56 protein-coding genes (2 of these 56 only partly in view) are annotated in these 55,572 nt (G+C 71.7%); 30 read left to right on the plus strand and 26 right to left on the minus strand.

Going from position 1 to position 55,572, the window contains the following annotated elements; genetic code table 11:
• Positions 1-435, plus strand: partial view of a cytochrome P450 gene (locus ACIHFD_RS23035; RefSeq protein ID WP_397368637.1) — the 3' end only. The gene continues 831 nt to the left of window position 1, outside the view; the window shows 435 of its 1,266 coding nt (coding positions 832-1,266); its start codon lies off the left edge, out of view; its stop codon occupies positions 433-435.
• Here ACIHFD_RS23035 and ACIHFD_RS23040 read toward each other — a convergent pair whose 3' ends face one another.
• Entirely contained in the window at positions 436-1,785 is a 1,350-nt protein-coding gene (locus ACIHFD_RS23040; RefSeq protein ID WP_397368638.1) for an MFS transporter, read from the minus strand. It lies immediately after the preceding gene.
• Between the two features lie 178 nt (positions 1,786-1,963).
• On the opposite strand from ACIHFD_RS23040, the gene ACIHFD_RS23045 reads away from it, so the two are divergent.
• The 5 genes from ACIHFD_RS23045 to ACIHFD_RS23065 all read left to right on the plus strand — a co-directional run bounded on the left by ACIHFD_RS23045 (position 1,964) and on the right by ACIHFD_RS23065 (position 7,455).
• Complete coding sequence (locus tag ACIHFD_RS23045; RefSeq protein WP_397368639.1) at positions 1,964-2,641, plus strand: GntR family transcriptional regulator; 678 nt, start codon at positions 1,964-1,966, stop codon at positions 2,639-2,641.
• A 128-nt stretch (positions 2,642-2,769) separates the two neighbouring features.
• Positions 2,770-3,654 carry a dihydrodipicolinate synthase family protein gene (locus ACIHFD_RS23050; RefSeq protein WP_397368640.1) on the plus strand — a complete coding sequence of 295 codons (885 nt, stop codon included), beginning with the start codon at positions 2,770-2,772 and terminating at the stop codon, positions 3,652-3,654.
• 19 nt (positions 3,655-3,673) lie between these two features.
• The gene (locus ACIHFD_RS23055) at positions 3,674-4,753 is read left to right on the plus strand and encodes an exo-alpha-sialidase (protein WP_397368641.1); all 1,080 of its coding nucleotides are present in this window, start codon (positions 3,674-3,676) and stop codon (positions 4,751-4,753) included.
• Positions 4,750-6,390, plus strand: a complete 1,641-nt coding sequence (locus tag ACIHFD_RS23060) for a hypothetical protein (protein WP_397368642.1) — start codon at positions 4,750-4,752, stop codon at positions 6,388-6,390. Before ACIHFD_RS23055 ends, ACIHFD_RS23060 begins: the two co-directional genes overlap by 4 nt.
• Positions 6,391-6,549: 159 nt before the next feature.
• Positions 6,550-7,455, plus strand: coding sequence for a helix-turn-helix domain-containing protein (locus ACIHFD_RS23065; protein ID WP_397368643.1), 906 nt, complete (start codon positions 6,550-6,552; stop codon positions 7,453-7,455).
• Between the two features lie 3 nt (positions 7,456-7,458).
• Here ACIHFD_RS23065 and ACIHFD_RS23070 read toward each other — a convergent pair whose 3' ends face one another.
• On the minus strand, positions 7,459-8,277 hold the full coding sequence (locus ACIHFD_RS23070) for an SAM-dependent methyltransferase (RefSeq protein ID WP_355193903.1): 819 nt from the start codon (positions 8,275-8,277) through the stop codon (positions 7,459-7,461).
• A 117-nt stretch (positions 8,278-8,394) separates the two neighbouring features.
• Here ACIHFD_RS23070 and ACIHFD_RS23075 point away from each other — a divergent pair, with 117 nt between their 5' ends.
• Positions 8,395-9,186 (plus strand): lytic polysaccharide monooxygenase, encoded by a 792-nt coding sequence (locus tag ACIHFD_RS23075; RefSeq protein WP_397368644.1) that lies wholly within the window; start codon positions 8,395-8,397, stop codon positions 9,184-9,186.
• Positions 9,187-9,193: 7 nt separating this feature from the next.
• Here ACIHFD_RS23075 and ACIHFD_RS23080 read toward each other — a convergent pair whose 3' ends face one another.
• From ACIHFD_RS23080 to ACIHFD_RS23110, 7 genes are all read right to left on the minus strand, one after another.
• Positions 9,194-9,883, minus strand: a complete 690-nt coding sequence (locus tag ACIHFD_RS23080; RefSeq protein ID WP_397368645.1) for a TetR/AcrR family transcriptional regulator — start codon at positions 9,881-9,883, stop codon at positions 9,194-9,196.
• A gap of 116 nt (positions 9,884-9,999) precedes the next feature.
• Positions 10,000-11,223: a cytochrome P450 gene (locus tag ACIHFD_RS23085; protein WP_397368646.1), complete on the minus strand. Its 1,224-nt coding sequence runs from the start codon at positions 11,221-11,223 to the stop codon at positions 10,000-10,002.
• An 83-nt stretch (positions 11,224-11,306) separates the two neighbouring features.
• Positions 11,307-12,380 (minus strand): peptidase, encoded by a 1,074-nt coding sequence (locus ACIHFD_RS23090; protein WP_350723397.1) that lies wholly within the window; start codon positions 12,378-12,380, stop codon positions 11,307-11,309.
• 347 nt (positions 12,381-12,727) lie between these two features.
• Positions 12,728-13,498: a hypothetical protein gene (locus ACIHFD_RS23095; RefSeq protein WP_397368647.1), complete on the minus strand. Its 771-nt coding sequence runs from the start codon at positions 13,496-13,498 to the stop codon at positions 12,728-12,730.
• A 94-nt stretch (positions 13,499-13,592) separates the two neighbouring features.
• Positions 13,593-14,726, minus strand: coding sequence for a hypothetical protein (locus tag ACIHFD_RS23100; RefSeq protein ID WP_355193912.1), 1,134 nt, complete (start codon positions 14,724-14,726; stop codon positions 13,593-13,595).
• Between the two features lie 210 nt (positions 14,727-14,936).
• Entirely contained in the window at positions 14,937-15,323 is a 387-nt protein-coding gene (locus ACIHFD_RS23105; protein ID WP_397368648.1) for a hypothetical protein, read from the minus strand.
• 21 nt (positions 15,324-15,344) lie between these two features.
• Entirely contained in the window at positions 15,345-15,734 is a 390-nt protein-coding gene (locus ACIHFD_RS23110; protein WP_350723390.1) for a hypothetical protein, read from the minus strand.
• A 556-nt stretch (positions 15,735-16,290) separates the two neighbouring features.
• On the opposite strand from ACIHFD_RS23110, the gene ACIHFD_RS23115 reads away from it, so the two are divergent.
• Positions 16,291-16,929, plus strand: a complete 639-nt coding sequence (locus ACIHFD_RS23115) for a sigma-70 family RNA polymerase sigma factor (RefSeq protein ID WP_350723388.1) — start codon at positions 16,291-16,293, stop codon at positions 16,927-16,929.
• A gap of 79 nt (positions 16,930-17,008) precedes the next feature.
• Positions 17,009-17,248, plus strand: coding sequence for an anti-sigma factor family protein (locus ACIHFD_RS23120; RefSeq protein ID WP_397368649.1), 240 nt, complete (start codon positions 17,009-17,011; stop codon positions 17,246-17,248).
• Here the strand turns inward: ACIHFD_RS23120 and ACIHFD_RS23125 are convergent.
• On the minus strand, positions 17,243-17,494 hold the full coding sequence (locus ACIHFD_RS23125; protein ID WP_355193915.1) for a zf-HC2 domain-containing protein: 252 nt from the start codon (positions 17,492-17,494) through the stop codon (positions 17,243-17,245). The genes ACIHFD_RS23120 and ACIHFD_RS23125 overlap by 6 nt on opposite strands.
• A gap of 105 nt (positions 17,495-17,599) precedes the next feature.
• Between ACIHFD_RS23125 and egtA the strand changes: the two genes are divergently transcribed.
• The 5 genes from egtA to egtE are packed head-to-tail and all read left to right on the plus strand — an operon-like array spanning position 17,600 to position 23,124.
• A complete protein-coding gene (egtA, locus tag ACIHFD_RS23130) occupies positions 17,600-18,862 on the plus strand; it encodes an ergothioneine biosynthesis glutamate--cysteine ligase EgtA (protein ID WP_397368650.1) in 1,263 nt (420 codons plus the stop codon).
• Positions 18,859-20,151: an ergothioneine biosynthesis protein EgtB gene (egtB, locus tag ACIHFD_RS23135; protein ID WP_397368651.1), complete on the plus strand. Its 1,293-nt coding sequence runs from the start codon at positions 18,859-18,861 to the stop codon at positions 20,149-20,151. Before egtA ends, egtB begins: the two co-directional genes overlap by 4 nt.
• Entirely contained in the window at positions 20,152-20,871 is a 720-nt protein-coding gene (gene egtC, locus ACIHFD_RS23140) for an ergothioneine biosynthesis protein EgtC (protein WP_397368652.1), read from the plus strand.
• A 19-nt stretch (positions 20,872-20,890) separates the two neighbouring features.
• Positions 20,891-21,871: an L-histidine N(alpha)-methyltransferase gene (gene egtD, locus ACIHFD_RS23145; protein ID WP_350723377.1), complete on the plus strand. Its 981-nt coding sequence runs from the start codon at positions 20,891-20,893 to the stop codon at positions 21,869-21,871.
• Positions 21,868-23,124, plus strand: coding sequence for an ergothioneine biosynthesis PLP-dependent enzyme EgtE (egtE, locus tag ACIHFD_RS23150; RefSeq protein WP_397368653.1), 1,257 nt, complete (start codon positions 21,868-21,870; stop codon positions 23,122-23,124). Before egtD ends, egtE begins: the two co-directional genes overlap by 4 nt.
• A 91-nt stretch (positions 23,125-23,215) precedes the next feature.
• Here egtE and ACIHFD_RS23155 read toward each other — a convergent pair whose 3' ends face one another.
• The 4 genes from ACIHFD_RS23155 to ACIHFD_RS23170 form a co-directional block, all read right to left on the minus strand.
• Positions 23,216-23,632, minus strand: a complete 417-nt coding sequence (locus ACIHFD_RS23155; protein ID WP_397368710.1) for an ATP-binding protein — start codon at positions 23,630-23,632, stop codon at positions 23,216-23,218.
• Positions 23,633-23,732: 100 nt separating this feature from the next.
• Positions 23,733-24,566 carry an SAM-dependent methyltransferase gene (locus ACIHFD_RS23160; protein ID WP_397368654.1) on the minus strand — a complete coding sequence of 278 codons (834 nt, stop codon included), beginning with the start codon at positions 24,564-24,566 and terminating at the stop codon, positions 23,733-23,735.
• Positions 24,567-24,752: 186 nt separating this feature from the next.
• Entirely contained in the window at positions 24,753-26,021 is a 1,269-nt protein-coding gene (locus ACIHFD_RS23165) for a cryptochrome/photolyase family protein (RefSeq protein ID WP_397368655.1), read from the minus strand.
• A gap of 139 nt (positions 26,022-26,160) precedes the next feature.
• A complete protein-coding gene (locus ACIHFD_RS23170) occupies positions 26,161-27,093 on the minus strand; it encodes a cupin domain-containing protein (protein ID WP_397368656.1) in 933 nt (310 codons plus the stop codon).
• A 221-nt stretch (positions 27,094-27,314) separates the two neighbouring features.
• Between ACIHFD_RS23170 and ACIHFD_RS23175 the strand changes: the two genes are divergently transcribed.
• The 4 genes from ACIHFD_RS23175 to ACIHFD_RS23190 all read left to right on the plus strand — a co-directional run bounded on the left by ACIHFD_RS23175 (position 27,315) and on the right by ACIHFD_RS23190 (position 29,978).
• Positions 27,315-28,454: an SGNH/GDSL hydrolase family protein gene (locus ACIHFD_RS23175; RefSeq protein ID WP_397368657.1), complete on the plus strand. Its 1,140-nt coding sequence runs from the start codon at positions 27,315-27,317 to the stop codon at positions 28,452-28,454.
• Between the two features lie 29 nt (positions 28,455-28,483).
• Positions 28,484-29,044, plus strand: a complete 561-nt coding sequence (locus ACIHFD_RS23180; RefSeq protein WP_397368658.1) for an NAD-dependent epimerase/dehydratase family protein — start codon at positions 28,484-28,486, stop codon at positions 29,042-29,044.
• Positions 29,041-29,280, plus strand: a complete 240-nt coding sequence (locus tag ACIHFD_RS23185) for a hypothetical protein (protein ID WP_397368659.1) — start codon at positions 29,041-29,043, stop codon at positions 29,278-29,280. Before ACIHFD_RS23180 ends, ACIHFD_RS23185 begins: the two co-directional genes overlap by 4 nt.
• Positions 29,281-29,351: 71 nt before the next feature.
• Complete coding sequence (locus ACIHFD_RS23190) at positions 29,352-29,978, plus strand: TetR/AcrR family transcriptional regulator (RefSeq protein ID WP_397368660.1); 627 nt, start codon at positions 29,352-29,354, stop codon at positions 29,976-29,978.
• Positions 29,979-30,016: 38 nt separating this feature from the next.
• Here ACIHFD_RS23190 and ACIHFD_RS23195 read toward each other — a convergent pair whose 3' ends face one another.
• Positions 30,017-30,721 (minus strand): BTAD domain-containing putative transcriptional regulator, encoded by a 705-nt coding sequence (locus tag ACIHFD_RS23195; protein WP_397368661.1) that lies wholly within the window; start codon positions 30,719-30,721, stop codon positions 30,017-30,019.
• Positions 30,722-30,914: 193 nt separating this feature from the next.
• Here ACIHFD_RS23195 and ACIHFD_RS23200 point away from each other — a divergent pair, with 193 nt between their 5' ends.
• The 7 genes from ACIHFD_RS23200 (at position 30,915) to ACIHFD_RS23230 (ending at position 39,116) form a co-directional block, all read left to right on the plus strand.
• A complete protein-coding gene (locus ACIHFD_RS23200; protein ID WP_397368662.1) occupies positions 30,915-33,026 on the plus strand; it encodes a PQQ-dependent sugar dehydrogenase in 2,112 nt (703 codons plus the stop codon).
• A gap of 11 nt (positions 33,027-33,037) precedes the next feature.
• A complete protein-coding gene (locus ACIHFD_RS23205) occupies positions 33,038-33,934 on the plus strand; it encodes a sugar phosphate isomerase/epimerase (protein ID WP_355193935.1) in 897 nt (298 codons plus the stop codon).
• Positions 33,935-34,016: 82 nt separating this feature from the next.
• Entirely contained in the window at positions 34,017-34,481 is a 465-nt protein-coding gene (locus ACIHFD_RS23210; protein ID WP_364244963.1) for a MarR family transcriptional regulator, read from the plus strand.
• Between the two features lie 76 nt (positions 34,482-34,557).
• On the plus strand, positions 34,558-35,496 hold the full coding sequence (locus tag ACIHFD_RS23215; protein WP_397368663.1) for a hypothetical protein: 939 nt from the start codon (positions 34,558-34,560) through the stop codon (positions 35,494-35,496).
• Between the two features lie 39 nt (positions 35,497-35,535).
• Positions 35,536-35,796: a GlsB/YeaQ/YmgE family stress response membrane protein gene (locus ACIHFD_RS23220; protein ID WP_350723358.1), complete on the plus strand. Its 261-nt coding sequence runs from the start codon at positions 35,536-35,538 to the stop codon at positions 35,794-35,796.
• Between the two features lie 138 nt (positions 35,797-35,934).
• Positions 35,935-37,155, plus strand: coding sequence for a glycosyltransferase (locus ACIHFD_RS23225; protein ID WP_397368664.1), 1,221 nt, complete (start codon positions 35,935-35,937; stop codon positions 37,153-37,155).
• A gap of 101 nt (positions 37,156-37,256) precedes the next feature.
• The gene (locus ACIHFD_RS23230; protein ID WP_397368665.1) at positions 37,257-39,116 is read left to right on the plus strand and encodes a BTAD domain-containing putative transcriptional regulator; all 1,860 of its coding nucleotides are present in this window, start codon (positions 37,257-37,259) and stop codon (positions 39,114-39,116) included.
• Between the two features lie 8 nt (positions 39,117-39,124).
• Here ACIHFD_RS23230 and ACIHFD_RS23235 read toward each other — a convergent pair whose 3' ends face one another.
• The 7 genes from ACIHFD_RS23235 to pqqA form a co-directional block, all read right to left on the minus strand.
• Positions 39,125-41,932, minus strand: coding sequence for an AfsR/SARP family transcriptional regulator (locus ACIHFD_RS23235; RefSeq protein ID WP_397368666.1), 2,808 nt, complete (start codon positions 41,930-41,932; stop codon positions 39,125-39,127).
• A 38-nt stretch (positions 41,933-41,970) separates the two neighbouring features.
• Positions 41,971-42,357, minus strand: coding sequence for a hypothetical protein (locus ACIHFD_RS23240; protein WP_363978293.1), 387 nt, complete (start codon positions 42,355-42,357; stop codon positions 41,971-41,973).
• A 95-nt stretch (positions 42,358-42,452) separates the two neighbouring features.
• Positions 42,453-43,502, minus strand: a complete 1,050-nt coding sequence (pqqE, locus tag ACIHFD_RS23245; RefSeq protein WP_397368667.1) for a pyrroloquinoline quinone biosynthesis protein PqqE — start codon at positions 43,500-43,502, stop codon at positions 42,453-42,455.
• Positions 43,499-43,738 (minus strand): pyrroloquinoline quinone biosynthesis peptide chaperone PqqD, encoded by a 240-nt coding sequence (gene pqqD / locus ACIHFD_RS23250; protein ID WP_397368668.1) that lies wholly within the window; start codon positions 43,736-43,738, stop codon positions 43,499-43,501. The genes pqqE and pqqD overlap by 4 nt, the downstream gene beginning before the upstream one ends.
• Positions 43,735-44,406, minus strand: coding sequence for a pyrroloquinoline-quinone synthase PqqC (gene pqqC, locus ACIHFD_RS23255; protein WP_397368669.1), 672 nt, complete (start codon positions 44,404-44,406; stop codon positions 43,735-43,737). The genes pqqD and pqqC overlap by 4 nt, the downstream gene beginning before the upstream one ends.
• Positions 44,403-45,212 (minus strand): pyrroloquinoline quinone biosynthesis protein PqqB, encoded by an 810-nt coding sequence (gene pqqB / locus ACIHFD_RS23260; protein WP_397368670.1) that lies wholly within the window; start codon positions 45,210-45,212, stop codon positions 44,403-44,405. The genes pqqC and pqqB overlap by 4 nt, the downstream gene beginning before the upstream one ends.
• A gap of 12 nt (positions 45,213-45,224) precedes the next feature.
• Entirely contained in the window at positions 45,225-45,380 is a 156-nt protein-coding gene (pqqA, locus tag ACIHFD_RS23265; RefSeq protein ID WP_225963807.1) for a pyrroloquinoline quinone precursor peptide PqqA, read from the minus strand.
• 305 nt (positions 45,381-45,685) lie between these two features.
• Here pqqA and ACIHFD_RS23270 point away from each other — a divergent pair, with 305 nt between their 5' ends.
• Complete coding sequence (locus ACIHFD_RS23270; RefSeq protein WP_397368671.1) at positions 45,686-46,759, plus strand: Glu/Leu/Phe/Val dehydrogenase dimerization domain-containing protein; 1,074 nt, start codon at positions 45,686-45,688, stop codon at positions 46,757-46,759.
• On the opposite strand, the gene ACIHFD_RS23275 is transcribed toward ACIHFD_RS23270, so the two are convergent.
• The 3 genes from ACIHFD_RS23275 to ACIHFD_RS23285 all read right to left on the minus strand — a co-directional run bounded on the left by ACIHFD_RS23275 (position 46,723) and on the right by ACIHFD_RS23285 (position 50,460).
• On the minus strand, positions 46,723-47,706 hold the full coding sequence (locus tag ACIHFD_RS23275; protein WP_397368672.1) for an aldo/keto reductase: 984 nt from the start codon (positions 47,704-47,706) through the stop codon (positions 46,723-46,725). The two genes, ACIHFD_RS23270 and ACIHFD_RS23275, sit on opposite strands and share 37 nt — an antisense overlap.
• A 61-nt stretch (positions 47,707-47,767) precedes the next feature.
• Positions 47,768-48,427, minus strand: coding sequence for a response regulator transcription factor (locus tag ACIHFD_RS23280; protein WP_350723338.1), 660 nt, complete (start codon positions 48,425-48,427; stop codon positions 47,768-47,770).
• Positions 48,424-50,460, minus strand: a complete 2,037-nt coding sequence (locus ACIHFD_RS23285) for a sensor histidine kinase (RefSeq protein WP_397368673.1) — start codon at positions 50,458-50,460, stop codon at positions 48,424-48,426. The genes ACIHFD_RS23280 and ACIHFD_RS23285 overlap by 4 nt, the downstream gene beginning before the upstream one ends.
• Before the next feature lie 168 nt (positions 50,461-50,628).
• Between ACIHFD_RS23285 and ACIHFD_RS23290 the strand changes: the two genes are divergently transcribed.
• The gene (locus ACIHFD_RS23290) at positions 50,629-51,015 is read left to right on the plus strand and encodes a hypothetical protein (RefSeq protein WP_397368674.1); all 387 of its coding nucleotides are present in this window, start codon (positions 50,629-50,631) and stop codon (positions 51,013-51,015) included.
• 66 nt (positions 51,016-51,081) lie between these two features.
• Here ACIHFD_RS23290 and ACIHFD_RS23295 read toward each other — a convergent pair whose 3' ends face one another.
• Positions 51,082-51,747, minus strand: coding sequence for a sensor domain-containing protein (locus ACIHFD_RS23295; protein ID WP_397368675.1), 666 nt, complete (start codon positions 51,745-51,747; stop codon positions 51,082-51,084).
• A 133-nt stretch (positions 51,748-51,880) separates the two neighbouring features.
• Here ACIHFD_RS23295 and ACIHFD_RS23300 point away from each other — a divergent pair, with 133 nt between their 5' ends.
• The 3 genes from ACIHFD_RS23300 to ACIHFD_RS23310 all read left to right on the plus strand — a co-directional run.
• Complete coding sequence (locus tag ACIHFD_RS23300) at positions 51,881-53,302, plus strand: hypothetical protein (RefSeq protein ID WP_355193963.1); 1,422 nt, start codon at positions 51,881-51,883, stop codon at positions 53,300-53,302.
• A gap of 101 nt (positions 53,303-53,403) precedes the next feature.
• Positions 53,404-55,242 (plus strand): ABC transporter ATP-binding protein, encoded by a 1,839-nt coding sequence (locus tag ACIHFD_RS23305; RefSeq protein WP_397368676.1) that lies wholly within the window; start codon positions 53,404-53,406, stop codon positions 55,240-55,242.
• Between the two features lie 71 nt (positions 55,243-55,313).
• Positions 55,314-55,572, plus strand: the beginning of a protein-coding gene (locus tag ACIHFD_RS23310) for a hypothetical protein (protein ID WP_397368677.1). 1,592 nt of this gene lie beyond the right edge of the window; only the first 259 of its 1,851 coding nucleotides appear in the window; it begins with the start codon at positions 55,314-55,316; the stop codon falls past the right edge of the window.

Genomic DNA, 55,572 nt, shown 5'->3' on the forward strand with positions numbered 1-55,572 from the left:
GAGGCGCTGATCAGGGTGCTGTGGATGGACCCGCCCGTGCAGAACATGCCCTCGCGCTTCGCCGTACGGGACTGCGACCTGGGCGGGAAGCGCGTGCGCAGGGGCGACCTGCTGCTGCTCGGGTTCGCGGCGGCCAACGCCGATCCGCAGGTGCGGCCGGCCGCGCACGCCCATTCGGGCGCCAACCGGGCGCACATGTCGTTCAGCCACGGCGAGTACGGCTGCCCGTTCCCCGCGCCGGAGCTCGGGGAGATCATCGTCAAGACGGCCATCGAGGTGCTGCTGGACCGGCTGCCCGACGTGCACCTCCTCGGGGAGCCGGAGGAGCTGCGCTGGCGGGCGTCGGTGTGGATGCGCGGCCTGGAGGCCCTGCCCGTCGGGTTCAGCCCGACCGGCCCCGTCGGTCAGGGGCCGGTCGAGGACTGGAGGATGTGATCAGCGGACGGTCTTGCCCGTGGCGCTGAGGTCGCGGCGGAAGGACTCCGGCGCCTTCCACACCGCGAACATGGTGATCAGGGCGCCGAGCATGACGTACCCGGCGACCAGCGGCCAGCGGGCGCCGTCCGCGCCGGCCAGGGCGGTGGCGACGAACGGGGTCAGGCCGCCCGCGAAGATGGAGGCGATCTCGCGGCCGGCCGCGGCGCCGGTGTAGCGGCGCTCGGCGGGGAACAGCTCGGCGAAGAACGCGGGCTGGATGGCGTTGATGGCGTTGTGCCCGAGGTTCAGCACCAGCACGTAACCGAGCACGATCAGCACCATCGACCCGCTGTGCAGCATCGCGAAGAACGGGAAGGCCATCACGAACACCACGACCGCGCCGAAGAAGTAGACCGGCCGCCGCCCGATCCTGTCGGAGATCGCGGAGAACACGCCGTGGCTGACGAAGGAGAGCACGGCGGCGATGAGGATCGCGTTGTTCAGCTGGCTCTTCTCCAGGCCGAGCGCGCTGCTGCCGTAGGACAGCGCGAACACCGTGAGCAGGAAGTACGGCAGCGCCTCAGCGAAGCGGAGGCCGATGATCAGCAGCAGGTTGCGCCAGTCGTCCACGAAGATCGTACGGATCGGGCCGTGCTTGGGACGCTCGGCCTCCACCGCGCCCGCCTCACCCTCCTTGTCACCGGCCACGGCCTCGGTGAAGACGGGGGTCTCGTGCAGGCTGCGCCGCATCCAGAACGTCACGATGAGGACGACGGCCGACAGCAGGAACGGGATCCGCCATCCCCAGCTCAGCAACTGGTCGTTGGGGAGCGTGTAGATGTAGGCGAAGACCCCGGTGATGAGGATCTGCGCGGAGAAGCCGCCGGTGTTGGGCCAGGCGCTGAAGAAGCCGCGGCGGTTCGGCGGCGCTGACTCCAATACGATGATCATGGAGCCGCCCCACTCACCGCCGACCGCGAACCCCTGCATCAGCCGCAGCACCACCAGCAGGATCGGGGCCCACATTCCGATCGTCCCGTAGCTCGGCAGCAGGCCGATGAGGATGGTGCTGAGGCCCATCACGACGAGCGTGACCATCAGGGTGGACTTGCGGCCGTGCCGGTCGCCCCGGCTGCCGAAGAAGAGGCCGCCCAAGGGTCTGGCGAGGAAGCCGACGGCGAACGTGCCGAAGGCGGACAGCGTGGCCACGAAGCCGCTGGCGTCGGGGAAGAAGACTTTGGGGAAGACGACGGCGGCCGCCGTCCCGTAGACGAGGAAGTCGTAGTACTCCAGCGTGTTGCCGAGGAAGCTGGATGCCGTGACCTTCCAGGTGTAGCGAAGATCGGGCTTCGGAAGGGTCGCGACCATGGCGCCTCCCTTTCTGCTGGCGGCTTCGATGTTTCCGCAGTGGTTCAGTTGTCGCACACTATTACTTGGAAGACGGTTAACCGTCAACGGTCATCCGTTAACGTTGACCGTATGGAGTTGTGCGGGATAGTCTCCGTTCCGCGAAGAACCTTCGGGCGGGAAGAAGAGAGGAGAGCTGGTGACGATCACCAATCCGCTGCGTAATCCACCGCTCGGTGATCAGTTGCTCATCCAGCTCCGCTCGCTCATCGTGCGTGGCGAGCTGATCGTGGGGACGCACCTGGTCGAGGGCCGGATCGCGGAGCAGTTCGGGGTGAGTCGCGGGCCGGTCCGCGACGCGCTTCGCCAGCTGGAGATCGAAGGGCTGGTCGAGACGCGCAAGCGGGGGGTCTTCGTCCGCGGGTTGTCCGACAAAGATCTCCAGGAGCTTTACTCGCTGCGCGGCGCTCTGGAGAGCCTGGCCATCAAGGAGACCATCGCCCGCCTCGACGCCGCCGACTGGACCTCGATCGACGAGGCCGTCGAGCAGATGCGCGCCGCCGCGGACGACCGCGACGCCGCCAAGTTCGCCGCCGCGGACCTCGACTTCCACAGCGGCTTCTACGTGATCGGCGACAACCGGTGGCTCACCGCCACGTGGGCGCTGCACCGGCCGCTGTTCGCGGCGGTGCTGGAGATCACCAACACCGCCCGTGACCTGGTCCCCGTCGCGCAGGACCACGCCGATCTGCGGGACGTCGTCCGCTCGGGCGACGTCGGCGCCGCGCTCGTCGCGCTCGTGTCGCACCTCGACGGCTCCTGCGACCGGATCCGCGCGACGCTGATCGAGCGGGAGCGCACCCAGCCCGCCCTCTAGCCTCCTCGTCCCACCGCCCGCGCCGGACCTTCCAGGGGTCCGGGGCCCTCCTTCGCCTGCCATCCCTCAACGAGCTGAGGCCCGCCGCGCCTCGACAACGAAAACCACTGACGAACCGAGGCCTTGCCATGCCAGAAAACACCCGGCGCCGCGCCGAGATCCTCTCCGCCGTCCCGACCTTCTTCGACGAGGCGGGCGAGCTCGACCACGCCACCGCCAAGGCGCACTTCACGGATCTCGCGAGTCGCGTCGACGGTGTCTTCGTGTGCGGCACCACCGGCGAGTTCCCGGCGCTGGACCGGGCCGAGCGCCGGGCGGTGACCGAGACCGCGCTGGCCGTGTTCGGCCCCGACCGGGTCGTGGTGCACGTCGGCGCCGCGGCCACCCGGGAGGCGGTGGCGCTGACCCGCGACGCCGTCGCGATGGGGGCGCGCAGGCTGGCCACGCTGACCCCGTACTACCTGCCCGCCGACAACGGCGCCGTGCTGCGGCACTTCGCCGCGGTGACGACGGCGGCCGGTCCGGCCGCCGTCTACGGTTACCTGTTCAGCGAGCGCTCCGGCGTGGTCGTCGAGCCCGCGGACTTCGCCGCGATGGTCGCCGAGACCGGGCTGGCCGGGGCCAAGCTGAGCGGTCTGGCCGCCGACCGGTTCGCCGAGTACCGCGCGGCGCTGCCCGCCTCGGCCGGGCTGTGGTCGGGCTCGGACACCAGGCTCGCCGAGGTCGTCCGCGGCGGCGGCAACGGGGTCGTCTCGGGTCTCTCGTCGGCCTTCCCGGACCCGTTCGCGCGGCTCGCCGACGCCGTGGCCGCCGGGGACGCCGAAGCGGAACGTTCCAAGCAGGCTCGGGTGGACGAGGTGCTGGCCGCACTCGGCGGCACCGTGGAGGGCATCAAGCTGGCGCTGAGCCTCCTGGGCCGCGGTACGGGCGCCCTCCGCATGCCGGCGCCCGAGATCGGCCCGGAGCAGCGGCAGCGCATCGCGCGACTGGCCGAGACCGCCCGAGCACGATGATCACGGCGCGGGTGACCAGATGAGCGAGGCCGAGCGGATCCACCGCGAGTTCGTGACCGTCGACGACCCCCGCTGGACGCAGTGCCACGCGTCCACGCTCACGGTGGCGGACGGCACTCCCGTCGTCGCGTGGTTCGCGGGTACCAGGGAGGGCACGCCCGACAACCGCATCCGCATCGCCCGGAGCGGCGAGGTGCGCACCCTGGAGACGGGCCGGGACGTCGCCCACTGGAATCCGGTGCTGGCGAGCGGCCCCGACGGCGCCCTGTGGCTGTTCTGCAAGGCCGGCGCGCGCATCTCCGAGTGGATCACGCTGGTCACCCGCTCGCATGACGGCGGCGTCACGTGGGAGCCGGTACGCGAGCTCGTCCCGGGAGACCGGTCCGGCGGCCGCGGCCCCGTCAAGAACCCGCCCCTGCTCGCACCCGGCGGTGGCCCCTGGCTGGCGCCCGGCTCGACGGAGCGGTGGGGCGAGCCGCCCCGGTGGGACCCGTTCGTGGACGTGTCCGACGACGGCGGGCAGACCTGGACGCTTGCCCCGATCCCCGTGGACCACGACGCGCTCACCGGCGCCGGGCACATCCAGCCCGCGCTGTGGTGGGGTGGGAGCGGCCCGGTCGCGTTGATGCGCAGCACCGAGGGGCGGGCGTACCGCTCGACCTCCCCCGACGTCGGGCGCACCTGGACGCCCGCCGAGCCCACGGGCCTGCCGAACAACAACAGCGGCCTCACGGTGGTCGCGCTGCCGGCCGGGCGGGCGGCCTGCGTGCACAACCCGGCCGCCGAGTCGTGGGGCAGCCGCTGCCCGCTCGTCGTCTCGCTGTCGGACGACGACGGGCTGACCTGGCACGCCGGTCCGACCCTGGACGACGGCGTGCTCTCCATAGACCCCGCCGTGCCCCGGCTGCCGCCGGCCGGCGCCGCCGCCCCGGGGTTCGCGCCCGGTGACGACGGCGTCGTGACCAGCGGCGTCGCCGAATACAGCTATCCCTTCGCCGTCGTCACCCCCGACGACCTCCTCGTCACCTACACCTGGCAGCGCAGGGGCATCGTCCTCGCCCGGCTGCCCCTCGCAGATCTGGAGCAGAAGACGCCATGACCAGCCCGTACCGCATGCCCGTTCCCCGCGCGGAGCAGCCCGTCGCGCCGCGCACCGCGTACCTGATCGCCAGCGGAGACCTGCGCCTGTCGGCCAACGTCGCCGGCTGGGCCGCCCAGGAGAGCCTGGAGAAGGCCGTCTCGGCGGCGTTCGACGACCTCGGCTGGACGGTGGTCCGCGCGCACGAGGTGGATCCCGCCAAGGGGCACGGCTTCATCGACAGCCAGCGGATGGGCCTGGAGGTCTTCAAGGCCATCCCCGCCGACGCGCCGCTGATCGTCGCCGAGGCCGTGTGGCAGTACAGCCACCACGTGCTGGCCGGGCTCCGTACCCACCGGGGTCCGATCCTCACCGTCGCCAACTTCGACGGCACCTGGCCCGGCCTGGTCGGCCTGCTCGGGCTCAACGCCGGCCTGACCAAGATGGGCCGCGCGTACTCGACGATCTGGTCCGTCGACTTCACCGACCGCTACTTCCTGGACGGCCTCGCGAGCTGGGTGCGGACCGGCCACATCGCGCACGACTCCTCGCACGTCCGCCCGCTGCCCCCGCTGCCGCCCGGCCCGGAGTCCGGGCTCGGCCTCGCGCTGGCCGAGGAGCTGCTGCGCGACAAGGCCATCATCGGCGTGTTCGACGAGGGCTGCATGGGCATGTACAACGCGATCATCGACGACGAGCTGCTCAACCCCCTCGGGATCTACAAGGAGCGGCTGTCGCAGAGCGCCCTGTACGCCGAGATGCTCAAGGTGCCGGACGCCGAGGCGGCGGCCGTGCGCGCGTGGCTCGACGCCGCCGGGATGCGCTTCGCCACCGGCGCCGACGAGGCCACGGAGCTCACCGACCGGCAGCTGAGCGAGCAGCTCAAGATGTACGTCGCCGCGCTGCGGATCGCCGACGACTTCGGCCTCGACGCCGTCGGGATCCAGTACCAGCAGGGCCTGAAGGACCTGACCCCGGCCTCCGACCTGGCGGAGGGCCTGCTCAACAACGTCGTACGCCCGCCGGTGACCAGCCGCGACGGCGCCCGCGTGCTCTACGACGGCGCCCCGCTGCCGCACTTCAACGAGGCGGACGAGGGCGTGGCCGTGGACGCGCTGGTGACCAACCGGGTGTGGACCGCCATGGGCCTCGACCCCGCGACCACGCTGCACGACGTGCGCTGGGGCGAGCAGTACGGCGACGACTTCGTCTGGGTCTACGAGATCTCCGGCTCCGTGCCGCCGTCCCACCTGACCGGCGGGTACGCGGGTGCGGTGAGCTGGCGGCAGAACCCGATGTACTTCCCCGCCGGCGGCGGCACCATCAAGGGCGTGAGCAAGCCGGGCGAGATCGTCTGGTCCCGGCTCTACATCGCCGAGGCCCGGCTCCAGCTCGACCTCGGCCGCGCCTCCGTCGTGGAGCTGCCGGAGGAGGAGACCGAGCGGCGGTGGGCGGCCACCAACCCCGAGTGGCCGATCGCGCACGTCGTGCACCACGGGGTCGATCGCGACCAGTTCATGGCCCGCCACAAGGCCAATCACGTCCAGGTCGCCTACGCTCCCGACGCCGCCACGGCCGACAAGGCGCTGGTGGCGAAGGCGGCGTTCTTCCAGCGGCTCGGTGTGGAGGTGCACGTGTGCGGGGACGTCGCCGTCTGAGGCGTACCCGGTCATGAGGGCGGTCCCGCTCGCACCCGGACGAGCCGGGCCGCCGCACCACGCCTCCGGCGACACAAGGAAATATCCGCTCTGTCGCGACTCCCGTGGCAATATTGACGGCGGGACCGGACTGTGGCGAGTTGCCGATTGAGGATATGGATGTCGACTGCTCACGGCATGGGTGACCTGGCGGAAACGCTCGGTGGTGATGCCGCCCACTCCGGGTCGACCGCGCTGCGTATTCTCGTGGGTGCGCAATTGCGACGGCTGCGCGAGTCCGCCGGGATCTCCCGGGAGGACGCCGGCTACGCCATCCGCAGCTCACACTCCAAGATCAGCCGCATGGAGGGCGGGCGCACGAGCTTCAAGCCGCGTGACGTCTCCGACCTGCTCATCATGTACGGCGTCGCCGACGAGGCCGAGCGCGCGGCCCTGCTCGCCCTGGCCAAGCAGGCCAACGAGCCCAGCTGGTGGCACGACTACCGCGACGTGATCCCCGACTGGTTCGAGGCGTACCTGGGGCTGGAGCAGGATGCCTCGCTGATCCGCGTCCACGAGATGCAGTTCGTGCCCGGCCTGCTGCAGACCGAGGACTACGCCCGCGCGATCTTCACCATGGGCAACAAGGGCGAGTCCGAGGAGCGGATCGAGCGCCGGGTCGAGGTACGGATGCGCCGCCGGCTCATTCTCGAGCCGCCCACGTCACGCAAGCTCTGGGTGGTGCTGGACGAGGCGGTGCTCCGGCACCAGGTCGGCAGCCCCGCGATCATGCGCGGCCAGCTCGAACACCTCGGCCGGATGGCCGCGCGGCCTCACATCACCGTGCAGGTGGTCCCGTTCGGCTGCGGCTGGGCCATGGGCGGCGTCGGCCCCGTCACCATCCTGCGCTTCCCGCAGTTCGAGCTGCACGACGTCGTCTACCTCGAACAGCTGACCAACGCCCAGTACCTCACCAAGAGGGCGGACGTCCTGCCGTACCAGAGGCTGATGGACGAGCTCGGCGTGCACGCCTCGCCCCCGACCGCCACCCCGGCGCTCCTGCGCGAGATCATCGCCGAGCTCTGACCGTCACGGCTTGCGCGCGACCCCGCAGAACGCGTCGACCTCCGGCGGCAGCCCGAACACGTCGGACTCCACCTGCCAGCGGGAGACGGACACGATGCCCGGCTCCACCAGCTCCAGCCCGTCGAAGAACCGCGCGATCTCCTCGGGGGTCCGCAGCCGGTACTCGTAGACCTCGCCCTTGTCGCGCAGCCGCTCGGCCTCCGCGGCGGCGTCGGGCTTGACGATGTTCGTGCCGTCCTCGAACACCAGGTAGCTGCCCGAGGGCAGCGCGCCGAGCAGGTGCTCGACCAGCCGGTACGCCTCGTCGTCGTCGAAGACCGTGCCCATCACGCCGAGGAGCATGAGCGCGGTCGGGCGGCTCAGGTCGAGTGTCTTGGAGGCGAACTCCAGGATGGTGCCGGGGTCGCGGACGTCGGCCTCGATGTAGTCGCAGGCGCCGCGGGGGTCGCTGGTGAGCAGGGCTTGCGCGTGCACCAGGACAAGGGGGTCGTTGTCCACGTACACCACCCGGCTGGTGGGATCCACCCGTTGTGCCACCTCGTGGGTGTGATCAACGGTCGGCAAGCCCGTACCGATGTCCAAGAACTGCCTGATTCCTACCGTTCCGGCGAGATATCGAACGGAACGTCCCAAGAAGACGCGGGAATGGCGGGCGATGTCCTCCATGCCCGGATAGATGTCCCGGAGTTTCTCGGCCAGTTGGCGGTCGGCCGGATAGTTGTCCTTTCCACCCAGCCAAAAGTTCCAGACCCTGGCCTGATGCGGCTTGCTGGTGTCGATCCTGGAGAGGAGTGCGGGATCCAGGGGTGAATGATCTGTCACGAGAGCTTCACCTCATATGTCGCATCTGCGGTTTTTGCCTTTTCTACCAGGTCTTCATGAACCTGTGGGGGCGGGTGGCCGTACCTCGTTGCAGGACTATGCGAGGAGGACGGCCACGTGCGGCACCGGATCACGAGCGTAGGCGTCGGAGCGCTGCTGTCGCTGGGCCTGATCACCGCTCCCGCGGGCGCGCACGGAGCATTGGAGAGCCCGCTCAGCCGGGCGGCGGCCTGCGGCGCCGACAGCCCGCTGAAGACGCGGCCGGCCGCCTGCCGCGCCGCCGTGGCGGCCGGGGGGAAGACGGCGACCGCGGAATGGGACAACCTGCGGGTGGCGAACGTCGCCGGCAGGGACCGCGAGACGATCCCGGACGGCAAGCTGTGCAGCGGCGGCATCCCGGAGTTCAAGGGGCTCGACCTCGCGCGCGCCGACTGGCCCGCGACCACGCTCAAGCCGGGGGTGCGCTTCACCTTCCGCTACCGCGGCACGATCCCGCACCAGGGCACGTTCCGGCTGTACGTGACGAAGAAGGGTTACGACCCGACCAAGCCGCTGAAGTGGGCCGACCTGGAGCGCAAGCCCTTCCTCCAGGTCACCGATCCGAAGCTGACGGACGGCTCGTACGCGATCAGGGGCCGCCTGCCCTCGGGCCGGACCGGTCGCCACCTGATCTACACGATCTGGCAGAACTCCGACACGCCGGACACCTATTACTCCTGCTCGGACGTCGTCTTCCGCAACACCGCCCCTGGTCCCGCCGCCGGCGCGCGGGCCCAGCCAGGGCCGGCGACCGCGTACCGGCTCACCGGGTACACCGGGATGCCGTGGCTGGTCACCGCCGCGGCATTGTTCGCGATCGGCGCCGGGGCGATGGTCATCCTGCTGGCCCGGCCACGCCGCCACCGCTGACCACCTCCTAGCCCGGCGTGGGGCCGGTCTCCTGGTCGAGGAGGGCGGAGCTGAGACCGCAGACCGCGGTGACCAGGTTTTCGCCCAGCTCGCGCCACGACCGTTCGGCGGTGGTCGGATCGACCCGTCCGGAGGCCAGGTCGCCTTCGAGCTCGGCGCACATGTGCACGATGAGCAGGCGGGTCATGGACGCGTACCGCTCGATCAGCTCGGGGTCGCGCTCCTGCCCGCGCGGGGGTCGCAGCTGCTCCAGGCGCTGGAACGACGGCGTGCTCACGCTCGCCTCGGTCGTGTGGTCGCGCAGGGACGGCTCCACGACGGCCTGGGCGAGGAAGCGCCCGTACCAGGACGGGGTGCCCAGCTCGATGTGGTGCTCGATGCTCGGGGCGATGACGCAGGTGATCCAATCGCGGCGCGACACCTCGCCCGAGGACTCCAGCTCGGCCACCATCGGGGCCCGGAGCCGGTCGATCTCGGCCGCGTGGCGCGCGAGGATCGCCTGGATCAGCTCGTCGCGGGTGCTGAAGTGGTATTGGACGGCGGACTTGTTGCGCTGGCCCGCCGCCTCGCGGATCATCCTGATCGAGACGTTGGCGAACCCGTGCTCCGCGTAGAGCCGCTCCGCGGTGTGCATGAGCTTGTCGCGGGCGCGCAGCGAGCGGGGTGACGGCGTGGCGACCGCCGTGCTGGCTTTCATGATCGATCCTTGAACTCGTCCTGCTGTGCCGTCCCCCGATCGATTATCGCCCTCGCCACGAGCACGGATGACGCCGGCGGCCCGCCGAGCGGTCCACCGGCGTCGTGCTCAGGAGGTCACCAGGTGACCCATACGTCCTGGAGCCCTCCCGACAGCCCTCCGGTGCGAAGGCGCAGGTCGTCCGGGGCGTCCCGCAACCGCAGGCCGGGCAGCCTGCGCGTCAGGGTGCTCAGCACGACCTGGAGCTCTAGCCTGGCCAGCGGCTGGCCGAGGCAGTAGTGCGGTCCGGCGCCGAAGGTGAGGTGCTGGTTGCTGTTCTGCCGCCGCGCGTCGAACCGGTCGGGGTCCGTGAACTTGGCCGGGTCGCGGTTGGCGGCGGGGATGTTGGGGATCAGCGTGCTGCCCGCGGGCACCGTGACCTCGCTGAGCTCGACGTCCTCGGTGATGAACCGGGGCACCCCGCCGATGACCGACAGCGTGCTGTCCAGGCGCAGCACCTCCTCGACGGTGCCCGGGATCAGGTCGGGGTCGTCGATCACGGCCTCGTAGCGCTCGCGGTCGGCGAGCAGCATCGCCACCATGATCGCGATCATGTTCGAGGTCGTCTCGTGGCCGGCCAGGAGCAGGCCGCGCACGGTGGAGATGAGCTCGTCCTGGCTGAGCCGGCCGTCCTCGGCGTCGGTGATCTGGGTCAGCTCGCTGAGCAGGTCGTCGCCCGGGTTCTCCCGGTTGTGGTCGACCAGGTCGGACACGTACGAGGTGAACTCCTGGTACGCCTGGTCGACCTCCTCCTGGGTGTTGCGCGTCAGCGTGAGCATGGTCCTGGACCAGTGCGCGAACTTGTCCTGGTCCTCGCTCGGCGCGCCGACCAGCGCGCAGATGACCCGGACCGGGAGCGGCAGGCCCAGCCCGGCCGACAGGTTGCCGGGGGAGCCCTTGGCCAGCATCGCGTCCAGCAGGTCGTCGGTCATCGCCTGGACCTTGACCCGCCACACCTCCATCTTCCGCGCCGTGAACCAGCGGCTGAGCAGGCGTCGCCACCGCATGTGGCCTTGCCCTTCCCTGATGTCCATGGTGCCTTCGTTACGCCGGTTGAACAGCCCGCCGTCCTTGGTGGTGGACAGCCGGGCGGCTCCCTCCCTGGCGAGGTTGCGGCTGAAGCGCGGGTCCGCCATGACGGCGCGGGCATCGTCGTACCTGGTCACCAGGGTGGCCACGTCCCCGCTCGGCAGCCGTACGTGCGACACCGGGCACTTGTCCCGCAGCTCCGCCAGCTGTGGCGGCGGCTCCAGGGCGGTGGGGCGGTCGAACGGGAAATCGGGGATCGCGTCAGCGGTCATGTGTCCTCCAGCTCGGAAGCCTGACCCTTCCGAATATAAGTCGGCCGCCTTATTAAGGCAATCGCCTTGAAAGCCGAGCGGACTCAGGCCGCGTTGGCGCGCTGGGCGGACTGGTAGACGGCCATTGCCTCGTTCCCGAAGAAGGGCCCGAACATGAACTGGGGGGCGAAGTCGTACTTGAAGCTGTTGACCGAGTTCAGCCAGCCCAGCCCGGTGGACTCGTTGAACCCCTGGAACCACGGCCCGCCGCTCGACCCGCCGGTCATGTTGCAGCGCAGGCCCTGGTCCCTGGTCTGGACGGTGTCGTTGAACGTGCGCCCGCTGCAGTAGATCAGCCGGGAGCCGTCGAAGGGCGCGGCCGCCGGATAGCCGAAGGAGAACATCTGCCGTCCCCTGGGCTGGTTGAACGCAATCCCCTGCCCGCCGACCACGTCGGTCAGCGTCTGCCCCTGCAGAGGCGCGACCACGGCGGCGGCGACGTCGAAGTTGATGTCCTCGTTGGCGTTCCACTGCTGCGTGGTGAGCAAGCTGGTGGCGACCCAGGTGCCGAACGGGCGCCGCCCGTTGTCGAACCCGGGCACGAACACCCAGTTGCGGTGCGCGGCCCCGTTCATCTTCACGCAGTGCCCGGCGGTCATCACGACGCTCTCATTGGCGCTGGTCACTGCCGAACCCGAACAGGAGGCGTTGCCGCCCTCCGCGGTGGTGAAGAAGACGCGCCCGGTGGTGCGGACGATGGCGCCGCCGTCGGTCCACCGCAGGCCGGGGCTGTTGGGCACCACGGCCTGCAGTCGCTGGTTGACGGCCTGGGTGCCGGCGACCGACCAGGCCGCGCCCCGGGTGGCGGCGCCGCTGCCGGTCGACCAGGAAGAGCGCTGGACCGAGCCGTTCCGGCTGGCCCACGGGGAGCCCTCGGTCGGCCCGCTCGACTGGCTGCGGCGCGGCGGCGGGTCCCCCAGCGGCTGCGCCGCCAGCATGCGCTGTGGTGTCCAGTACTGCAGGACGCTCCTGCGTTCCGACCAGGAGTCCGCGCCGGACCAGCCGACGGGCCTGGGACCGAGGCCGCTCGGTGCGCTCGCCTGGGCGGCGCCCGCCGGGACCAGAGCGCCCGCCAGAGCGAGCGCGACGGCGGAGAGCAGGACGACTCTGCGATGCATTCGTACCTCCCGAAACCGGAATCTGCCGCATGGAGGTACGTACAGCGCTAAGTATCTTCCTCAAGGCATGCACATATTGATATAGCGCCATTACCGGACGAACTGCTGCCGATACCGGGAGTAACCGCCACCGCCGCCGCCATTTGCGATGATGAGCTGCGCTGTTCACGCAGAGGCGTCAGACTGTTACCCGCGGCCATCGCCCTTCGGCGGTCCAGGTCATAGACGCCGGGAGGACCAAGCGATGGCCGCACCCAGGTCTCGCGCCGTCGCGACGGCGCGAGCGCACTGTGGTTGACGGCCTCCTCGACGACCTGGCCGTCGTCGTCGAGGAGGTTCACCCGGAACTAGCGGCCCGTCTCGGTGGACCAGAGCGGGCGCTTGCCGTCGTAGATGACGACGTTGCCGTCGTCCTGCATCTCCAGCCGCGCGCCGGGGTTCTTGCCGGTCTTGGAGTCCCACAGCGGCGTCGTGCCCTTGTAGACGACCAGGTTGCCGTCCTTCTGCATCTCCAGCCGCGCGCCCGGGTTCCCGCCCGTCTTCGAGTCCCACAGGGCCTTGCCGGCCTTGTAGAGCACGAGGTTGCCGTCCTCCTGCATGGCGAACTGGTAGTCGCCGTTGCGGGAGCGTACGTACTGGTTGGGCTTGAGCCCGTAGCCGGGCTTGAGCACGCTGATCGTGGCGTGGCGGGTCCACAGCGGGGTCTTGCCGGCGTAGATGACCAGGTTCCCGTCGTCCTGGACGCCCAGGCGGGCGCCGGGGGTGTCGGTGTTCGAGGCCCACAGCGGGGTCTTGCCGCGGTAGACGACCAGGTTCCCGTCCTCCTGCATGGCGGCGAACGCGCCCGGGCTGTCGCCGGTCTGGCTGCTCCACAGCGCCGTGCTGCCCCGGTACAGGACCAGGTTGCCGTCGGTCTGCTGCTGCAGGACGTAGTCGCCGCCGGACGACCGTACGGAGTCACCCGCCTTGAGCAGCTGACCCGGGTTCAACCACGTCGTACGCTCGACGCCCGCCGTGACGCTGTGGGCCGTGGCCGCCGACGCGGAGGGCGCGACCGAGCCCACGACCACCGCGCTCGCCAGCGCCAGGGCCCCGACGTATGCCGATATCTTTCGCATGTTGCTCCCCCAGTGAGGTGATCAAGGAGAGCGACACTAATCAACGGCCGCCATGGGGCCGGCTCATTTCGAAAGGCCTGAAACTGTCGGCTCGCTACAGCAGATCCTCGTGGCGGACGGCCGCCTCCTGCCTGACCTCCGCCAGGAACGCCTCGACCGGACCCCGCCGCAGCGGATCGGTGCTCTCATCGACGAGGGTGCCCAGCGGGTGCACGCGGTGCACGTCCAGCAGCCAGCAGCCGTGGATGGCCTCCAGCAGGTTCTCCAGCAGGTCGAGGGCCGGGCGGGCCGGGTCGAGCGGGGTGATCGGCAGGTAGACGGCGTCGAAGTCGAGCCCGAGCTCGGGGTGGTCGGCGTGGGCCCGCTCGGCGAGCTCCTCCGCCGCGGTGATGCGGTATCTGGCCTCCGTGACGCCGCTGAGGTGGCCCTCGGCGATGTGCAGCGCGTGGCGGATCATCGGCATGACGGCCTGCCGGGGGGACATGCCCGCGCCTATCGAGGTCACGATCTCGGTGAGGCTCTCCTGGACGAGCGGCCTGATGCCGTCGACCCGGGCCACGACCTGCGCCGGGTGCAGGCGGGCGCGGCGGGCGGTGGTGGAGGCCGCCGCGTAGAGCCAGTGCGCGGCGGCGATGGCGGCCGCGGCCGGATCCACGTGGGTGAACAGCTCCTCGGGGCCGAAGGGGTGCCGGTGCAGCAGGCCGTCGGCCTGGGCGACCTGGAGAGGGGAGGCGTCCTCGCGGCTGAGGACGACGGCCTGCTGGGCGCGGTCGGACAGGTCGCCGAGCTCGGCCTGCTCGATGGCGGCCAGCTCGTCGGTGACCTCGGTGATGATGCGGACCGTGAGCTGCGAGATGTCGAAGGCGCGCAGGGAACGGCCGACGCGATGGGCGCTGTCCTCGACCCTGGTGGTCGCCGTGGGGAACGGGCTGCCGATGGAAGGACCCGGGCTGGTCAGCGCGGGGACGATGGCGGCGAAGGCGTCGCGTTCGCACTGCCGGTACCAGCCCAGGCTGTTGGGCCCGTGCCGCTCCGCGGTGCTGGCCGGATGGGTGTAGCAGCGCCAGCAGGCCTGCGACAGGTCGGTCAGGGACGTGGCCAGCCGCAGGGCGTCCCAGGGGGAACGGGCCCGGGGCAGTTCGGCGACGGTGGTGGCGCTGTCGCCGATGCCGGTGCTCCATTGGGCGATGAGCATGTTGCGGCTGTGATCTATGGCGTACCGGGTCACGCGACCTCCTCGGCTGAAGGGGGCGGGGTGAGCGTGATGGCATGCCCAGGATGCTGTATTCACCGGTGCCCCGGAGGGGATTCGCTCCGACTGCAGGTCGCTGATCTGCGCTTTTGCCGGGAAATGCGGCGTAACTCCTCTGTCAGAAGCCGAGGCCGCCAGGCGGCAGGGCCGCGCGCATCGCGTTCGTCGCGCGCGGCCCTGGCGGCGTCAGGAGACGGACAGGTAGAACGCCGAGTCGCCCCGCACCCTGAAGCCGACCTGGCTGTAGACGGCGATGGTGTCCAGGCGGTTCTCGCCGCACGCCGACGACGGATTGAGCTCGACGGACAGCGAGCGGGGAGCGGAGTACTCGCCGATGGGCGTGACGTGGATCGCCGTCGCGCCGGTGAAGTCCACGCTCTCGTCGACGGACACGCAGTAGACGCCCCTGTACGGGTGCCAGACGTCGTTGACGTGGCTGCCCTCGATCAGGGAACCGTCCATGTCCACCTCGGCCGACGCCTGGGCGTACGGCGTGTCCGCGTGGGCGGCGACCGGCGTCAGGACGGCGGCAGCGGCGAGCACTCCTGCGGCAATGCGCCTGATGTTCTTCATTGGTTGTCCCTTCGGTCCGGATCAGGAGATGGAGAGGTCGAAACCGGAGTCGGCGAGCCGCGCCGTGTGGGGGTTGAAGACGTTGACCGTGACGGTGTTGGTCCGGTGGCAGGTCGCCGAGGGGTTCCTGAAGGCGATGTGCGGCAGTCGCAGCGCGTGGCGCGCGGTGATCTGGATGACCGCCTCGGTCACGTCGACGTCTTGGGCGACCTGCACGCAGTACTTGCCGGTGGCCGCCCGCCAGGTCGCGACGATGTTCTTGCCCAGGTTGAGCCTGCCGTCCGCGTCGACGACCGCCCCGGCCCGCGCGTACGGGGCCTTGAGTTCGTCGGCGTACACGGCAGGGCCGGTTGCCAGAACGAGACCGGTGGCGGTCAGAGCGAGCCCGCCCGCCAGGATACGACGGAGCATGAAATCCCCCTCGGTTACAGACAGATGTATGCCACGACAGAAAGTAATTACGGGAGGGGGATTGCGACGCGAGCCACCCCGGAAGGCGACGCTCAAGCTTTTTTGATCAACCGCAAGTGAACCCGTGGCCCATCGCAGGCGTCATGCCTCCTCCGGCGGCCGCGACCGCGGCCGCCGGAGGAGTGCGGTTCAGGCCGGCATCAGGGTGCCCAGGCCCCTTGGACGGCGAAGCGGACACTGCGGTCGAGGGAGATATCGAACATGATGCCGACTATCGCCCCGAGGATGGATCTCCACCAGGATGTGGCGCCGGGGATGTCCGGAACTTTGGGAGTCTGGTCCAAAGGGAGCGGGATCACGGGCCCGTAACGTCGTGAACTGCGCCTTTGGGAAGGTTCTGACCTGTTTATCCGAAAAATACACATCTTGTGGCCTTCCGCCGAGACGGAAGAACGTCAGTGGGAAGGATTAGCGTGGGGCGGTATGTCCCGGGCGAGGGCCGGCGATCGGTCCCGATGCCATGGATGTCTCAGCGTTCGAGCGGAGGGAAGCGATCGTGGGGTCTCTCGCGGGCGGTGAGCTGCCCCCGGATGACGTCGTCGTCACGGCCCTGCGCGCCGGGGACGAGGCGATGTTCGCGGCGCTGCTCGACACCTGGTCCGGGGGCATGTTGCGGGTGGCCAGGTCCTACGTGTCCACCGACCACTCCGCGGAGGAGGTCGTCCAGGACACGTGGCTGGCGGTGATCGGCGGGATCGACGCGTTCGAGAGCCGCTCGTCGGTCAAGACGTGGGTCTACCGCATCCTGATCAACACCGCGAAGAAGCGCGGCGCCCGCGAGAGCCGCACGCTGCCGTGGAGCTCCTTCGAGCACGACGGCGTCTCGGTGGCGGACCAGGGCTTCGACGCGGTGCTGCCGGGCGGCTGGAAGGAGCTCCCCGCGACCTGGCCGACACCGGAGAGCGAGGCGCTCGCCTCGGAGGTGCGCGGGCTGATCGCCGAAGGGCTGGCGAGGCTGCCTCCCCGGCAGCGGATCGTGATCACCTTGCGTGACGTGGAAGGGTGCACGTCCGAGGAGGTGTGCGAGATCCTGGAGATCTCCGAGGCCAACCAGCGGGTGCTGCTGCATCGCGCCCGCACGGCCGTGCGCGGCTGGCTAGCGGACTATTTCGAGTCCGTGAAGCAGCCGGAGTAGCCGGTGGGCTTCTCCTGGGCGGCGAAGCGGCGACAATAAGTGAAACGGTTCATATCCAGAGGCAAGGGCGGTCGACGTCGTGAAGCGGTTCACCTGCGACGAGCTGGCGGGACTCATCACCGCCTACCTTGAGGACGCCCTCGACCGGCCCGCCCACGACGGCGTCCGGGCGCACCTGGCCTGCTGCGAGGGGTGCGAGCGCTACGTCGAGCAGTTCCGCGCGACCATCGACGCCCTCGGCGACCCGCATCCGGAGAAGCTGCCCGCCGACATGCGCGACCGGCTCATGTCCGCCTTCCGTGAGCGGCGCCGGTTATGAGCCGGGGCTTATACGGAAGCTCGCCCGCAGCGCGGCGAGCACCGGTGCCGGCATGACGTCGTCACGCAGGCAGCCGAGCGCCGCGATCGTCGCCAGGATCTGCGCCCGCCACTCCGAACACGCCGGGCAGGCGTCCAGATGGTCCGCGACCCGCCGCCGTCGTCCCGCCGGGAGCGCCGCCTCCAGATAGTCCGTGAGCAGCTCCAGCACGTCGTCGCATCCGAGGTCGTCCGCTGCCCGCTCCATGTGACCTAGTCCCGGTCACGTCCCATCCGTTACACGAAAATCCGCCTGTAACGTTCGCGCGCCTCGCGGGTCTGTAGACCTGTGCGCCACGCGAAGGGGACGACGATGATCGGGCTGACGTCCGAGAGCACGCCGCTGCGGGACGCCTCCGAGGTGGCGGATTTCGCGCGCCGTTGCTTTCAGCCGGCCGCGCAGGATCCGGACGCCGAGGAGCGGGTGGGCGTCGAGCTGGAGTTCCTGGTCTTCGACCGTGCGGCGGCGGCCGCGCAGGTCCCGATGGCCGAGGTCGAGCGGGCCGTCCCGGCGCTGCCGGGCGGCAGCCGGGTGACGTTCGAGCCGGGCGGGCAGCTCGAGCTCTCCGGTCCCGCGGCCCCGCTGAGGGAAGCGCTCGACGGCCTGGCCGCCGACGTCTCCGCCGTGCGCGCCGCCCTGCGCCCGGCGGGGCTGGTGCTGGCCGGGGTGGGCCTCGACCCGGTGCGCCCGGCCCGCCGCCAGCTCCGCCTGCCCAGGTACGACGCCATGGCCGAGTTCCTCGGCGAGCCGTACGGGGCCCTGATGATGTGCTCGACCGCCTCCGTCCAGGTCAACCTGGACCTCGGGGAGCGGCCGCAGGCCCGGTGGGAGCGGGCGCACGCGCTCGGCCCCGTGCTGATGGCGGCCTTCGCCAACTCGCCGCTCAGCGGCGGCCGGCCGTGCGGCTGGATGTCGGGCCGCCAGGCCGTCTGGGACCGCCTCGACCGCACCCGGACCGCGCCCGTGCCCGCCTCTGGCGACCCCGCCGCCGATTGGGCCGGCTACCTGCTGGACGCCCGGCTCATGCTGGTGCGCGAGGACGGGGAGCGATGTCGCCCGGTCCGCGACGGCTCGACGTTCCGCGACTGGCTGAACGGCGCCGGCGAGCGCCGCCCCACCGCCGACGACCTGGCCTATCACGCCACGACGGTCTTCCCCCCGGTACGGCCCAGGGGCTGGCTGGAGATCCGTTACCTCGACGCCCAGCACCCGGCGGCCTGGCCGGTGTGCGTGGCCGTGACCCACGCCCTCGTCGCCGACGACCGAGCCGCCGACACCGCGCTGGCCGCCGTGGAGCCGTACCTGGGGCCCGGCCGGATGCCGAGCCGGGAGTTGTGGCGGGACGCGGCGCGGTGCGGGCTGACCGAGCCGCGCCTGGGCCGGGCCGCCGAGGCGTGTTTCCGCGCCGCGCTGGAGGCGCTGCCCCGCCTCGGCGCGGACCCCGGCCTGGTCGGCGAGGTGGCCGCGTTCGCCGACCGGCACGTGACAACGGGCCGCTCACCGGCGGCCGACCTGATGGATCCGGTGCCGGGACGGCGCGTCCCGGCCTGGCTGAACGGGGAAGGACGGCAATGACCGACTCCAAGGAACGCATCGCGGCCGAGCTCCTCGCCGTGCGCGACCGGTCGCTCGCCTACACCGAGGCGGACGACGACCTGCTGGTGCGTCAGCACTCCCCGCTGATGTCGCCGCTGGTGTGGGACCTCGCGCACGTCGGCAACTACGAGGAGCTGTGGGTGCTGCGCGCGGCCGGCGGCATCGAGCCGATCCGTCCCGAGATCGACGACATCTACGACGCGTTCAAACATCCGCGCAAGGACCGCCCCACCCTGCCCCTCCTGGGCCCGGCCGAGGCCCGCCGCTACATCGAGGGCGTACGCGGGCGCGTGCTCGACGTCCTCGACGCGGTCGACCTGGAGGGCGCCGACCCGCTGCACCGCGACGGCTTCGTGTTCGGCCTGGTGATCCAGCACGAGCACCAGCACGACGAGACCATGCTCGCCACCCTGCAGCTGTCCGGGCAGCCCGGCCTGGTACGCGAGGGCGACCTGCCGCAGGGCCGGACCGGCGGCCCCGAGGAGGTGTACGTGCCCGCGGGCTCCTTCATGATGGGCACCGCCACCCTCCCCTGGGCCTACGACAACGAACGCCCCGCCCACCAGGTGGACCTGCCCGCGTACTGGATCGACCGGCTCCCCGTCGGCAACGGCGCGTACGCGGCGTTCATCGAGGGGGGCGGCTACGACGACCCGCGCTGGTGGTCCGCCGAGGGCTGGCATTGGCGGCAGCGCAGCGGGGTGGTCGCCCCCCTGTTCTGGGTCAAGGAAGGCGACGCCTGGTGGCGCAGGCGCTTCGGCCGCACCGAGCCGATCCCGATGGACGAGCCCGTCCAGCACGTGAGCTGGTACGAAGCCGACGCCTACGCCCGCTGGGCCGGCAAGCGGCTGCCGACCGAGGCCGAGTGGGAGAAGGCCTGCGGCTGGGACCCGGAGGCCCGCCGCGCCCGCCGCTACCCGTGGGGCGAGGAGGCCCCCGACCCGGCCAGGGCGAACCTCGGCCACCGCGCCGCCCACCCCGCGCCGCTGGGCGCCTACCCGGCCGGGGCCAGCGCGTACGGGGTCGAGCAGATGGTCGGAGACGTGTGGGAGTGGACCGGCTCCTGGTTCCAGCCCTACCCGGGCTTCCGCGCGTTCCCCTACAAGGAGTACAGCGAGGTGTTCTTCGGCCAGGAATACCGGGTGCTGCGCGGCGGCTCCTGGGCGGCAGACCCGGCGGCGGTCCGCACCACGTTCAGGAACTGGGACTACCCGATCAGGCGGCAGATCTTCACCGGGTTCCGCTGTGCGCGTTCGGAGCTGGTCTAGGTGTGCAGGCACGCGGCCTGGTTGGGCGAGCCCCGCCCGCTCACCTGGCTCATCCACGAACCCGAGCACGGCCTGTTCAAACAGTCGTACGCGCCCCGGCAGCAGCGCAACGGCATGATCAACGCCGACGGCTACGGCATGGGGTGGTACGACTCCACGCGCCCCGAGCCCGTGCGCTACCGCCGTACCGTGCCCATCTGGTCCGACGCCAACCTGCCCGCGCTCGCCCAGATCGCCCGCTCCACCTGCCTGCTCGCGGCCGTGCGCTCGGCCACCGCGGGCATGCCGATCGAGGAGAGCGCCACCGCGCCGTTCACCGACAAGGGGTGGCTGCTCAGCCACAACGGGCGCGTCAGCAAGGACGCGCTCCGCGACCTCGCCGACGACCTGGCCGGTCGCGCGGAGAGCGCGTGCGACGCCGCCTGGGTGGCGACCGCCGTGTTCCTGCGCGGGCGCGCCGGGCTGGGGCTGGGCGAGGCGCTGGCCGAAGTCGTCGTCCACGCCGGGAAGAAGGACCCCGGCGCCCGCCTCAACCTGCTCGCCTGCGACGGCGCCTCGATCGCCGCGACCGCCTGGGGCGACACGCTCTTCCACCACCGAAGCCACGACGGCGTGCGCGTGGCCAGCGAGCCGCTCGACGACCTGCCGGGCTGGCAGCCCGTTCCCGAGCGCAGCCTGCTGACCGTCACCCCCGACCGCGTTGCCGTGCAGCCGTTGTGATCTCACCATAGGAGGCCTCATGGCCGTCAGCCAGTCGTCCGTGCATGTGATCAACCATCTCGACCGTGACTACCTGCGGCAGGCCCTCGAACGTGACGTCAGGATGGGCCTGACGTCCTCGCCGAAGTGGTTGCCGCCCAAGTGGTTCTACGACACCGCGGGCAGCGAGCTGTTCTCCCGCATCACCCGGCTGCCCGAGTACTACCCGACCCGGCGCGAGCTGGCGATCCTGCGGTCCCGGGCCGCGGACCTGGTCGCCGCCTCCCGCGCGGACACGCTGGTCGAGCTGGGGTCGGGCACCAGCGAGAAGACGGAGCTGCTGCTGGAGGCGCTCTCCGCGGCGGGCACGCTGCGCGCGTACACGCCGGTGGACGTGGACGCCGTCACGCTCGAGGCGGCGGCGCGCCGGGTCGCCGGGCGCTTCCCCGGGCTCGACGTGCGGGCGGTGTGCGCCGACTTCGAGCACCACCTGGGGCTGCTGCCGCGTACCGGGCGGCGGATGGTGGCCTTCCTCGGCGGCACGATAGGCAACCTCGAACCCGTCGCCCGGCGGGCGTTCCTGAAGGAGGTGCGGGCCACGCTCCGGCGGGGGGACACGTTCCTGCTCGGGGCCGATCTGGTGAAGGACACCGAGCGGCTGGTGGCCGCCTACGACGACGCGGCCGGAGTGACGGCCGCCTTCAACCGCAACGTGCTCCACGTGATCAACCGGGAGCTGCGGGCCGACTTCGAGCCGGAGGCGTTCGAGCACGTGGCGCTCTACGACGAGCGGCACGAATGGATCGAGATGCGGCTGCGGGCCGTCCGGGACCTGCGGGTGCGGGTCTCGGAGCTCGGGCTGGAGGTGGACTTCGCCGCGGGGGAGGAGATGCGTACCGAGATCAGCGCCAAGTTCCGGCCGGAAGGGCTGCGGGCCGAGCTGGCCGGGGCGGGCTTCCTCGTCCGCCGCGGTTACACCGACCCGGACGGTGACTTCACCCTGATCCTGGCGGAGGCATGATCCCCGGAACGGGGCAGGTGGCGCCGCCCGCCGGGGCCGGGCCGGACGCGTCGGCCGCCGGAGTCGGGCCGGACGCGCGGGCCGTTCGGGCCGGGTGGGCGGCGCGGGCCGGTGAGCTGTGGCGGGCTGCGCGCAGCGTCGTGCCGCCCGGGCATCTCGACGCGGCCGGTTGCAACGTGCCCAGCGACCGGGTGCTCGACGCGGTCGTGGCGCACCTGCGGCTGGAACGGGAACGCGGCGGCTACGCGGCCGTCCCCGACCTCACCCCGGCCAGATCGGCCCTGGCCGGGTTGGTCGGGGGCGGCCCGGCGGACGTGGCGTTCCTGGAGAGCGGGACGGCGGCGATGGCGGCCCTCCTGGGCGGGTGGCGGCTCCCGCCGGGCAGCCGCGTCGGCCACGCGCGCACCGAGTACGGCGGCACGCTGATGCTGCTGGACCGCCTGGCCGCCCAGCGCGGCTGGCAGCCGGTCGAGCTGCCGGTGGACGGCGATGCCCGCCTCGACCTCGAAGGGCTGCGGGCCCTGCTGGCGGCCGGGCTCGACCTGGTGATCGTCTCCCACGTGGCCTCCCATCGCGGCGTCGTGCAGCCCGCCGAGGAGATCGGGGCGCTGTGCCGCGCGGCGGGAGTGCCGTTCGTGCTCGACGTCTGCCAGTCACTCGGGCATGTCGAGGTACGCGGGGCGGGTGCGACCGCGTACGTGGGGACCTCGCGCAAGTGGCTGGCCGGGCCGCGCGGCGTCGGCTTCCTGATCGTCCCCGGGCTCACGCCGGCCATGGACGCCGCGGTCCCCACCCTGGGTGGCCACCTGTGGAGTTCTGATAGCCGGCTGCCCGAGTGCGGTGGCCCGGTGCCGTTGCCCGGGGTGGTGCGGTTCGAGAGTTCGGAGGCGGCGGTCGCGGCACGGGCCGGGCTCGGGGCGGCCGTGCTGGAGTATCACGAGCTCGGGCCGTTCGCGGTCCACGCGCATCTGGCCGACCTCGGCCGTACGGCGCGCGGCGTGCTCGACGGGGCCGGCGGGTGGCGCGTGGTCGAGCCGCTCGACGAGCCGTCCGCCCTGGTCACGCTCCGGCCGCCGCCGGGAGACAGCGCGCAGAGCGCCGCCGTCCGGGCCGCCGAGGCGTCGCTGCTGGTCAACGTCGTACCGACCGTCCGCGCGCCGCTGGACCTGCGCGAACCCGTGCTCCGCGTCTCCCCGCCACCCGGCACGCCCGTGGAGACCCTGCACGCCCTGGCCCGCGTCCTCGCCCGCTGACGTCCTCGCCCGCTGACGTCCTCGCCCGCTGACGCCGAGCCCGCTGAAACCGCGCCCGCCGCGCCGGTCTGAGGGCGGCCCGTCACGCCGGTCAGATGGTGCTCAGGACCGAGAACCAGACGACCTTGCCGCCGTCCGCCGCGGTCACTCCCCAGTCGTCGGCGATCGCCGAGACGATCTGCAGCCCCCGCCCCGAGAGCGCGTCCGCGTCGGGCGAGCACGGGCGGGGCTCGCCGTCGCCCGGATCGAAGACCTCCCCGTACAACCGGTCCGCACGATCTTCCAGGCGTAACGCGTACGCCGACCCGCCGTACCGGACGGCGTTGGTCACCAGTTCGCTGACGATGAGCACGCAGTCGTCGATCAGCCTTTCCAGGCCCCAGCCGGTCAGTTCGGTCCGCACCAGGGAGCGCGCCTCGCAGACACCGGCCGGCACCGACGGCAGCAGGTACGCGACCGCGCGAGTCGGAGCGGCGGACAAGGAGCTGGGGCGGGGGGACATACGCATCACGTCTCTCAGATTGGGAGCGCTCCCAACTCCACGATAAGCTCTCGCCCTCACTTATGCGAATGCGATTTCGTTACGATTCCGGGCTCGGAGAGGCGCGTCAGGGGATGTGGGCGACGGCGCCGTAGTTGCCCGACGCGCTCGGCTCGTCGGCGCAGGCGAGGTCACGCCCGCCGGGGTGCCACTCCGGCACCCACACCAGCCCGGGCTCCATCAGGTCGAGGCCGTCGAGCAGGGCCGCGACCTCCTCCCGCGAGCGGATCGCGAGGCGGGGCAGCGTCATGGCGACCATGTCGCGGATGGCGGGCAGCAGCTCCGGCGGGACCGCGTCGAACGTGGTGTGCAGCAGGCCGAGGAAGCTGCCCTTGGGCGCCGTGTGCTGGAGCCGCTTGACGACGTAGTGGGCGTACTCGTCGTCGTCGAGGCTGTGCGACGACAGCAGGAGCACGGCCAGGGGCCGCTCCCAGTCGATGAACGTCTGGACCACGTGGTCCTGGAGCATCTCGTCGATCTCCCGAACATCGCCGTCCACCACGCGGACCAGGTCGGTGAAGGGCTCGATGGTGGCCTGGGCGGTGGCCACCACCATCGGGTTGTTCTCGACGTACACGACGCGTACGGCGGACCCGGGCGAGGCGCGGCGGGCTATGTCGTGTAACCGGTTCCCGGCCGAGAGGCCGCTGGGGACGCCACTGCCCACGATCATGAACTGGTCCACGCCTTCGGCCGCCAGGTGGGCCACCACCCGGGACAGGAATTGTAGAACGGCGCGGGCCGCGGTCGTGAGGGCAGGTGTAACTTGATCAAAATGGCGCACCACGTCTTTGTCCGCCAGGAAGTTGTCCTTCCCACCTGCGGCAGCGTCGAATATCCGAGTGATTCTGGCTTGCGTCGTGTCGAGCCTGGCCAGGTTTCGGACAGCACGTCGGTGCATGAGCGTTGTCCCCTTTCCCCTCGCCGCTGACCTTTTTGCGGTAAGCGATCTTTGGACTTCACTCGATGACTCTGACCATATGTTCCAACAATTCCAGTCAATGACAATACGATAGACCGGTTATTTCGGGAAATGTTTGTGACCAGATTCTCCGTGACACGGCCGGCGTAATAGATCGTCCGCGAGTCATCCCTGGTCAGCGGCACTGTCAAGCCGCGCGGGGTACCCGGCGGGCGGCGCGGAAAGTCGCCAGGGCTCGTGGACGTACGGGGCCGGCACGGCGGCGAGTTCGGGCACATAGCGCTGGACATAGTGGCCCGCGGGGTCGTAGCGCTTGGCCTGACGTAGGGGATTGAAGGTGCGATTGGGACGGGTGTCGTTCCCCGTGCCGGCGACCCATTGCCAGTTGCCCGAATTGTCGGCCACATCGCCGTCGAGCAAGTGCTCGAAGAAGTGCCGTACGCCGTCGCGCCAGTCGAGGCCGAGATGCCTGACCAGATATGCGGCCGTGATCAGGCGGGCCCGATTGTGCATCCAGCCCTCGGCGAGCAGTTGCCGCATCCCGGCGTCCACGATGGGCAGCCCGGTCATCCCGGCCTGCCACGCCTGCAGCGCGTCCGGGGCGTGCCGCCAGCGCCGTTCGGGGTGGCGGTAGTTCTCGCGGCCGATGCGCGGGAACGCGTACGTCACCTGGTGGTGGAAGTCCCGCCAGCAGAGCTGGCGGACGAAGGCCTCGCTGCGCTCGGCGCGGCAGGCCAGCTCCAGCGGCGACAGGCAGCCGAAGCGGAGGTACGGGCTGAGCCGCGAGGTGCGGTCGCCCGCCAGGTCGTCGTGCCCGTCGGCGTAGCCGTCCAGCCCCTGGCGCAGCCAGCGGTCGGCGCGCTCGCGGGCCGCCGGCTCGCCGCCGGGCATCGGCCCGGGCGGCTGGGGCCGGGGCAGCCGCCCGGCGGCCAGGCCCGAGGGCGTCCGCACCGTGCGCGGCGGCGGCAGGACCGGGCGGCGGGGGTGGCGGGTCCACGCGCGCCAGTAGGGGGTGAAGACCCGGTAGTGGTCGCCACCGCCCGAGGGGCGGAGCGCGTCCGGTGGCACGACGGTGACGCCGGGGAAACGCAGGTACTCGATCCGCTCCCGGGCGAAGCGCTCCTCGCGCCGCCTGGCGAGCGAGCTGACGTCCGCGCCGGCGCAGATCGTCGTCGCGTCCACCTCTGCGGCCAGCTTCATCGTCTCGTGGACGACGTCGCCCTGCCGTACGACCAGGTCGCCGTCGCGGGTGCGGAGCGCGGCCCGCAGCTCGGCCAGGCACTCCAGGAGGAAACCGTGCCGATTCCCCTCCGGTACCGCCGGGTCCAGCACGAACAGCGGCACCACCCGCTCGGCCCGCTCACAGGCGGCGACGAGGGCGGGGTGGTCGTGGACGCGCAGGTCCCTGTTGAACAGCACGATCGCCGTGGCCATGGGGACAGTGTGAGCCGGACGCCGTTCGCGCGGCTCGCGGGAGCGCCGGGGGGACCTTGCCAGGAGCTCCAGGTGGGCTGCTACGCCTCGCGCAGGCGGATCAGGCGGATGCCGTACATCGCCCGCCAGACCACCCGGATCAGCCGGTCGGCGAGCCCGAGCGGGCCTTCCGCCGGTAGCGGCCCGGGGCTATGCCGTACTCGCGTTTGAACGCCTTGGCGAACGCGTACTCCGAGCCGTAGCCGCAGCGTTCGGCGACGCTCTGGAGTGGGGCGTCGGTGCCGAGCAGGAGTCGAGACGCGGTGCTCATCCGCCACCAGGTGAGGTAGGCCAGAGGTGGCCGGCCGACGGCGGTGACGAACCGTTTGGCGAAGGTGGCGCGGGACACGCCGGCCCGGGTGGCCAGTTCTGCGACGGTCCAGGGGTGTTCGGGGCGCCGGTGGAGGTCGTGCAGTGCGGTACCGATGGCCGGGTCGGTCAGGGCGGCGGCCCATCCGGTGGCACCGGCTGCGGACTGCTCGTCGAGCCAGGCGCGCAGGACGTACAGCAGGAGCATGTCGACGAGCGGGGTCAAGATCGCTTCGGAGCCGACGCGGGGTTCGCGTAGTTCGTCGCCCATGAGGTCGACGGTGCTGCGGAGCGAGCGGTGGTGCCCGACCCGGGCAGGTAGGTGAATCACCGGCGGCAGGTCGGCAAGCAGCGGATGGGGGCGGACGCGGTCGAAGCTGTAGCAGACACAGAGCATCTCGGTGGCGGCGCCTGGGCCGGGGATGTTCAAGTCGGTGATCAGAGATTCGCCGTCGCGGACAGGACGGAAGTCGGTCAAGGGGCTGCCGGGCCGGTCGGCCAGCACGTGCCCCCGCCCCGGCGCGGTGAACAGCACGTCGCCGACACCGAGCGTCAACGGCGCGCCGTCAGGGGAGATCAGGCAGCACGCGCCCTGCAGAACGATGTGGCAGCAGGCCGAGTCGCCGGCCGGGAATCGCACGCCCCAGGGCTCCCAGCATCTGGTCCGACCCGCGTACGGCCGTCCGGCGCGCATCGCGGCGAGCACGTCACCGAGAACGTCCATTGCTGCAACTTAGCATGATCATTAGACGCTGGGACATCTATTTCGGACGGCAAGATATTCATCATCTGTCATCGGCTCCTTACGGTAGATCGCGGACAAGCTTTCGATCTTGATGCCTGAGGGATGCGCCTGTGCCTGTCATGCCACCGACCAATACGGCCGATGCCGGCCTCGCTCCGGCTACGACCGCGACCACCTGGGCCGCTGCCTGGACCACCTCGATGCAGCGTCCGAGTGACAGCTTCGCCCCGAACTGGTCCCAGGAGGGCTTCGCGAGCCAGACCGTCCGCCAAGTGCTCCGGGTCACCGCCGGCGGCGACGCGGTCCGGATCCGGCTGTCGAACGTCTACGGGACCGGCCCGCTCACGATCACCGGGGCCACCATCGCCGCCTGTGCGGATGGCGCCGCCATCCGGGAGGCTACTCTTCGGCACCTCACCGTCGATGGGAAGCGGACGTTCACGATCGCGGCCGGTGCGGAACTCGCCAGCGACCTGACACCGTTCAGGACGGCGCCGTTGGACAAGGTGACGATCACGTTCTATGCGGCCGAGCCGACCGGCCCTGCGACATTCCACGCCCAGGCGCTGGCGACCAACTACCGTGCCGACGGAGACCACCGGGACGACGCCGACGGCACGGCGTTCGCCGAGACCTCGCAGTCCTGGTACTACCTGAGCGGGCTGGACGTGACCGGCGGCCCGGTGCGGCCTGCGGGCGTCGTGCTGTTCGGCGACTCCCTCACCGAGGGCGTGGGCAGCGCCCTGGACGCCGACCGTCGCTACCCGGACGCGCTCGCCGAGCGCCTGGCCTCGGCGGGCCGTCCCCGCGCCGTGCTGAACCAGGGCATCGGCGGCAACCGGGTGACGGTCGACTCGGCCTGGCTCGGTGACAGCGCGGTGTCCCGGTTCCGTCGCGATGTCCTCGGTCAGCCGGGCGTGGGAACGGTCGTCATCCTGCTGGGCATCAACGACATCGGTATCAGCGAGGTGGCCGAGGCGTCGCCGTTCCCCACCTTCGCGCCGTATGTCGAGGTCTCCTCCGGCGAGGTCATCGCAGGCTTCCGCGACATGATCCAGCAGGCCCGCACCGCAAGGCTGCGGGTCGTCGGGGCCACGGTGATGCCCACGGGGCCCTCGGCGTTCTCCACCGCGCGCAGCGAGGCCAAACGCGCCGCCATCAACGCCTGGATCCGCACCTCGGGCGAGTACGACGCGGTCATCGACTTCGACCGTGTGGTGGGCTCGCCCGAGGACGCGTTCCGGCTCGACCCGGCCTTCGACTCCGGTGACCACCTGCACCTCAACGACGCCGGATACCGCGCCATGGCCGACGCCATCGACCTGTCCGACCTCGGCTGAACACCCTGCATCCCCACGAAGGAGTCTCGATGTCATTCCACGTCGTCGTCGGAACCAGCGCCTCGGGAATCGCCACCGCGCGCCTGCTCGCCGAATCCGGTGAGCGTGTCCGCATCCTCAGTCGGCGTGGCGGCGGGCCTGAGCATCCGCTGATCGAACCGATCGCCGCCGACGCCCGCGACGCCGCCCGGCTCACCGAGCTGACCAGTGGCGCCAGGACACTGTTCAACTGCGCCACACCGGCCTACGACCTGCTGCCCGTGGAGACCCCGGCGCTGGCGGCCGCGCTGCTGATCGCAGCCGAACGCAGCGGTGCCGGGTACGTCAACCTGAGCAACACCTACGGATACGGCCCTCCGGCCCCAGGCGAGCCCCTGACCGAAGGTCTCCCCATGTCGCCGACCACCATCAAGGGACGGGTCCGGGCGCAGATGTGGGAGGACGCCATCACCGCCCACAACGAGAGACGGATTCGATTCACCGAAGTGCGGCCCGGCGACTTCATCGGACCCGGCCAACCATCGATGTTCAATCTGCTGATCGCGCCGCCGGTGCTGGCCGGCGAGCCCACGTCACCGTACGCGAGGTGACGGAAAGGTTCGCCGAGCTGGCCGGAGCTCCCGCGCCACAACTGATCAGCATGTCACCCCTGGACCTGCACAACGCCGGCCTCGCCGACCCGATCATGGCGCAGACGTGGGAGATGCAATATCAGTACCAGCGCCCCTTCGTCCTGGACGCCTCACTGACCGTGAAGACCTTCGGCCTGACCCCCACCCCACTCGACGACGTGCTCCTGGAAACCGTCAAGTCGTTCGCCAACTAGGGGGCTCCTGGGCGGCGGTGTCGCGCTACTTATATTCAATATAAGTAGCGCAAAGCCTTAAGGTGCAAGTCATGGAGGCAGAGGTGGGGCCGCGCCGTTACGACTCGCTGCGCCGTACGACGCAGGCGCTGGAGACGCGGGCCGAGATCGCCCGAGCCGCGCGGCGGCTCTTCGTCGAGCTCGGCTGGGCGGCGACGACCGTACGCGACGTGGCCCGCGAGGCGGGGGTCTCCGTGCCGACGGTCTACTCGGTGTACGGCAACAAGACCGGCCTGACCCGGGCCCTGGCCGACGCCGCCGACCTGTCGGCCGACCCGTCCCAGCAGCTCGCGGAGCTGGAGGCCCCCGGGACGGATCCCGCGCGGCAACTGGCCGCGATGGCCGGCTTCGACCGGCGCCTGTATGAGCGCGCCGGTGACGTCATCACCCTGCTGCGCGAGGCCGGCCGCGTCGAGCCCGAGCTGGCGACGGTCTACCGCGACGGCCGCAGGCGGGCCGACGAGACCCGCACGGCGGTGTTCTCCTCCTGGCCCGCCGGCGCGCTCCGCCCGGGCCTGGACGTGCCGGCGGCCGTGGACGTCTATGCGGGCATGTGCAGCATCGACGTCTACGCCACGCTCACCGCCGAGCGCGGCTGGTCACCCGAGCGGGTCGAGCGCTGGTGGAGCGAGGCGCTGGTCCGCGAGCTGCTGAGCTGACCGAATGATCGGCCTGCCAGTCGACCAGGCGGCGCCTGTCATCCACTGGTGGCCACGTGCAGGGGCTCGCGGGTGGCGGCGGCGCGGTCGCGCCACCAGTGCAGGCCGGCGGCGTCGGCCTGGCGGCCGGTACGGTACAGGGCCAGCGCGAGCAGGCTCCACAGCCGCTCGCGCAGCGGGTTCGCGACCGCCTCGGTCTCCAGGTCCGTGATCACCGCCTGGGCCCGGCCCAGCTCCAGGAGCACGTTCGCGCGCCGTTCGAGCGCGACCAGCCGCAGCTCGCGCAGCCGGCTCACCTCGGTGACGGCCCACGGCTCCTCGGCGAACTCCCCGTACGGCGTGCCGCGCCACAGCCCGAGCGCCTCCTCCAGGCAGGCCAGCGCCGCCACCGGTGGCCGCAACCCCGCCCGGCGCAGCAGCTCGGCGAACCGGTCGGCGTCCACGTGCTCGGCGGCGAGCAGGTAACCGGGCGGCCGGCCGATCAGCAGTCCGGGCCGGGCGCGCGGGAGGCGGCCGGGCTCGAGGGCGCGGCGCAGGTTCGACACGTACGAGTGCAGCGTGGGCAGGGCGCTGGGCGGCGGCGCTCCGGCGTACAGGTCGTCGATCAGGGCGTCGGAGGAGACCACCGTTCCCCGCGCGACCAGCAGCCGCGCCAGCACCGCCCGCGGGCGTGCCCCGCCCAGCGCGACGGCCCGCCCGTCACCGGCACGGACCTCCAAGGGCCCCAGAACTCGGAATTCCACCGGCCAAGTGTGATCAAGCCGACTTGGAGCACACTGCAGCGCAACTTGGAACCGATGGAGGGCACTTAGTCCGAGCGGAAGGCGAAAGATGCTCGATCATCCGCGATTACCCCCTCCTCTATCGGCGTAACTCGGGTTACATTCACGGTGATTTGCCCTCTCTTATCCCCCGAGTAGACCGAAGGGAGAGGCAATGCGAGTGAGAACCGTGATCGCGGCCGTGTCTGCCGCGGCGATCCTCCTGCCCGCCGCCGCCCACGCCTCCGGGAGCGCCGGGAGCGCCGCGAGCGCCCTGGCCCCGCCTCCCGACAGTGACTTCCAGAAGGTGACGCTCAACGACAATCCGGGCGAGCCGATGGACCTGGCGGTGTTACCGGATTCGAGGGTGCTGCACACCACCCGGCGCGGCGACGTCTGGTTGAACGACCCGAAGACCGGCCTCAACACATTGGCCGCCCGGCTCGACGTCTACCGGCACGACGAGGAGGGGCTGCAGAGCATCGCCCTCGGCCCCGGCTTCGGCACCGGCTCCAAGAAGGACGACTGGGTCTACCTCTACTACTCGCCACCTCTCGACACCCCGATCGACGACCCCGCGACGCCGGACGTCAACGAGGGCGACGCCCCGGTCACCGGCAAGCCCGCGGACTTCGCGCCCTTCAAGGGGCTGATCCGGCTGTCCCGGTTCCGCTTCACCGGCTCCACCATCGACTTGCGCACCGAGCAGCGCGTCCTCGACGTGCCCGTGGACCGCGGCATCTGCTGTCACGTCGGCGGGGACATCGTCTTCGACGCCGCCGGCAACCTCTACCTGTCGACCGGCGACGACACGAACCCGTTCTCCTCCGACGGCTACACCCCGCTCGACGAGCGGTCGGACCGGAACCCGGCGTTCGACGCCCAGCGCAGCGCCGGCAACACCAACGACCTGCGGGGCAAGATCCTGCGCGTCAAGGTCCGCCCGGACGGCTCCTACACGATCCCGCGCGGCAACCTCTTCCCGCCGGGGACCACGGGCACCCGGCCGGAGATCTACGCGATGGGCCTGCGCAACCCGTTCCGCATCGAGGTCAACCGGTCCAACGGTGACCTCTACGTCGCCGACTACTCGCCCGACGCGGGGGAGGCCGATCCGCAGCGGGGCCCGGCGGGGAACGGCAAGTGGACGAAGATCCGCAAGGCGGGCAACTACGGCTGGCCGTACTGCGCGACGGCGCGGCTCCCGTACGTCGACTACGACTTCGCGACCGGCACGTCCGGCAACGCGTTCGCCTGCGCCGCACCTGTCAACGAGTCGCCGCACAACACCGGCCTGCGCCGGCTGCCGCCGGTGGTCCAGCCGGACGTGTGGTACTCGTACGGGCCGTCGCAGGAGTTCCCGCAGCTGGGCACCGGCGGCATCGGCCCGATGGCCGGGCCCGCGTACGCCTACGACCCGCGCGCCGCGCAGGGCCGCACCACCGTGGCCTGGCCCAGGTACTACGACGGCGTCCCGCTCTTCTACGAGTGGACCCGCGACTACGTCAAGGCGTTCCACCGTGACGGGCGGATCGAGGACGTGCTGCCGTCGCTCGTGTTCGACAACCCGATGGACATGGAGTTCGGCCCCGACGGCGCGCTCTACGTGCTGGAGTACGGCGACGGCTACTTCCAGGAGAACCCGGACGCCCAGCTCTCACGCTTCGACTACATCGGCAACACCGGCAACCACACTCCCGTCCCGGCCGCCGCCGCGTCGGTGACCGCCGGCCACGCGCCGCTCACCGTCAACTTCACCAGCGCCGGCACGACCGACGCCGACGGGGACCGGATCCGCTACGCCTGGGACTTCGACGCCGACGGCCGGGTCGACTCCCGCAGCCCGCAGGCGTCGTACACGTACCGGCAGAACGGCCTCTACAACGCCACGCTGCGCGTCAGCGACGAGGCCGGCAGGTCGGCGGCGACGTCGGTGCGGATCGTGGTCGGCAACGCCGCGCCGGTCGTCGAGCTGGTCCGGCCCGCCGACGGGCAGACGTTCAGGTTCGGCGACGCCGTCGAGTTCGAGGTGCGGGTCACCGACGACCAGCCGGTGAACTGCGCCAACGTGACCGTGGACTACATCCTCGGCCACGACGAGCACGGTCACCCGCAGACCACGGCCCGCGGCTGCACGGGCTCCATCCAGACCACCGTGCCGAGCGGGCACGATCCGGAAACCGATCACCTCACCGGCGTCTTCGTCGCGACCTACACCGACCCCGGCGGCGCGGACCTGCCCTCGCTGACCGGCAGCGACGAGGTCATCCTCCAGCCCACACGTTAGGAGAACCCCCCATGTGCTACGGATACGGCCCCAGCAGGCGCTCCCTGCTCGCCGCGGGCCTCGGACTCGGGGCGGCCGCCGTCGCCGCCGCCTCCCCGGCCGCCGCCGCGGCCACCGCGCACCACCCCGGCAGGAACCGCATCCCCCGGGACCAGATCAGCATCCAGCTCTGGACGGTACGCGACGACCTCGCCAAGAACTACGACGCCACCCTCGCCTACCTGGCCGAGACCGGCTACCCGAAGATCGAGGTCGCGCTCGGCTACTTCGGCCGCACGGCCAAGCAGCTCCGTACGTTCCTCGACGGGCTCGGCATCCGGGCCAGCTCCAGCCACGACGGCCTCACCGCCGACCAGGCCGCCCTGGACACGAAGATCGAGAACGCGCTGACCCTCGGCCAGTCCTTCATGGTCGTCCCCTACCTGAACTCGACCAGCCTGGACGAGTGGAAGGCGTGGGCCGAGCGCATGAACGTCGAGGCGCAGGCCGCCCGCGCGGCGGGTCTGCGCTACGGCTACCACAACCACGCCCACGAGTTCACGACCGACCTCGGAGGCGGGAAGACCCCCTGGGACGTGCTCACCTCCGAGCTCGACCCCCGCCTGGTCCACCTGGAGATCGACATCTACTGGGCGGTCACCGGCGGCGTCGGACGCGGTGCCGCCGACCCGGTGCGCTTCGCCCTCGACGTCATCCGCAGGGCGCCGCAGCGCGTGCTGCAGTTCCACGTCAAGGACCGGCACCTGGACGGCGACATGGCCGACCTCGGCACCGGGACCATCGACTTTCGGCGGATCTTCGACAAGCACCAGGTGAAGGAGTACATCGTCGAGAACGACACTCCCGACGTGACCCCCCGGCAGACCGCGGAGGTCGGCTACCGCTACCTGCGCAAGCTCCGATACTGACCACGGTCCGACCCGCCGAGCCCGCCCCCGGGGCCGGGCTCGGCATTTATTTCAGCGCGAAACCATTCAGTACGATGCCTTCGTGACGCGATGGCTCAACGACGACGAACAGCGGGCCTGGCGGGCCTTCGGGCTGGCCAGCCGCCTGCTGACCGACCGCCTGGAGCGCGACCTGCTGGCCGGGGCCGGCATGCCGCCGACCTACTACGAGCTGCTGGTCCTGCTCTCCGAGGCGCCTGAGCGGACCATGCGCATGAGCGAGCTGGCGCACTGGACCAACTCCAAGCCCAGCCGCATCTCCCACGCGGTCAACAAGCTCGAGGAGAAGGGATGGGTGCGCAGGGAGCACTGCGTGGACGACCGGCGTGGCTGGCTCGCCGTCCTGACCGACGACGGCCTGGCCGCGCTGCGGGCCACGGCTCCCCGCCACGTGGCCAGTGTGCGCGAGCACCTGATCGACCTGCTCACCCCGGAGCAGCTGCGGCAACTGGAGGACATCAGCCAGGTCCTCCTCGATCACCTCATCGAGCCGGGCGGCGCGCAGTAGGCAGCCCGGGCTCGTCCCCGCCGCGTATACGCGCCGTCAACGTTCCGCATGCGGGCGGGTCCTACGGTCGTGGGCCATGTCGAGTCATCGGATATCGCCGGAGCACCGGTACCCTCCCGAAGCTCCGGAGAGCGCCGTCGCCACGGGGCCGGAGCAGGGGCCCGAGCAGGAGCAGGAGGACGGCGGCGGCGTCATGGCGCTGCTCGAACGCATCGGATCCGTCGTCGTGCCGATCACGGTGGCGCTCTATGCGGTCCTCTACATCGGCGTCGAGCAGATGTACGCCGTCTTCGGCGTCAACCCGCAGCAGGTGGGCGTCGACCAGTCGGTCCTGCTCGGCCGGCTGACGAGCACCCTGGTCCTGCTCCTGCTGGTCGCCCTTCCGCTGCTCGGCGTCATCGCCGGCCTGGCATGGCTGATCGACAAGCTGACCGGCGGCGCGGCGAACAGGCTCTTCCAGGGGATCAGGAAGCGGCCCTGGATCGCCGCCACTATGGCGGCGCTGTGGTGCGGGGCGACGTACTGGGGCATCTTCCGCATCTTCGGCACGCTGGACCTGTTCGTCATGGTCGTCGTCGCGGTGGGTTTGGGCGTGCTGGCCTTCCTGATCCCGTTCCGGCTGATGCGCCGCAAACCCGTCGGGCGCGCCGGGACGAAGGTGATCGTCGGCGGCCTGACCGGCGTCGGTCTGGGGTTCCTGCTCATCCTGAGCCTCGTCGAGGGCGCGATCGACGTCCAGGAGACCGGCCAGGCCAGCGAGCTGCTGGGCGCGGTCGGCTTCCAGGACCAGTGGACGGTGGTCAAGAGCGCCGAGGACGACAAGCCGCTCTACGACGGCCGCTGGATGATGCTGCTCGGCGAGAGCGACGGCACGTACGTCATGTACGACTGCGACAAGCTCGAGACCTTCCGCAGGCCCATGGAGACCACCAACCTCAGCCGGATCCAGCTCGATCCCGAGCGCAGAGAGGGCTTCACCTGCGGCGACCTCGCCCAGCAGGACAGCGGCAACTAGCTCCGACCCATCGGAAAACACTCACACAAGGAGACTGAAATGCTCACCATCCTGCTCGGAGCCGTGATCGGCGGGGCCGTCGTGGGCGGCCTCGGCCGGCTGCTCCTGCCCGGACGCCAGGACATCGGCTGGTTCGCCACCATCGCCGCGGGCATCGTCGCCGCCGGGGTCGGCACGGGGATCGCCTACCTGTTCGGCTTCAGCGAGAAGACCTGGCTGGTGATCGTCGTGCAACTCGTCCTCGCCGTCGCCTGCGTGGCGGCCGCCACGAGCATGCTGGGCAAGAAAAGCAGGTCCTGAAGCCACGGGCGCGGCCGTCGCCGGAGCATCGGGCTCCGGCGGCGGCCGTTCGCATGTGTGGAATCTGGTCACTAGTTATGCACAAGGGCGAACGTACGATCTCCGCTTGTTTCTCACGTTCTGACAGCGGAGATTTCCATGCCCGAGATCATTATCGCCGCCACGCCCGCCAACGGGCACGTGGCTCCCCTCCTCACCGTCGCCGCCGATCTGGTGCGGCGCGGTCACGAGGTCACCTTCCTGACCGGCACGAGGTTCAGGGAGCGTGCGGAGGCCGTCGGCGCGTACTTCACGGCGCTCCCCGAGGAGGCCGACTACGACGACCGGCGGATGGACCTGGAGTTCCCCGAACGCGGGCAGCTCCCTCCCGGCCCGGTCCAGCTCGGGTTCGACGTCAAGCACATCTTCGGCGACCCGGTTCCGGCCCAGTACGAGGCGCTGCGGCGGCTGCTGGCCGACATCCCGGCCACCGCGGTGATCACCGACAACCTGTTCCTCGGGGCCCTGCCGCTCTCCCTGGCCTCCGGGCCGGACACGCGTCCGATCACCGTCAGCGTGGGCGTCTCCCCGCCGCCCCCGGCGACCGGCTGGGGCCCCGAGATCCACGTGGACGCGCAGCAGCATCTGGAGAAGCTGTTCGAGTCGGTCGGGGTGAGCCTTCCCGAGTTCGTGCTCACCAGCCTGATCACCGTCCCCGACCACTACCTGCAGCTGACCGTCCCCGGGTTCGAGTTCCCCCGTGACGACCTTCCGAGCTCCTTCCGCTTCGTCGGCCCCCTGCCGTCGGCGCCCGCCGGGGACTTCGAGCGGCCGTCGTGGTGGACGGAACTGTCGGACGGCCGCCCGGTCGTGGTGACGACGCAGGGGACGTTCGCCAACGTGGACCTGGAGGAGCTGGTCGTTCCCACGCTGCGCGTCCTCGCCGGCTCCGACGTCCTCGTCGTCGCCGCCACCGCGCGGCCGGGCGGTGTCGAGGACGTGCGGAGCCTCATGGAGACCGTTCCCGACAACGCCCGGGTGGCCGACTTCATCCCCTTCGACCTGCTGCTGCCCCATGCCGACCTCCTGGTCACCAACGGTGGCTACGGCGGGGTGCACACCGCCCTGCGGCACGGTGTCCCGCTCGTCGTCGCGGGCGTCACCGAGGACAAGCCGCTGATCGCCGCCCGGGTCGAGTGGAGCGGTACGGGCGTCAACCTGGCCACTGCGCGACCCGACGACGCCGCACTCCGCTCGGCCGTGAACACCGTCCTGTCGACGCCGTCCTACCGCGCCCGCGCACGGGAGCTGCGCGAGGAGATCGCCGGCTTCGACGCCCTGGAGTCGATCGCCGAACTGGTGGCGGCTCGTCGAGGGTGAGCCGCGGTCACACTTCGGTCAGTCCTTGGTCACAAGGGGCGGCCTACGATTTCCCGCGGTCTGACCAGGGGTCTTACCGATGGGGGGAGGAACGATCGATCATGAAGACTGGGTTGCGGTTCGCCCTGCTGGGGCCGGTCAGGGGGTGGCGCGGTGACGCGGAGCTCGACCTCGGCGCACCCCAGCAGCGGGCGTTGCTCGCCTTCCTGCTGTTACGCGAGGGCGAGGCGGCGTCGATCGACGAGATCGTGGACGCGCTGTGGGGGGAGCGGCCGCCGGAGAGTGCGCGGGCCGTCGTGCGTACCTATGTGTGCCGGCTGCGCCGTGTCGTGTCATCCGGCGAGGACGACGATCGGGTGATCAGGTCGTCCGGTTGCGGTTACGTCATCTCCACCGGCACGGTGTCCGTGGACTGGCACACCTTTCTCGGGCAGGTGAGGGAGGCGCAGGCCGTACGGGCTCGGGGGAATGCGGCCGAGGCGGCCGGCCTGCTGCGCGGCGCCCTGCGGCTGTGGCAGGGCCTGCCGCTGGGCGGGGCCCGCGGCGACTACGTCGACCAGGAGCGGACCCGCCTGGTCCAGCGCCGGGTCGCCGCGCTGGAGGAGCGGCTGTCGCTCGACCTGGAGCTCGGCCGGCACGCCGAGGCGAGCGAGGAGCTGGCCGAGGCCGTCGCCGCCGAGCCCATGCGCGAGCGGCTGCGCGAGCTGCAGATGGTCGCCCTCTACCGGTCGGGCCGGCAGGCGGAGGCGCTGGGCGCCTATGACGAGGTACGGCGGTTGCTCGCGGCGGAGCTCGGCATCGACCCCGGCACCGGCCTGCGCGAGCTGCACCAGCGCATCCTGCGTGCGGACCCCGGGCTCGCCCCGCCGGTGCCGGGACCGGTCGTCGCGCCCGAGCGGCCGCCCGCCCAGTTGCCCGCCGCGCCACCCGGCTTCGTGGGCAGGGAGGCGGAGCTGGCCGCCGTCCACGACACGCTCGGTCCCGGTGGGTGGACGCCGGTGGTGGCGATCACCGGGCTCGGCGGGGTGGGGAAGACCGCGCTGGCCGTCCAGGCGGCGCATGCGATGCGGGACCGGTTCCCGGACGGCCAGCTCTACGCGGATCTCGGAACGTCCGCCGGTCGCCCGGCGGACCCCGCCGAGGTCCTGGGCTTCTTCCTGCGCTCCTTCGGCGTGCCGGGGGAGCGGCTGCCCGACCGGCTGGAGGAGCGGGCGGCCCTGTGGCGAACCGTGCTGGCCGACCGGCGGGTGCTGATCCTGCTGGACGACGCCGGCGACGCGGACCAGGTACGCCACCTGCTGCCGGCGGCGCCCGGCTGTGCCGCGATCGTCACCACCTGGCGGCACCTGATCGACCTGCCCGGCGCCCGCTGGATCGGGCTCGACGCCCTGCCCCAGTCGGACGCGCTGGAGCTGCTGGCCCGGCTGGCCGGCCACGGGAGGGTCCTCGGGCACCGGCAGGACGCGGTCGAGCTGGTCGATCTGTGCTCGCACCAGCCACTGGCCGTACGCGTGGCCGCGGACCTGCTGCAGGCCAGGCCGCACTGGACGGTGCGGCAGGTCCGCATGCGCCTGGAGGACGACCTGTACCGGCCCGCGGGCGCGAACGACGGCTGCGCGCTGATCGAGGCGCCCTTGCTGCTGGCCCAGAGCCGGCTCGATCCGCAGCAGGCCACGGCCTTCCGGCTCGCCGCGCTGCCCGACTACGGCGAGCTGACGGCGGAGTCCGTCGGGGCGCTGCTCGGCCTGCCGCGACCGCGGGCCCACCGGCTGCTGGAGTCGCTGGTCGACGCGCACCTGCTGCTGGCCGGGCCGGGCGGGACCTACCGGTACCACGGCCTGGTCAAGGCGTTCGCGAGGCGGCAGGCGTGGGCGTGCGAGGGCGTCGAACAGTGCGACGCCGCGCTGAGCCGGCTGCTGAGGCACCACTCACGGCGACCTGCGGCCCTGCCCATGGGGTGACGCACCGTTCACGGCGACCGGCGGTCCTGCCCCTGGGCTGATCCGCCGTCGAGTTTGGCGGTGAGGGCCGCCCTGGCCTCGGTCCGGGAGTCGTAGAGGCGTTCCAGGGCGGCCCGCCAGCTCGACCTGGCCGCGCCGGGATCACCGGCGGCATCCAAGGCGTCGCCGAGCCGCTCCAGCACCAGAGCGTCGTGGTCACGACCGTGCCAGCTCTGGCCGTCGCCCAGCGCCAGGGACCTGCGGTAGTTGTCGATCGCCGCACGGTGCTCTCCCAGGAGGTGATGCGCCCAGCCGATGGTGTAGAGGACGAAGCTCTGGCCGACCACGTTGGTCTGCAGCTTCAGCGACCGCCGGCTGTACGCCAGGCCCGCGCGCGGCTCGCCCAGCCGGATCAGCACCCAGCCCACCGCGTTCAGGGCGCCGGCCTCCTCGAACGGGGTCGCTCCCTCCTGGCGGGACAACACGAGGCAGCGCCGCGCGTGGCGCAGTGCCTCCTGGTAACGGCCCTGCCGGTCGTGCAGGCGGGTCAGTTCGAGATGGGCGACGGACTGGCCCTTCACGTCCCCCAGCTCGGTGAACAGGCTCAAAGCACGCCGGTAGGCGTCGTGCGCCTCGCCGGGCAGCCCGGCACGCGTGCACGCCGACGCCAGGGCGTGCAGGGCGTGGGCGTGCATGCGCGGGTCACCGAGCCGCTCCGTGGCCCGCACCGCGGTCCGCGCCAGCGCCAGCACCCGCTCCGCGGGGCGCATCAGGATCAGGTACGTATGCGCCGACCAGGCCAGATGCGCGACATGGTGATCGAGCCCGAGCCGGGCGGCGTGCTCGACGGCGGCGAGGACGGCATCCTCCTCGGCGCCGAACCAGGCCAGCGCCCGGACCGTGTCGTCGATCGGGTCCGGGGCGACGCCGTCCCGCGGCTCGGGGAAGGGAATCGTGTTCTGGCCCGGTTTGATCAGCTCCGAGCAGCGGTGCGCCGTACGGAGGTAGTGGTCCAGCAGCCGGTGCAGGGCGGCCGTGACATCGTGATCCGCCTCCTCCTCGGCGGCCGTCTCGGCGGCGTACGCGCGGATCAGGTCGTGGAACGTGAAGCGGCCCGGCACGTGCTCGGTGAGCAGGTGGGCGGCGGTGAGCTCCAGCAGCGGCGGGCGCACGCCGGAAAGGCTCAGGCCGGCCAGGCCGGCCGCGGCCGACGCGCTGATGTCGGGCCCCGGCGCGGTGCCGAGCAGCCGGAACAGCCGGGCCGCCGCCGGGGTGAGCGCGCGGTAGGACCAGGAGAACACCGCCTGCGGGGCCGCTGTCGCGTCGAAGCCGGTGAAGCCGTCCAGGTTGCCGCGCGCCTGGCGCAGCTCGGCCGCGATGGACGCCAGCGTGAAGGACGGGTGGGTCAGAGCGTGGGCGGCGACGGCGACCAGCGCGAGCGGCAGCCCGCCGCACAGGGACAGGATCTGGGCGGTCGCGTCCGGCTCCGCCTCCACCCGCGCCGCGCCCAGCCGGGCACGCAGCAGGTCGGCGGCCTCGCGGGGCGGCAGCGGTTCCAGGACCAGCGGGTGGGCGTCGGTGAGCCCGTCGAGCCGCTTGCGGCTGGTCACGATGACGAGGCAGCCGGGGGACGCGGGCAGCAGCGGGCGTACCTGCCGGGCGTCCCGGGCGTTGTCCAGCAGCAGGAGCATCCGCCGTCCGGCGACGCGGTCGCGGAACAGGGCGGCCCGCGCCTCCACGTCGACCGGGATCTCCTCCGCGGCCACGCCGAGGCCGGCCAGCAGCGCGTCCAGTGCCTCACCGGCGCTCATCGCCTGGTCGCTGGGGTGGAAGCCGCGCAGGTTCAGGAACAGCTGCCCGTCGGCGTAGTGGTGGGCGACCTGATGCGCCCAGTGCACGGCCAGGGTGGTCTTGCCGATGCCGCCCATGCCGTAGATGACCCTGACCTGCGCGGTTTCCGGCCCGGCGTGGTCCTCCTCCGGGGCCGGCAGCTGTGCCAGCTCCGCGTGGCGGCCCTCGAAGACCGGTGGATCGGCGGGCAGCTGAGCGGGCCTGGCCACGCTCGCCCACACCCCGGGCTGTACGGCCGGACGGTGCGCCACGTCCTCTCCCACGGCGGTCAGCTCCGGCCCGGGGTCGATGCCCAGATCCTCGGCCAGCCGGGCGCGGACCTGGAGATAGTGGTCGCGGGCCGCGCTCCGGCGGCCGGTCGCGGCCAGCAGCTGAACCAGCCGGGCCTGCAGCAGCTCGTCCAGCGGCTCCCGCTCGGCTGCCGCCCGTACGGCCGGCAGCAGCGGTGCGGGCCTGCCGACGGCCAGCGCGTAGTTGGCGGCCACGCCCACCGCCGCCGCGTACTCCCGGTCCAGGGCGACGAAGACCGGCCGGGCACGGACCGCGGGCGGGATCCCGGCGGCCACGGCCCCCTGCCACAACCCCAGCGCCCGCACGTAGTGGTCCACCGCTTCGGCGGGCCGATCCTCGGCGGCGGCCGCGCGGGCCCGCGCCAGCTGTTCCCGGAACCGGAGAAGGTCCGCGCCGGCCGCGTCCACCGCGAGCCGGTAACCGCCCGCCGCGGGCAGCAGCCACCGGCCCGCCTCCCGCGCCGGCAGCCCCGGCTCCAGCGCCCGGCGCAGCCTTCCCACGTTCCGATGCAGCACGTTGAGCGCGGTGGGCGGCGGGTCCTGCCCCCACAGGCCGTCGACCAGGTCATCGACGCCGACGGGCTGTCCCGCGGCGGCCAGCAGCAGGGCCAGGAAGGCACGCTGCTGCGGCCCGCCCAGCCGGACCTCGCGCTCCTCCCGCAGCACGCGCACCGGGCCCAGCAGCGTGAACCACATCTGCTCGGTCAGGAGAGGTCACCGCCTTTCTCCGCCTATCAGGTGCAGATCGCGTTGACCTTGTCCAGAGCGGCCTTCATGTTGGTCCGCACCTCCTGCAGTTCGGCCAGGGCCGCGTCCTTGTCGGAGGGGTCGATCTGGGCGTTGGTGAAGGTGTCGGCCATGCCGTTCAGGGCCGTCGCGAGGTCGCCTTCGGCCTTCCCCGCGAGTTCCTTGACCTTGGCGCCGATGTCGGCGTTCAGCTTGTTCATGCTCGCGGCGTCGCCGGCCGCGGATTGCGCCTGCGTCGTGTAGTCCTCATAGAGCTTGAACGTCTCGGTGCACACTTCGGCGTTCCCGCCGCCACCGCAGGCGCTCGCGGACCCGGAGAGGGCGATGCAGGCCGCGGCGGCGGCGAGACCTCGGCGGAGAGGGGTGCGGAACATGGTTGCCTTCCTCGGTCGGCGGCAAAGGTGAATGACGCCGACCGTAGGACGCGGTCGTCTACCGCGGATTGACGCCGCGCATACGCGGAGGGCTCCTAGCGCGCCGGCCGCCTGTAGGTGAACGTGCCCTCCGCCGTCAGCTCCGTGACGAGGTGGTGGTCGGGGGAGAGCCCGCAGGCCGGATCGGTACGGCTCGCGTCGCCGGTCAGCGCGTACGCCTGGCAGCGGCAGCCGCCGAAGTCGAGCGTCTTGCGCGGGCAGCTCGCGCACGGCTCGCGCATCCAGCCGGTGCCCCGGTAGGCGTTGAAGGCCGGCGAATGCTCCCAGATCCAGCCGAGCGAGTGATCGCGGGCGTTGGGGAGGTCCAGCGGCAGGTCGTACGCCGCCGGGCAGGGCAGCACGCGGCCGTCGGGCGCGACGGTGAGCGAGATCGCGCCCCAGCCGCCCATGCAGGGTTTGGGCACGCCGTCGAAGTAGTCAGGGATCACCCAGATCAGCTCAACATCCGTCTTTTCCCGATATTTCTGGACTACGGCCTCGGCGCGGGCGAGCTGTTCCCTGGTCGGCAGCAGCGCGGACCTGTTGAGCAGCCCCCACCCGTAGAACTGGGTGTTGGCCAGCTCGATGCGCTCCACACCCCATGCCAGCCCGAGCTCGATGATCTCGCCGACGGCGTCCAGGTTGGCCCGGTGCAGGACCACGTTGAGCCCGAGCGGCAGCCCGCTCGCGACCACCGCCGCGGCGGCCCGCTCCTTCTTCGCGAACGACGCGACCCCGGCAATCCGGTCCGACTCCGGCGCCGTGGCCGACTGGACCGACAGCTGCACGCTGCGCAACCCCGCCGCCGCGAGCTCGCCCGTCCTGCGCTCGCTCAGCCCGACGCCGCTGGTGACCAGCTGCGTGTAGACGCCCGCGCGGTCGGCCGCCGCCACGATCTCCGCCAGGTCGGGTCTCAGCAGCGGCTCGCCGCCGGACAGATGCGCGTGCACGACGCCCAGCGCCGCCGCCTCGCCGAATATCCGCCGCCACTCGCCGGTGTCCAGCTCGCTCGACCTGGCCGCCAGCTCGGTCGGGTTCGAGCAGTACGGGCAGCGCAGCGGGCACGCGTGCGTGAGCTCGGCCAGCATGGCCCAGGGGGCGTTCACCGGAGCCAGCCCTCGGCCCGGACCCGTTCGAGGAACTCCACGACATCGGACTCCGCGCCCTCGGGCAGCTCGGCGACGATGTCCGCCACGGTCCGCGCGCCGTCGCACAGGGCGACGATGGCCGCGGCCTCCGTGTTGAGCACGACGATCCGCTCGGGCACGATCAGCAGGTCCGCCCCGCGTACGGGGTCGTGGCGGAGCATGGCCGAGCGGGACAGCACCGGACGCCAGGTCATCGGTACGCCCCGTCCACGGCGTCGAGCAAGGACCACAGGAGGTCGCACTTGTAGGCGAGCGCCGCGACGGCCTTCTCCTGATCGGCGCGCGTCCGCGCCCAGTCGAGCACCAGGGCCAGGGCCTCGCCGCTGTCCTGGCGGCCCTGGGAGACGCGTACCTGGAAATATCGCAGTCCGTCCGGGTCTATCCACTGGTAGTGCCGTTCGAAGGCGGCGATCCTCGTACGCATGAGGTCCGGGGCGAACAGCTCGGTCAGCGACGCCGCGACGGCCTCCAGCGCGGAGCCGTTGCGGCACAGGTTCACGTAGCCGTCGACGGCCAGCCGCACGCCGGGCAGCACGCCCTCGCCCGACAGCAGCAGCGACCGCTCCAGCCCGGCCGCCTCGCCCAGGCGCAGCCACCGCTCGATGCCGCCCTCGCCGGGCGCGGCGCCGTCGTGGTCCTGGATCCTGCGCAACCACATCCTGCGCAGCTCGGGCGTGGTCAGCTTGGCCAGGACGAACGCGTCCTTGACCGGGATGTGCCGCTGGTAGTGGAAGCGGTTGAGTATCCAGCCCAGCAGCTCGTCCCGGGTCAGCTCACCCGCGTGCATGCGCTGGTTGAACGGGTGCAGGTGGTGGTAACGCTTCTCCGGTACGGCCCGCAGCTCGGCCTCGAAGCCGTTCAAAGGTCGATCACCATCCCGTCGGCGGCCACCTCGATCCCCAGCTCTCCGAGCACCTCGTGCTGCTCGGCCGCCGGGTCCACGAGGGGGTTGGTGTTGTTGAGGTGGGTGTACAGGCGGCGGCCGGGCAGCTTGGAGAGCCGTTCCATGGTCGCCTCGATCGGCAGGTGGCCCATCTGGGTGGCGGTCCTGGCGGAGATCCCGGTACGGCGGGGCTCCTCGTCGTCCCAGAACGTGCCGTCCACGATCACGCACGCGGCCTGCCGGAACGCCTCGTCCAGCTCGTCCGGCCACACCCCCATGGCGGGGGCGTACACCAGCGGCCCGAGGCGCAGCGCCGACACCCAGCCCGTGGCTTCGGGGGAGGCGGCGGCGTACCGGGGGCGCTTGCCCGACACCGGGATGGTGGCGGCGTCGGCCCAGGTCAGCTGGAGGTAGGGGCGCAGGAGCTCGGCGAAGGGGCGCAGCGCGTCCCTTACGACCGGGGTGGAGCGCACCTCCAGCGCGTCGGCCTCCCTGAGCCTGAGCAGGCCGATCGTGTGGTCGAGCTCGGCGTCGGTGAGGATCACGCCCTTCAGCGGCGACTCGCGGGGGCCCGGCCCCGGGCGCAGCCACGCGCACGACTCGATCTGCTCGGCGATGTCGGGCGTGGCGTTGACCACGTAAGCGCCGTCGTCGAGCTGGACGGCCAGGCTGGCGTGACGTCGGCGGCGGCCCGGATGGGCGCGCGCCCCGGAGCAGCCGGGGCACGCGCAGTTCCACTGGGGCACGCCGCCACCGGCCGCGGTGCCGAGCACCTGCAGTCGCATGGCGGTGCCCGGTTACCGGGTGGCCAGGAAGTACGCGGTCATCTCCATCGATGCCTCGACGACCTGGTAGTCGGGCTTGTGCCAGGTCGTCTCCTCGCCGCGGGTCCTGACCTTCTTCTCGTGGATCCTGCGAGGTTGCTTCTTGCCCTGCTCTTTCGGCTGGGACATATGCGTACCTGCCTTCCGTAGGGTGTTACAACCGATATGACCCTGTGAGATGGCGGACGTCAATGCCTTAGATCGGAGCTATATCGCCGATTTCCGGAAACTTTCCGGGCATGGGCGTGTCCGACGGGATCGTTCATCCGATGTCTCGCCATTCGGTCGGTGAAGCCGCCCGATCGCCAAACGAAGTTCGTCTCGTTCGCGCGGTCGCGCCGATTTCCGGCCGTTCGTTCGGGCCGAGGGGCCTGCGCGCCGGCGTATGGCGGACGCTTGAGCCCTGATGCCGCTCGACCGGAGGGACCGGAGCCGTGCCCGAACTCGACCACGAACACGTCGCCATCCGCACCGGCCCGCGCTCCGGGCTGCCGGTGATCATCGCCGTCCACTCGACGGCGCTCGGCCAGGCGGTCGGCGGATGCCGCGTCTGGCGCTACGCCGACTGGCGCGACGGGCTCGCCGACGCGCTGCGCCTGTCGGCCGGCATGACCGCCAAGTGTGCCGTGGCCGGGCTGGCCAACGGCGGCGGCAAGACCGTCGTCGCCGTGCCCGAGGGCACCGAGCTGGATCCGGCGCTGCGCCGCAAGCTGCTGGAGGACGTGGCGGACGCCGTCGCGTCCCTGGACGGCACGTACGCGACCGGTCCGGACGTCGGGACGAGCCCCGAGGACATGGCGGTCATCGGCGAACGTACCGCCCATGTCTTCTGCCGGCCGGTGGAGCAGGGCGGCAGCGGCGACTCCTCACCGGCCACCGCGCTCGGCACGCTGGCGGCCCTGCGCGCCGTACGCCACCGCCTCCACGGCACCTCGGCCCTCAAGGGTGCGCGCGTGTCGCTGGTGGGACTCGGCAGCGTGGGCCTCCGCGTGGCCGGCCTGCTCGCCGAGGAGGGAGCCGAACTCCTGGTCAGCGACATCGACCCCGCCAAGCGGGCCCCGGCGCGCGAACTCGGCGCGACCTGGACCTCGCCCGGGGAGGCCCTCACCGCCGAGGTCGACATCCTCGTCCCGGCCGCGCTCGGCGGCATCCTCACCGGGGATGTCGTACCGGAGCTGCGCTGCGCCGCCATCGCCGGGCCCGCCAACAACCAGCTCGCCACCGAGCCCGTCGCCGACCTGCTGCACGAGCGCGGCATCGTCTGGGTGCCGGACTACGTCGTCAGCGCGGGCGGCGCCGTCAACGCGCTCGCCGTGGAACTGCGTCACGAGAGCCCGGAGGAGGCCCGCGTACGCGTCGAGGCCATCGAGCACACCGTCACCGAGCTGCTCCACGAGGCCGAACACCGGAACGTCACCCCCGCCCGGGCCGCGACGGACCTGGCCCGCCGCCGCCTCGACGCCGCCAGGGGTCACTGCCAGGCCAGCGAGCCCCGGGTCGCCCAGTAGGTCTCGGGTGCCTCGGCCAGGACGGCGAGCCGCTCGTCCAGGTCCGGGTCCCAGGCGACGTGGACCGCGGCGAGATTGCTGTCGAGCTGCTCCACCGACGCGGCCCCGCTCAGCACCACGCCGGCCCACGGCCTGGCCAGGATCGCGGCCAGGGCCAGAGCGTCCGGGGTGAGGCCGCGTTCCCGGGCGGCGCGGGCGAGCGCGTCCGGGGCGGCGTGGGCGGTCAGGCGGCCGTTGGCCACGCCTTCCTTGACGATCACCCCCAGCCCGGCGCGATGGGCCCGGTCCAGGGCCGGGCCGGCGGACGGTTCGAGCAGGTTCCAGGTCGCCTGGACCGTGTCGAACAGGCCGAGCCCGACTGCCCGGTCGATGGTGTCCGCCTGACGCGGCCCGGTCGTGGACAGGCCGATCGACACGCCGGAGGCGCGCAGCTCGCGCAGCCCGGCGAGGACGTCCCGGTCGTCGAGCACGCCGCTCTCCAGGGTGGCCGAGTGGATCTGGTACAGCGACAGGTGCTCGCCCAGCAGCTCCCGCGTCTCGTCGAGCTGCCGTCGCAGCTGCCCGGCGGACAGCTCTTTCACCTCGTGCCGGTCGGCCTGCATCCGCCAGTCGCCGACGTAGGCGTACCCCCATTTCGATCCCACGGTCACCGCCCCGGGCGCGATGGCGCGCTCGCGCAGCCAGCCGCCGAGGAACTCCTCCGCCCGGCCGTAGGAGCGGGCCACGTCGAAGTACCGCACCCCGGCCGCCAGCGCCGCGTCCAGGACCGCCCAGCTCCGGCCCCGCATCGCGCCGACGCTGCGATCACCGCCGAGGTCCTCCTCCCGGCCGAGCGTGATGTACGCCGGCCGGCCCAGCGCGGCCAGCCCGATCCCCACGGGTGTCACCCGCAGCCCCGTGCGGCCCAGCTCGCGCACACCCATCCCGTCCCGGCTCTCCGCAGTCATGCCGCCAGTTGACCACACACGCCGGGATCGGCTGCCGACGGGCCCGGCCCGTACGAGGTGATCAGCCGCCCGTGCCCAGGCCCGCGTCCCTGGCCCGGGCGACGGCTTCGGCGCGGTCGGCGACCTGCAGCTTGGTGAAGACGTTGGACACGTGGTTGCGGACCGTCTTGTCCGACAGGAACAGCCGCTTGGCGATGGCGGCGTTCGTCAGCCCGCGGGCCACGAGATCGAGCACCTCGCGCTCGCGTTCGGTCAGCTCGGGGAACGGCATGGTCGCGGCCCGGCCGCCGGAGGCGAACCACGACAGCACCCGTCCCGCGATCGCCGCGCTGAAGACCACCTCGCCGCTGCCGACGGCCCGCAGCGCCCGCGCGATCTCCTGCCGGTCGGCGCCCTTGACGAGATAGCCGCGCGCGCCCGCCCGCATCGCCGCGAACACCGAGTCGTCGCCGTCCAGCATCGTCAGGACCAGCACCGCGATCTCCGGGCGGTGCCGGACGATCTCGCGGGTGGCGTCGATGCCGTTGAGCGCCGGGCCGCCGTCGCGCGCGGGCAGGTTGAGGTCCATCACCACGATGTCCGGCGTCAGCTCGGCGGCGAGCCGGACGGCTTCGTGCCCGTCGGGCGCCTCCCCGACCACCTCGACGTCCGGCAGGGCCTCCAGGGCGGTGATGAGTCCCTCCCGGTAGAGCGGATGGTCATCGACGACGAGCACCCTCACGCGGGCACCTCCTCGGTCAGCTCGATCTCGCCGCGCGTGTGCAGCGGCAGGCGGGCCTCGACGCGGGTTCCGGCGCCGCCGGTCCCGGCGCCGATGGTCAGGTCACCGCCGAGTTCGCGCGCCCTGGCCCGCATGGACGCCACCCCCATGCCCGGGACCGGCGCCGTCGGCATGCCGCGGCCGTCGTCCTCGACCACGACCCGCAGGTCGTCCGCCTCGCGCCGCAGCTCGACCCGGGCCGTGGCCGCGCCCGCGTGGCGGGTGGTGTTGGTCAGGGCCTCGGCCACCATGCGGTACGCGGCGACCTCGACGGCGGCCGGCGCCGGCTCCAGGGGTTCGGCGATCTCGACGTCGATCCGCAGGCGCGCGCCGGCGAACCGGCCGGCCAGCTCGCGCACGGCCGACGGCAGGCCGAGATCGTCGAGGGCGGGCGGGCGCAGGCCGTGCACGATCCCGCGGACGTCGTCCACCGCCCCGCGCAGCCGCGGCACCACCTTGTCCAGCAGCCGCGTCGCCGCCGCCCGGTCCTCGCCGATCAGGTCGCGTGCGGTCTCGGTCTGCAGCGCCGCCGCGGCCAGCAGGGGGCCGAAGCCGTCGTGCAGCTCCCGGTAGAGCCGCCGCCGCTCCTCCTCCCGCGCGGTGACGAGCTGCTTGCGCGAGCGCACCAGGTCCCGCGTCAGGGCGACCGTGTGCACGGCCACCCCGGCGGACGCGGCGAGCGAGGCCAGCAGCCTGCGCTCGGCCCGGCTCAGCCCGTCGGCGCGGTGGCCGACCAGCATGGTGCCGACGTCGGCACCGCCGTAACGCAGGGGAAGGCGTTCGGTCTCCGCCACGGGGCTCCCGTGCGCGACGCGCTCGCCGTCCGCCAGCTCGATCGCCACGTACGGCAGGCGCATCGTCGAGGCCACCGTGCGGGTCATCTCGGGGAGCAGCTCGGCGCCGACCACGTCCGCGTCGCGGGCGGCGTCCAGGCGCCGGGCGATGCCGGCCAGCACCGCGTACGGGTCCTCGCGCTGGCCGTGCACCAGCCGGTTCACCCGGCCCCGCAGCAGCCCTTCCAGAGGGCGGCCGGCCAGCGCCACCACCGCCACGGCGACCAGCGGCGCGCCGGTCGAGCGCCCGAGCAGGCCGCTCAGGACGTCCACCAGAGCGGTGTAACCGACCAGGGCGCACAGCAGGAGCAGGGTGTAGCGCAGCGACCGGCTGACGACCACGTCGACGTCCCACAGCCCGTACCGCATGGCCGCCACCAGGCACCCGAGCGGCAGCGGCAGCATCGCCGCCGCGGTCACCACCGGGCCGAGCGGGAACCCCAGCCCGAACAGCACCACCGTGGCCGCGAACCCGAGCCCGATCCACTTGAGCTGCTGCCGCTGCGACAGGCCACCTTCGCTCCATCGGAGCCACAGGCACACGAGCGCGAACGCCAGCGCGGCCGCCGGAACCGCGTTCACCGCCAGCCCCAGCCACGGCGGCAGCCGGTCCACGCCGACGGGATTGCGCAGGTAGGTGCCGATCAGGCTGGGCGCGTCCACGGTGTAGCCGGTTCTCGCCGCGTCCACGCTCGCCGCCAGCACGCCGGCCGCCGCCAGCCACATCGCCGGGCGCCAGCCGCGCCCCAGCAGCCGCCCGTCGGGCAGCAGCAGCGGCAGCACCAGGGCGATGAGGGCGAACCCGGTGCGCCACGTCCAGTTTCCGACCCACAGCGCGGCCTCGGCGCCCGGCAGCGGGTGCCCGATCGCCAGCGCGTGCACGGCGTACTGGGGGCCGGCGAAGCTGATCGCCTGGAGGAGGCCGATCGCCAGCAGCAGCCAGCCGATGACGAGCCGCGGGCGCGCGCCGGCGAGCCAGGCGCCCATCAGGCCGTACGAGCAGGCGGCCGTCGCGCTCATCGGCCACCACGCCATGAGATCGGGGTTGCCGGGCGTCTGCCCGTCGGCGACGTGCAGCACGATGCCGGCCGCGGTGAGGCCCAGCGTGAGGGCCGCGCCGGCGGCGGCGCCCGCCTTGGCCTGCCTGTCGCGTGGTGACACGGCGCCATTGTGCCCGCCGCGCGTGCGCAGGTCACGGGACAGGATGTCCCGACTGTCACGTCCCGCCCGGCCGGGACCGGACGTCCCGTCGCGATCATGACCGTGACCTCGTGAAACGCGGACGGCCGGGCGCCCATGGTTGATCCATCGACACACGGAGGAATCACCATGAACCGCCCCGTCCCAGCCCTGGTCGCCCTGCTGCTCGTCATGGACGTCACGGGCGCTCTGATCTCCATCGGCACCGGCCTCAGCCCGACCCTGCTCGACGCGCTCGGCCCCGAGGCGCGCCTGTCCGCGCCGCTCCCCATGATGATCGTCCAGGCCGTACTGGCGTTCGGGACCACCCGCAGCCACCGCGGCGTGGCCGCCGTCTCCGCCGGGTTGCTCACGATCGCGGGCGTTCTCGCGTTCGTCTCCGGCTTCTACGACGGCGGTTACGACGACCCGCGGCTCACCCTGTCCCTGCGACTCTTCCAGGTCGCCCTCGTCGGGGCGCACCTGGCGATGGGGGTCTTCAGCGGCGTACGCGTGGTCCAGGTGCTGCGCGCCTGACCTGTCCTGGAAATGACGATGGCCGCCTCTGCCCGGCTCACGCGGGGCAGAGGCGGCCATGGTGGGTCATCGGGCGATCACCCAGGAGGGCTCGCGGGTCGCGGCGGGCTCCGGGTGGACGGCGCGGGTGAGCATGGTCTGCGCCACGCTCGCCTTGAGCAGGGCGGCCATCCGGACCACCGGCACCAGCGTCAGCGCGAACAGGGCACCCACCGCCGTGGTGACGAGCACGAACGTCGTGGGGGTGGGAGCGAGCCCCAGCCACTCGGGCAGGCCGTTCTCGAGGGCGCCGGGGATCCGGGCGATGGTCCAGCCGTAGATGGGGAAGGTGAGGCCGGCGATGGCCCCGGCCCACCACACGGCGCTGAGGACGAAGGCGGCCAGCGCGAACGGCAGCGCGACGATCCCGTGCAGCAGGTCCATCATCGCCTGCCCGCTGGTCAGCGGGTTCATCACGCGGCGGAACCAGCCCGCGCCCTCGGGGACGGGGGTGTACGCCGGGCGGGCGACGGGGTGGCCGAGCACGTCGGGGAGCGTGACGCGTTCGAGGTCGGCGAGGTGCTTGGCCGCGGCGGCCGTCGCGGCCAGCACCGGCAGGCCGACGAAGGCGACCGCGCTGCCCAGGCCTGCCGAGACACCGATGACGGTGGTGGCGAAGGAGGCGACGGAGAGCGGGAGGCCGAGCAGGGTGTAGCGGGTGTCGGTGGCGAGGCGGCGCTGGAGGGTTCTCATGGGAAAGACGCTACGAGCCGGGACCATGACGCATCGACCCTGCGCACGGGCGTGTCCATGGTAGGGACAGCCCTACCTGAACGGCCTCGGCAGCAGTATTGTCGGGAAAGATCTCCGACGTGATGATCAGAGCATGCTCCGATCACGAACCGTCCTGTCCGCGCTCGCCCTCGCCGCGTCCGCGCTGCTGATCAGCGGACCCGCCGAGGCGCAGGCGGACCCGCCGTTACCCTCGGCGATCTTCCGCGCCACGCACAACAGCTACTCGGGCAACGTCGCCGGCGCCAAGAACTCGATCGCCTACCAGCTCGACCACGGCATCCGCTTCATCGAACTCGACATACACGACAACGGCTACGCCACCTCGAACGACTACTCCATCGGCCACGACTCCCCGGGCAACCAGGTCGACCACACCGGCAACCCCGCCTCCAACCTCCTGCGCGACTGGCTCAAGGTGATCAACACCTGGTCCGCGCAGCATCCCACCGCCGCCCCGATCGTCGTCGCCCTCGACATCAAGGACGACCTGACCGACAACACCTCGTACGCGGCCGGCAACCTGGCGGCGCTCAACCAGGAGTTCGTCTCCGTGTTCGGCTCGCGGCTGCTCTGGGCCAAGGACTACCCGGCGACCCCGCCGACGGTGGACGCGCTGCGCGGCCGGGTGCTGCCCCTGATCTCCGGCAACGGGACGACCCGCACCCAGTACAAGCGCGACGTCGGCTCCAACCCGGCCGTCGCGATCAACGGCCGCGGCCAGGTCGTGGAGGTGCACGACTCGGGTGCGGGCGCGCTCTGGTACTGGTCCGGCACGTACGGCGCCGACGGCCGCGTGACCTGGCTGCGCCACGGCAAGTACGACAACGGCGTGACGCCGGCCGTCGCCCTCAACGACAACGGCGACCTGGTCGAGGTCCACCAGTCCCAGACCGCGACCACGCTGTGGTACCGCGTGGGCCGCCTCGGCGCCGACGGCGAGATCACCTGGTCGGCCAGCCACAAGTACGACGACGGCGTGCTGCCGACGATCAGGTTCACCGATCCGGCGGGCACGCAGCTGCGCGAGATCCACCGCAGCCAGAGCAGCAGCCAGAACTGGGACTGGGACGGCGTGCTCGACGCCGGCGCGATGACGGTCTCGTGGAGCGGCAACGCCAAGACCTCCGACGCCCGCTACGACAAGACCACCTCGGCCAGCGGCACCTCTCGCGTGCGCGTGTGGACCGGCGCCGACGGCCCGACCCCGTCGCAGACCCTGCGCATCGACACCGACAGGTACACCGGCGACCGCATCCGCTACCAGCAGGTCGCCTTCGACGAGTTCCAGCAGGGCGACAGCGCGGAGCTCCAGCAGGGCGCGCTGTTCTACGCCGCGCCCGCCACGCAGTCCTCGTTCATCACCGCGGCGCGGCAGGCGGGACGGCTCGTACGGGGCTGGGACTTCGACTCGACCGGCGACGCGACCAGCCCGCTCGCCAACTACCCGGCGACCAACCACCCGTACGACACCTGGTATCAGGACCTTCTCTCCCAATCCGGCGCAATCCAGTAAGCCCGCGTCGTACGAGGGGGCGGCGGCCGGAAAATCGTTCGCTCCCTCGTACCCCCGGACGGCAGCATGAGCGGGGCGGTGTCTGCATTCGGGGAGGGCGGATGGCTGTGCTCGGATCACTTCAGGAATCCAAAGACGTTCCGTCTGCGCGGAGGTCGGCGGTTCTGCTGGCGCTGCGCTACTACTGCGGCGAGCTGGTCCGCCAGTGGCGGGTCGCGGTGCCGGCGCTGACGCTGCCGGCGATGGGCAACATCTGCCTGTTCTACCTGGCGCCGCTGGCGGTGGCCGGGCTGGTGGGGCACCTGGCAGGGGGCGGGGATGGCTCCGTCGACGCGCTCCTGCCGTACGTGCTCGGCTTCGGCGGGTTGCTGCTCGCGGGCGAGGTGCTGTGGCGGTTCGGGCTGCACTTCCTCAACCGCACGGACGCCCGCGGCATCGAGCGGCTCGGCGTGGTGGGCATGGACGAGCTGCTGATCAAGGACGCCGCGTTCTTCCACAACAACTTCGCCGGTTCGCTGACCAAGCGGGTGCTGGGGTTCTCCTCCCGGTTCGAGGAGTTCGCCGACCTGCTCACCTTCTCGATCATGGCCAAGCTGGTGCCGCTGGTCTTCGCCTCGGTGGTGCTGTGGCAGTATCACCCGCTGCTGGTCCTCGTTCTCGTCGGTCTCATCCTCGTCACCGGCGTGCTCGTCGCCCCGCTGATCCGCCGTCGCCAGGCGCTGGTCGACAAGCGCGAGGCCGCCAAGGTGCTGGTGTCGGGCCACGTCGCCGACGTGCTGGCCAACATGGACACGGTCCGCGCGTTCGCCGCCGAAGACCGCGAAGCCACCGAACACCGGGCCAGGATCGCCGAGCAGCAGCGGCTGACGCTGCGCTCCTGGGACTACGGCAACCTGCGGGTGGACACCGTCGTCGCCCCGATCTCGGTCCTCACCAGTGCCGTCGGCCTGCTCCTCGCCGTGGCGCTGCGGGGCGGTCTGGGCGTGGAGGCCATCGTGGTGGTGTTCTCCTACTACTCCAACACGATCAGCATCATGTTCGAGTTCAACCAGATCTACCGGCGGATCGAGAGCGTGCTCACCGAGGCCGCCCAGTTCACCGAGCTGCTCCTCGTGCCGCCGACCGTGCTGGACCCCGCCGACCCGCAGCCGCTGCGCCCGGCCGACTCGAGTGTCCGCTTCGAGCGGGTGAGGTTCGCCCACGACGGAGGCCCGCCCTTGTTCGAGTGCCTGGACCTGGACATCTCCAGCGGCACCAAGATCGGGCTGGTCGGCCAGTCCGGCGGCGGCAAGACCACCCTCACCCGGCTGCTGCTGCGCCTCATGGACGTCGACGCGGGCCGGATCCTGATAGGCGGCCAGGACATCTCCCGGCTGCGCCAGGCCGACCTGCGCAGCCTCATCGCGTACGTCCCCCAGGAACCCGCCATGTTCCACCGGTCGGTGCGTGACAACATCGCGTTCGCCCGGCCAGGCGCCACCGACGCGGAGATCCTCGCGGCGGCGCGGGCGGCGCACGTCACGGAGTTCGCCGAGTCCCTGCCGGACGGCTTCGACACCCTGGTCGGCGAGCGCGGCGTCAAGCTCTCCGGCGGCCAGCGGCAGCGCCTCGCGCTCGCCCGCGCCATCCTGCGCGACGCCCCGATCCTGCTGCTGGACGAGGCCACCAGCGCCCTCGACTCCGAGAGCGAGATCCTCGTCCAGGAAGCCCTGTGGCACCTGATGCGCGACCGCACCGCGCTCGTGGTCGCGCACCGCCTGAGCACCGTCGTCCGGATGGACCGGCTGGTCGTGCTCAACCGGGGATGCATCGTGGAGCAGGGCTCCCATGCCGAGCTGCTGCGGACCGAAGGCCCGTACGCCCGGCTCTGGCGGCACCAGTCCGGCGGCTTCCTGATGGACGACGACAGCTCCATCGTCGCCGAGGCGGTGGTTGAGTAGGGGATACTCATGCGATCCCGGCCGGTCGTGCCCCATGGTTGGAACGGTGCAATCGACATCGAGGAGATCCCATGATCAGGGACGGGCGCTACGAGGGGCAGAGCGGCGGCATCTCGGTCACGCTGCGGGTGGACGCGGACGGCTCGGGGGTGATCAGCGCGGACGTGTTCCAGGTCGCGGCGGACGGCCGGAAGGCGTACCTGGCGTCGGCGCGCACCTCGCCCGGCACCAAGGTCGCGCTCGACGACGGCACGTGGCCGGCGATCTGGCAGGCCGGTCCCACCAATAAGACCACGGGGTCGCTGGCCCTGGCCCAGGCGCAGAGCGACG

Source organism: Nonomuraea sp. NPDC051941 (assembly GCF_044593615.1).

Bases quoted from the DNA above. Each gene is read 5' to 3' on its own strand.
- ACIHFD_RS23180 (WP_397368658.1), top strand. From the start codon at position 28,484: ATGTCATTCCACGTCGTCGTCGGAACCAGCGCCTCGGGAATCGCCACC.
- ACIHFD_RS23235 (WP_397368666.1), bottom strand. From the start codon at position 41,932: ATGTGGTTCACGCTGCTGGGCCCGGTGCGCGTGCTGCGGGAGGAGCGC.
- ACIHFD_RS23240 (WP_363978293.1), bottom strand. From the start codon at position 42,357: ATGTTCCGCACCCCTCTCCGCCGAGGTCTCGCCGCCGCCGCGGCCTGC.
- ACIHFD_RS23090 (WP_350723397.1), bottom strand. From the start codon at position 12,380: ATGCATCGCAGAGTCGTCCTGCTCTCCGCCGTCGCGCTCGCTCTGGCG.
- ACIHFD_RS23275 (WP_397368672.1), bottom strand. From the start codon at position 47,706: ATGACTGCGGAGAGCCGGGACGGGATGGGTGTGCGCGAGCTGGGCCGC.
- ACIHFD_RS23125 (WP_355193915.1), bottom strand. From the start codon at position 17,494: ATGGAGCGGGCAGCGGACGACCTCGGATGCGACGACGTGCTGGAGCTG.
- ACIHFD_RS23160 (WP_397368654.1), bottom strand. From the start codon at position 24,566: ATGCACCGACGTGCTGTCCGAAACCTGGCCAGGCTCGACACGACGCAA.
- ACIHFD_RS23105 (WP_397368648.1), bottom strand. From the start codon at position 15,323: ATGAAGAACATCAGGCGCATTGCCGCAGGAGTGCTCGCCGCTGCCGCC.
- ACIHFD_RS23060 (WP_397368642.1), top strand. From the start codon at position 4,750: ATGACCAGCCCGTACCGCATGCCCGTTCCCCGCGCGGAGCAGCCCGTC.
- ACIHFD_RS23170 (WP_397368656.1), bottom strand. From the start codon at position 27,093: ATGGACGTTCTCGGTGACGTGCTCGCCGCGATGCGCGCCGGACGGCCG.
- ACIHFD_RS23095 (WP_397368647.1), bottom strand. From the start codon at position 13,498: ATGCGAAAGATATCGGCATACGTCGGGGCCCTGGCGCTGGCGAGCGCG.
- ACIHFD_RS23065 (WP_397368643.1), top strand. From the start codon at position 6,550: ATGTCGACTGCTCACGGCATGGGTGACCTGGCGGAAACGCTCGGTGGT.
- ACIHFD_RS23220 (WP_350723358.1), top strand. From the start codon at position 35,536: ATGCTCACCATCCTGCTCGGAGCCGTGATCGGCGGGGCCGTCGTGGGC.
- ACIHFD_RS23055 (WP_397368641.1), top strand. From the start codon at position 3,674: ATGAGCGAGGCCGAGCGGATCCACCGCGAGTTCGTGACCGTCGACGAC.
- ACIHFD_RS23290 (WP_397368674.1), top strand. From the start codon at position 50,629: ATGAACCGCCCCGTCCCAGCCCTGGTCGCCCTGCTGCTCGTCATGGAC.
- ACIHFD_RS23205 (WP_355193935.1), top strand. From the start codon at position 33,038: ATGTGCTACGGATACGGCCCCAGCAGGCGCTCCCTGCTCGCCGCGGGC.
- pqqD (WP_397368668.1), bottom strand. From the start codon at position 43,738: ATGACCTGGCGTCCGGTGCTGTCCCGCTCGGCCATGCTCCGCCACGAC.
- ACIHFD_RS23225 (WP_397368664.1), top strand. From the start codon at position 35,935: ATGCCCGAGATCATTATCGCCGCCACGCCCGCCAACGGGCACGTGGCT.
- ACIHFD_RS23305 (WP_397368676.1), top strand. From the start codon at position 53,404: ATGGCTGTGCTCGGATCACTTCAGGAATCCAAAGACGTTCCGTCTGCG.
- ACIHFD_RS23300 (WP_355193963.1), top strand. From the start codon at position 51,881: ATGCTCCGATCACGAACCGTCCTGTCCGCGCTCGCCCTCGCCGCGTCC.
- pqqA (WP_225963807.1), bottom strand. From the start codon at position 45,380: ATGTCCCAGCCGAAAGAGCAGGGCAAGAAGCAACCTCGCAGGATCCAC.
- ACIHFD_RS23080 (WP_397368645.1), bottom strand. From the start codon at position 9,883: ATGAAAGCCAGCACGGCGGTCGCCACGCCGTCACCCCGCTCGCTGCGC.
- egtD (WP_350723377.1), top strand. From the start codon at position 20,891: ATGGCCGTCAGCCAGTCGTCCGTGCATGTGATCAACCATCTCGACCGT.
- ACIHFD_RS23230 (WP_397368665.1), top strand. From the start codon at position 37,257: ATGAAGACTGGGTTGCGGTTCGCCCTGCTGGGGCCGGTCAGGGGGTGG.
- ACIHFD_RS23295 (WP_397368675.1), bottom strand. From the start codon at position 51,747: ATGAGAACCCTCCAGCGCCGCCTCGCCACCGACACCCGCTACACCCTG.
- ACIHFD_RS23085 (WP_397368646.1), bottom strand. From the start codon at position 11,223: ATGACCGCTGACGCGATCCCCGATTTCCCGTTCGACCGCCCCACCGCC.
- ACIHFD_RS23155 (WP_397368710.1), bottom strand. From the start codon at position 23,632: ATGCGTATGTCCCCCCGCCCCAGCTCCTTGTCCGCCGCTCCGACTCGC.
- egtB (WP_397368651.1), top strand. From the start codon at position 18,859: ATGACCGACTCCAAGGAACGCATCGCGGCCGAGCTCCTCGCCGTGCGC.
- ACIHFD_RS23110 (WP_350723390.1), bottom strand. From the start codon at position 15,734: ATGCTCCGTCGTATCCTGGCGGGCGGGCTCGCTCTGACCGCCACCGGT.
- ACIHFD_RS23040 (WP_397368638.1), bottom strand. From the start codon at position 1,785: ATGGTCGCGACCCTTCCGAAGCCCGATCTTCGCTACACCTGGAAGGTC.
- ACIHFD_RS23200 (WP_397368662.1), top strand. From the start codon at position 30,915: ATGCGAGTGAGAACCGTGATCGCGGCCGTGTCTGCCGCGGCGATCCTC.
- ACIHFD_RS23050 (WP_397368640.1), top strand. From the start codon at position 2,770: ATGCCAGAAAACACCCGGCGCCGCGCCGAGATCCTCTCCGCCGTCCCG.
- ACIHFD_RS23165 (WP_397368655.1), bottom strand. From the start codon at position 26,021: ATGGCCACGGCGATCGTGCTGTTCAACAGGGACCTGCGCGTCCACGAC.
- pqqB (WP_397368670.1), bottom strand. From the start codon at position 45,212: ATGCGACTGCAGGTGCTCGGCACCGCGGCCGGTGGCGGCGTGCCCCAG.
- ACIHFD_RS23215 (WP_397368663.1), top strand. From the start codon at position 34,558: ATGTCGAGTCATCGGATATCGCCGGAGCACCGGTACCCTCCCGAAGCT.
- egtE (WP_397368653.1), top strand. From the start codon at position 21,868: ATGATCCCCGGAACGGGGCAGGTGGCGCCGCCCGCCGGGGCCGGGCCG.
- egtA (WP_397368650.1), top strand. From the start codon at position 17,600: ATGATCGGGCTGACGTCCGAGAGCACGCCGCTGCGGGACGCCTCCGAG.
- ACIHFD_RS23175 (WP_397368657.1), top strand. From the start codon at position 27,315: ATGCAGCGTCCGAGTGACAGCTTCGCCCCGAACTGGTCCCAGGAGGGC.
- ACIHFD_RS23190 (WP_397368660.1), top strand. From the start codon at position 29,352: ATGGAGGCAGAGGTGGGGCCGCGCCGTTACGACTCGCTGCGCCGTACG.